This window comes from Roseburia sp. AM23-20, from assembly GCF_003470905.1.
GTDB classification, from domain to species: domain Bacteria; phylum Bacillota; class Clostridia; order Lachnospirales; family Lachnospiraceae; genus Roseburia; species Roseburia rectibacter.
This window is the reverse complement of the sequence record NZ_QRHS01000013.1, coordinates 57,672-109,539: the sequence shown is the minus strand read 5'-3', so window position 1 is coordinate 109,539 and position 51,868 is coordinate 57,672. Positions and strand designations below refer to the sequence as shown.

Sequence of the window (51,868 nt, the reverse complement as noted above, 5' to 3'; positions counted from 1 at the left end):
TGAAACGGTTTGTCAGACCATAAAATTAATTAAATATCAATGATACAGTATACTAGTCTCTCACAAATCTGATTTTCATATTTAGGAATACAGCTATAACGAATCTGTTTCCGAAAAGTCCTTTCAACATCTTCTATATTATTGGCACCATCAATGACACAAATATGGCTAAGAATACACTTTAGAGTATTTTCATCCATTTTTAAAAACGCTTCGTAATATTTTTTATGTTCTTTATTTTCTGATTTAAGACAAATATTTCTTAACTTCTCATATGCACCTTCCACATTGCGCTTTTGATCTTTTTTTAAATAAGAAGCCGCCGAATTTTCTGGTGCAATTGCAGTTGTAACGATAAGAAATTCTGTTTCATCTATAATATCTGGCGATTCAGATACTACATCCATCCAAACCTTTAGTGTTCTCCATAAATCTGTACTTCCATCTGTCAGATTTCCCTGCCTCTGCACATGATGCTTTAATTGAATAAGTTGCTTTGGCAAGCCATCTTTACTAAAAGCAACATCATCAAATTTTTCAATACTTATTTGAAAATCAGAATTATCGTTATCTAGCAATAGAGCTAAAGCGTATCGTACCTGATACAAATATCCTATCATCTGTTCGGATGCTTGGTGATTAATCATTTTTTCACTCTCCTCTCTGATTTTCTTAAATTGTAGTATATTGTTGATAATATTGTACCACATACATTATAGTTTTTGCTATTTTTCTCAAACATTTTGCCAATATATTGTTACTAAAGGCAGTAAGGCAGTCGTAGTGACTGCCTTACTATATCTATTTATATCACTGCCTCCTTCTTCTTATCTGCAGCCAGATGCTCTCTGTCAGTGTCCATCTTAGACACTGCATTTTTCTTTTCTGAAAGTCTCTCTTTAAGTGAAGGACGTTCTTTCTTCTCATCACGCTTTTCCTCTTTCTGTTTTGCACGTTCCCCAGCACGGTCACTGCGGAACAGCTCATGCTCTTTTGCATCATATTCATACACATGATCCGAAAGACGTTCCTGTGGTGCTACCTGTGTCTGGTTCACTTCCTGCACCATCTGTTCAAGGTCTCTTAGCTCCATTCCGGCATCTTTCGGGATAATCAGCGTTTCATGCACAGATGAAGGCAGTACATAGAAGTCTCCAACCTTGTCTGCAATTTCCTGTCTGGTATCATCATTTAATATAGCGGCAGCTCCATTTACCTTCGTGTCATTTGTCAGTACAAACATCGTGTCAGGAACATCCGGTATCATCTGGGATGCCATTTCTCTTGCCTCTGATATATCCTTATCATTATCCCTTGCAATGTCCCCAGCCATCATTTCTATAATGGTCTCGCTCATTCCCTTGAAGCTGTATGGCTGCAAAACATCCATGTTCAAAAGAGCCTGTTTGTGCAAATCCCCAAGAGTAATCCCATACCTGTCCATCAGATTATCTGTAATCGTTATGGTTGCAGTACCTTCCACCTTTTTGTTCATTAAAATCTGATACACAACCGCCAGATCTTCCACCTTGGTGTATGATTTGTCCTCAAGAAACTGCCTGTTGGCTTCCTCATTGATGAGCTTGCACACAATCTTGTCTTTGACATTGTCAAAATCAGTCACTGCGGATACATCCATATCATGGTCAATATAATGTGCCTGATATGTGGCTGCAATCTGCCCAAGCACATCATCCATCTCAGCTCCATCTTGTATCTGTTCAAAATACGAATTCAAATATACGGTTGGAGAAATATTGCTTTCTTCCGTCCGAATTGTCAGACCGTCCAAAACACAGTCATTATTCTTTACTACCTGATGAACAGAAACCGTTGCATCTGCAAATTTCTCCGGTAAAAAATCCTGTATCTGCTCTTTTACCTGTTCTACAAAATCCTTATATTCCATTACTTTCTCTCTCCCTTCCCGGTATTCTTCTGTGATTTGTCTGCCAACTTCGATACTTTCATCCCATACAACTGATAACGCTTCATCATGCTCTGCTTGTTTGTTTCCGCAATTTCCTTTTCTAACTGTTTCATTCCTGGTTTCCTCCTTACTCTGCATGTGTTCCAAAAGAAAAAGATGTATTATCCTGTTTCTTTGTACTGAATTTTGCTTTTACATCTGCTACCTTATTTTCTAAAGCACCAAACACAGCCTCTACCTGCTCCGCTGTATATTCATAAGCTGACTTATTGGCAAGGAGTTCCAACCTTCCAATCGCATCAATCGCTTTGTTCATGCGGTATTCTCCAAGGCGAATAAACTTCTCCGCTTTGGTTTCATTATTCTTTGCCGCAGGCTCCTCATCCTGTGTTCCGGCTCCGTTTACAGTTACATTTTCTTCATTCATGTTCGTATCCTCCATTTTCAAAAAACGCAAAAAGGCGTATGAAACGGTTACATCTCATACGCCTTTACGCTGTTACAATTATTTTGTTTTTACATCGCCGTGTAATTATTTAGCTGGTTATCAACATCCCTGCCCGCATACATAACACGGATGACTGTCACAATTCCTGTATCTTTATTCGGAATATAAAATACCAGATAATTGTCAACAGGCATTACCCTTAGCCCTCTGCTGTTCCACGGTTCTTTTTCATAAGGTCTGAATTTCTCTGGAAATTCCTCAAGCCCTATGATGTGTTCTTCTAACCTTTCGAGCTGCCCTGCCGCATTATCTGGTGAAAGCAATTCAAAAGCAATATATTCATATATTCCCCTTAAATCGGCATCAGCTTGATCGGTGGTAATTACCTCATAAATCATATACCGTAATCTTTGCGAATATCAGCAAATACCTGCCTTGCAGATTTTGTTCTGCCTGCAACCATATCCGCATATCCTTTCTCCAGTTCCGCATTCAATTCTGCTTCGGTCAGTTCTGCCACATTAGCAGGTTTTGCCGTAGGTATTTTCACTTCAAAAGGAAGTCCCCTGTTTAGAATAATCTGTTTATAGAACATATTGATAGCATTGGATGCCGGAATACCAAGTGCTGACAAGATACTTTCTGCCTGCTCTTTCACATCTGGCTCTATTCTTGCGTACAAATTAGCTGATTTTGTTGCCATAGTGTAACACTCCTTTCAAAAATCTTAGTGTCTCCTTTTCTAGCTATATTATACCAATCCGTGCGCACAATAGCAATACGTTTTTATTTCTTCTTTGCAAACTCCAGCTTGACCTTATACTGTGATCCTTTGATTTCCTTGCCATCTTTGGTATAGGAATAATCCTCAATTCCTTCCGGAATTAGGTAGGCATCGTAAGTGCCTTTCTTTCCCTTTAAACCTTTGACGAAAGTCTTTTTCCCTTCCAGCATACTCTTAATCTGCGTATCGGAAAGTACAGTCCCCATAGCCCTGCCAACATTCATACCACACTTATTTTTGCAGTAAGCTCCATATTTTCCCTTTACCACATCACCGCCACATTTCGGGCATTTTCCAAGGGCTTCCTGTGCGCTCTGATTTCCTCCAAACATGGATTTCTGCTCGTCACTAATGCTGTGATAGGTCTGCACAAGGTTCTTTACCATATCCGCAATTCCATCCATAAACTCCTGCATAGAATACTCGCCCTTTGCAACAAGGGTAAGGGTATTTTCCCAGTCAGCGGTAAGTTTCGGGGACTTTACCACATCGGGAAGCACCGTAATCAGCTTCATTCCGTCCTCTGTAGGGAGCATCTGCTTTTTCTCACGCTTCACAAAACCGTCCTTGACCAGCTTCTCGATAATGTCTGCTCTGGTGGCAGGTGTGCCAAGTCCTTTACGCTCCACATCATCTCCCATATCCTCACTTCCGGCTCGCTCCATTGCTGACAAAAGGGAATCTTCCGTAAAGTGCTTCGGCGGTGTGGTATAATGCTCGCTAATCTTCGTCTGTACCCCGTCAAAGGTCTTCCCCTTTGAAAGCTCCGGCAGTTTCTTATCCTCCTGCTCTTTATCTTCCGTTGTCTTAAAAGAACGCTTAAAAGCATCTTCAAAATATTTCCACCCGTTTTTTAGGACCGACTTGCCTGAAGTGGCAAAAGTGTAACCACCGCAGGAAAGCTCTGCCTTTACCGTTTCATAAAGTGTTATCCAGCACCCTTGGTGCTCCAAATCATTCTTATATCAGTCAAATTAAATGAAAGTACTGACTCAGATATTCTGATGTTTTTTACAGCAGAGTGTTTGAACCGGTACCTTCTTGTGTTATCATATCAAAGTTACAAGAATAGCAGGTATCTCCCCGACCAAAGTTTGACACCTGCTATCATAACAATCCGATGCACCACTACATCCTTAAACAGGGAGATGCTGCACCAACGCTATGATAACAATTACAGTACCTTTTGACAATCCGTTAAATCAAAAAACTTACGAAAATCTTATCAACACCTTACAGTTCCATCAGTTACAGTGTACCTGTGGCCATTCAGGATGCTTAACCATTCATGGCTACTATCCCCGTTCCCTCAAGAAAGATGATTCTGAAATCACTTTATCTATCTACAGGGTTAAATGCTCTCACTGTGGTAAAACCCATGCTCTGCTTCCTTCCCAGATTGTGCCTTATTCCCAGGTATCCTTACAGGAGCAGGCTGCTATCATATCTGCTTATGAGGATTCCGGAGATTTTAAACAGATCATGGACAGAACTCCTTCTATTGATGAAAATCTTATTGCCTCCATCACCAAACGCTATATAATGCACTGGATGCAGAAGATCCGTTCCTTTCGGGTTGATTTATCCTTCCCATCCCGTCTTGTAAAGCTGTGTTTTTCACTTTTTATGAACCAGTTCATGCAGATAAGACAGACCCCAAATATCTTATTTCTTACACCCACATAGCCTTACAGGAAACCTCTCCCGATCCCTTCTATACTTAAGAAAAAATGAAAGAGAGGACTTCAAATGAAACAGGAATTAGCACAGGATATCGCTTTGATGCGGTATTCCATGATCTCACCACTGATTGTTGGTCTCCCGGATGAGTACAGATCCAAGGAGGCTTACTTTCGTGCGGCCTCTGCACGTGGTGCACTCCATCCAAACGGATCCTTCATCCATCCGGCACCGACATCCATCAAACGCTGGTACCAGCACTATCAGAAGAATGGTTTTGACGCCCTGCTCCCTTCCAGCCGCAGCGACGAGGGAACTTCCAGAAAGATCGACCCTGACCTTGAGGAACAGATCCGATATCTGAAAACAACCTATCCCCGTATGTCTGCAGCTGCTATCTTCCGTCAGTTGTGCACAAATGGATCCACGAGCCGTAATGAACTGTCAGAATCCACCGTAAACCGTTTCTTAAACAACCTTGCTTTAAAAGAAAAGACGACAAACAATCAGGATATGCGTCGTTATGAACGTGCCCATGTCAATGAGGTATGGTGCGGTGACAGCAGTGTTGGCCCTTACCTGAAAACAGAAGACGGCAAAAAGCATAAGGTATATGTGATCGCCCTCATTGATGACGCCAGCCGCTACATTGTTGGCGTTGATGTCTTTTTCAATGATAACTTCGTCAATCTCATGTCTGTCATGAAATCAGCAGTTGCAAAGTTTGGTGTTCCAAAGTTATTCAACTTCCAGACAGACAGTATGCCATATAAATAAAAATCATTGATTTTAAGGCATTTTCAGGAACTATCAACCACTAAAATCTATATGAAAACAGATTAAAAATGCAATAAAAATGCAATCGAAGTACATTCAGATTTTATAAGATAGACCAGCAAACCTCAATATCATCCCAAAATAGACGTTCAACAATGGGCGTCTATTTTTTGTTTCAAAATTAAATGGGGCTGAAAACAGCCCCGATGGGAATTGGAGATTTGACCCTCCCGGATTCTTCATGTCATGCCAGCCGTAATTTTTTCCATTGCCCCTGCACACTTTAGCAAAAATTCCCAGAAATTCCGTCGCCCACCATAATGCTTTTTACAGTTGTTATTATTGTCATAAGCGTACCTCCTGATATTATAAATCTCCACTGAAATCTACTTTTAAGTTGTTGGGAGTACATGACAGAGCTACATGAAAAAACACAAGCTAACAATCCTAACCATGACGATTTAATTTTTAACACCTAGATAATATCACAACCCTGTAATTTCTTCAATAGCCCCAGAAAGGATGTGATACTACGAAGAAATCACCACCGCCGGAGCGTTCCCCTCCGACTTTCAAACCAGAACCCAAAACTAACCATCAAACGCAACATTCAGAAAGGACAGGTACATCTATATGGAATTAAAATTCGTTATCCCCAACATGGAAAAGACATTCGGCAACTTGGAGTTTGCCGGAGAAGACAAAACAGAACAAAGAAGAATCAACGGACGCATGGCGGTACTCTCCCGCAGCTTCAACCTTTATTCAGACGTACAGAGGGCGGATGATATTGTGGTTATCCTCCCTGCCGAAGCCGGAGAGAAGCATTTTGACTTTGAAGAACGTGTGAAGCTCGTCAATCCCCGTATCACCGCAGAGGGCTATAAAATCGGCACAAGGGGCTTCACTAACTACATTTTACACGCTGACGATATGGTAAAAGTGTAAGGAAAAGGAGGACATCAGACTATGAGATTAGCAAACGGAATCGTGATTGACAAGGAAGCAACATTCGGGGCATTGAAATTTTCTGCCCTCCGCCGTGAGGTTCACCTCCAGAATGAAGACGGCTCGGTATCAGAAGAAATCAAGGAGCGTACCTATGACTTAAAATCCAGAGGACAGGGGCGTATGATTCAGGTTTCTATCCCTGCCAGCGTGCCATTAAAGGAGTTCGATTACAACGCAGAGGTGGAAATCATCAATCCTGTGGCAGATACCGTGGCAACGGCTACCTTTCAGGGGGCAGAGGTGGACTGGTACATCAAGGCGGATGATATTGTTCTGAAAAAAGGTGCTGCCATGAATCCGCAGCCGCCAAAGAAAGAACCGCCAGCAGAAAAATAAGTATGGACGCAATTACTGGATATGAAGAATACGAACAGGACTTCCGGCTGGTTTCTCTGCCGGAATACTGCTGGATGGCAGGTCAGCTTCTTATCGAAGCCCTAGAAGATTATCAGCCGCCGGAAAATCTGGCAGTTTATATGCCGGAATGTCTGTGCAGGGAGTCATCCGGCTATACTTTTTTATTTCAAGCCCATATGGAAGACAGCAAGAAAGGATATTCGCTGCTTTATATGGGCTATTTTTAATCACGGAAAGGAGGATTGTTCCCATGAAGCAGCTTTTCCCCCGTGGAAAACGTATCCGTCCCACGGATAAAGACCTTGTGTCCCATACTGCCCTTGCTGCCCTGTTCCCTGTCTTCCTGCTGGTTGTCCTACTGTTTCATATCCGGCAAATAGCCGGAACCAACTGGCAGGAAGTGCCCCTCTCCCAGATAGCACAGGATGTAAATATCCCTTACCTGTTATTCAGCATGGGCATGGCAGGGCTGGTGTGTCTTACAACAGTTCTTCTGTTCTGGCGATACCGCAGGGACGAAGTAAAGCAGCTCATCCACCGCCAAAAGCTGGCAAGGATGGTGTTGGAAAACAAGTGGTATGAATCGGAGCAGAGAACGGAAGACGCTTTTTTCAAGGACTTGTCTTCCAGCCGTTCCAAAGAAACCATCACTTACTTTCCCAAAATCTACTACCGGATGAAACAGGGCTTGCTCCATATCCGTGTAGAAATCACCTTGGGGAAATATCAGGAACAGCTCTTAAACTTGGAGAAAAAACTGGAAAGCGGCTTGTACTGTGAGCTGACGGATAAGGAATTAAAGGATTCCTATGTGGAGTACACCCTGCTCTATGATACCATTGCCAACCGTATCTCCATTGAGGACGTACAGGCAAAGGATGGCAGACTCCGGCTCATGGAAAATGTCTGGTGGGAGTATGACAAGCTCCCCCATATGCTCATTGCCGGAGGAACCGGCGGCGGAAAGACCTACTTCATCCTGACCCTCATTGAAGCCCTGCTCCGCACCAACGCCGTCCTGTTCGTGTTAGACCCCAAAAACGCCGACCTTGCGGACTTACAGGAGGTTATGCCGGATGTGTACTACAAAAAGGAAGATATGCTCGCCTGTATTGACCGTTTCTATGAGGAAATGATGAAACGCAGCGAAGACATGAAGCTCATGGAGAATTACCGGACAGGGGAAAACTACGCTTACTTGGGGCTTCCGGCAAATTTCCTTATCTTTGATGAATATGTGGCATTTATGGAAATGCTCGGCACAAAGGAAAATGCCGCTGTCCTCAACAAGTTAAAACAAATCGTTATGCTTGGGCGGCAGGCTGGTTTCTTCCTGATTCTCGCCTGCCAGCGTCCGGACGCAAAGTATCTGGGGGATGGAATCCGTGACCAGTTCAATTTCCGTGTGGCTCTGGGGCGGATGTCGGAAATGGGCTATGGGATGATGTTCGGGGAAACCACAAAGGACTTCTTCCTAAAGCAGATAAAAGGGCGTGGCTATGTGGATGTGGGAACCAGCGTTATCTCGGAGTTTTACACACCCCTAGTACCCAAAGGACACGATTTCCTCAAAGAAATAAAAAAACTGACAGACAGCAGGCAGGGAGTGCAGGCGGCGTGCGAAGCGAAAGCCGCAGAAACGGACTGACCTGCTGTGGCTGGTGTGCCGCAAGGCACGCTAGCATAAACCCCTCGTATCTAACAGAGGGGTACAAATCGACAGGCAACAACCAAACAACAGGGCAGAATCCCACGGTACACAAGGGATTTTTCCCATATCCGGCGTATGTCAACAAGGCTCCGAAAGTTGACATACGCTTTTTTAGACAGGAGGGATTTTCGCTGAACGAAGAAACATGGGTACGGGACATCAAAGAGAAACGGGAAGTTTACGGTATCTCACAACAGAAACTTGCCTTAGCTGCCGGAATTACCCGTCCGTACCTGAGCGATATTGAAACGGGCAAGGCTCACCCATCCGAAACATTACAGGAAACCATCACGAAAGCTCTGGAACGCTTCAATCCAGACAATCCCCTTGAAATGCTCTTTGACTATGTGCGGATTCGCTTTCCCACTACGGATGTGAAGCATATCGTGGAAGACGTGCTGCGGCTAAAACTGCCTTACTTTATCCATGAAGACTACGGCTTCTACTCTTACACGGAGCATTACTATCTGGGGGATATTTTCGTTCTGGTATCACCGGAACTGGAAAAAGGGGTGCTGTTGGAACTGAAAGGGCGTGGCTGCCGCCAGTTTGAAAGCTATCTGCTGGCACAGGAACGGAGCTGGTATGAATTTTTCATGGACGTTCTCATGGAGGACGGCGTGACGAAGCGGCTTGACCTCGCTATCAATGACAAAACGGGAATCCTGAACATTCCCAATCTGACAGAGAAGTGCCGGAATGAGGAATGTATCTCGGTCTTCCGCAGCTTCAAAAGCTACCGCAGCGGCGAACTGGTACGGCGTGGGGAAAAAGAATGTATGGGGAACACCCTGTATATTGGTTCCCTCCAAAGTGAGGTGTACTTCTGCATTTACGAAAAGGACTATGAGCAGTACAAGAAGCATGATATTCCCATTGCGGACGCAGAGGTAAAGAACCGCTTTGAAATCCGGCTGAAAAATGAGCGTGCCTTTTACGCCATCCGTGACCTGTTAGAACATGACAATCCAGAACGGACAGCCTTTCAAATCATCAACCGCTATGTCCGGTTCGTGGACAGGGACGATACAAAGCCCCGTTCTGACTGGCGTATCAGTGAGGAATGGGCGTGGTTTATCGGGGAACACAGGGGAAGCCTGAAACTGACAACCAAACCGGAACCCTATTCCTTTGAACGCACCCTGCACTGGCTCTCACATCAGGTAGCACCCACCTTAAAGCTGGCTCTCCGTCTGGATAAGATGAACCACACCCAGATTGTCCATGACATCATCACCCATGCAAGGCTGACGGAGAAGCATGAAAAAATCCTGAAGCAGCAAGCCGCCGCTGCAAAGGAGGTGGTGCTTTAACGGCGGCAATCTTGAAACATAAGGAATCTTACAAGAAAGAAAGGAGCTTTTATGAATTTCGGACAGAATCTTTACAACTGGTTTTTATCCAACGCCCAGTCCCTTGTGCTGCTGGCAATCGTGGTGATTGGACTGTACCTTGGATTTAAGAGGGAATTTTCCAAACTTATCGGTTTTCTGGTGGTGTCCCTTGTAGCGGTCGGTCTGGTCTTCAATGCGGACGGTGTAAAGGACATTTTACTGGAACTGTTCAATAAGATTATCGGTGCATAGAAAAAACATATCACACTTCCGTTATGGAGCAAGCTCTGATTGCTTCATAGCGGAAGTCCACTAGGGGCTTGGGGAGCGTAACTCCCCAAAAGAAGCCTGACGGAGAATGGAGGTGACACTGTGGAAGAAATGCGGATTTACATTGCCAACTTAGGAAAATACAATGAGGGCGAACTGGTGGGGGCATGGTTTACGCCGCCTGTGGATTTTGAGGAAGTCAAGGAACGTATCGGCTTGAATGATGAGTATGAGGAATACGCCATCCATGACTATGAGCTGCCCTTTGAGATTGACGAATACACCCCCATTGAGGAAGTCAACCGCCTGTGTGAAATGGTGGAGGACTTACCGGAGTACATTCAGGAGGAACTATCAGAGCTGCAATCCTACTTTGGCAGTATCGAAGAACTCTGTGAGCATGAAGACGATATTATCTGCCATTCCGGCTGTGACGATATGGCGGATGTGGCTCGCTACTATCTGGAAGAAACTGGACAGCTTGGGGAACTTCCGGCACACTTACAAAACTATATCGACTATGCAGCCTATGGGCGTGACATGGAATTGGAGGGAACCTTTGTTGTCACAAACCACGGCGTATATGAAATCTTACGGTAGACCCGTCTGTATCTCTTTCAAGAAATACAGGCGGCTTTTTTATTCAGGGGCGGCTTTTGCTGCCCCATCTTTTAGAAAGGACGGACAACATGAAAAAAATACGAAGCTATACCAGTATCTGGTCGGTGGAAAAGGTACTATATTCCATCAATGATTTTAAGCTGCCATTCCCCATCACGTTCACACAGATGGCGTGGTTCGTGGTATCGGTGTTTGCAGTTATGCTCTTGGGGAACCTCCCTCCCCTTTCGTTCATTGACGGGGCATTTTTGAAATATTTCGGCGTACCCTTTGCCCTCACTTGGTTCATGTGCCAGAAGACCTTTGACGGGAAGAAGCCTTACGGCTTCCTGAAATCCGTACTGGCATATCTGGTACGCCCGAAACTGACCTATGCAGGAAAGCCCGTGAAGCTGGAAAAGGAATCTCCGGCACAGCCCATCACGGCAGTAAGGAGTGATATTTATGGCATATCCGATTAAGTATATCGAAAATAACCTTGTGTTCAACCATGATGGGGAGTGCTTTGCTTACTATGAGCTGCTTCCCTACAACTATTCCTTTTTAAGCCCTGAACAGAAATATCAGGTACACGATTCGTTCCGGCAGCTTATCGCCCAGAACAGGGACGGGAAGATTCACGCCCTGCAAATCAGCACGGAATCCAGCATACGGGCGGCACAGGAACGCTCCAAACAGGAAGTGACAGGCAAGCTAAAGGACGTTGCCTGTGCAAAGATTGACGCACAGACCGAAGCCCTGATTTCCATGATAGGGGAAAATCAGGTGGACTACCGCTTTTTTATCGGCTTCAAGCTGCTTGTCAATGAGCAGGAAGTCACCATGAAGCAGTTTCGCAGGGAAGCAAAGACCGCCGTTTCCGATTTTCTCCATGAAGTCAACCACAAGCTCATGGGGGATTTTGTTTCCATGAGCAATGAGGAAATCTGGCGGTTTCAGAAGATGGAAAAACTGTTGGAAAGTAAAATCTCACGCCGCTTTAAAGTCCGGCGGCTTGATAAGGACGATTTTGGTTATCTGATTGAGCATTTATACGGGCAGACCGGAACCGCCTACGAAGATTATGAGTATTACCTGCCAAAGAAGCGGTTTCAGGAAGAAACGCTGGTGAAATACTATGACCTCATCAAACCCACCCGTTGTCTGATAGAGGAAAACCAGCGGTATCTGAAAATCGAACAGGAAGACGGGACGGTTTATGCCGCCTACTTCACCATCAACAGCATTGTGGGGGAACTGGACTTCCCATCCTCGGAAATCTTTTACTATCAGCAGCAGCAATTCACTTTTCCCATTGATACCTCTATGAATGTGGAGATTGTGACAAACCGGAAAGCCCTCTCCACGGTGCGGAACAAGAAAAAAGAGCTGAAAGATTTGGACAACCACGCATGGCAGAATGACAGTGAAACCAGTACAAACGTGGTGGACGCTTTAGACAGCGTAAATGAGCTGGAATCCACCTTAGACCAGAGCAAGGAATCCATGTATAAGCTGTCCTATGTGGTGCGTGTGACGGCTCCCGACTTGGAAGAACTGAAACGCCGCTGCAATGAGGTAAAAGATTTTTATGACGATTTGAACGTGAAGCTGGTTCGCCCCTTTGGGGATATGCTGGGGCTGCATGGGGAATTTCTCCCTGCCAGCAAACGGTATCTGAACGATTACATCCAGTATGTCACCAGCGACTTCCTTGCTGGTCTTGGCTTCGGGGCAACCCAGATGTTAGGGGAACCGGAGGGTATTTATATCGGGTACAGCCTTGATACGGGAAGAAACGTGTACTTAAAGCCTGCCCTTGCCAGTCAAGGGGTAAAAGGCTCTGTCACCAACGCCCTTGCTGCCGCTTTTGTCGGCTCCCTCGGCGGTGGAAAATCATTCAGTAACAACATGATTGTCTACTACTGTGTATTATTTGGGGCACAGGCACTCATTGTTGACCCGAAAGCAGAACGGGGACGCTGGAAAGAAACCCTGCCGGAAATCGCCCATGAAATCAATATCGTAAACCTGACCTCAGAGGAACAGAACAGGGGCTTACTCGACCCGTATGTGATTATGGAGAACCCAAAGGATTCCGAATCACTGGCAATCGACATCCTGACCTTTTTAACGGGCATTTCCAGCCGTGACGGGGAAAAGTTCCCTGTTCTTCGGAAAGCCATCCGTGCGGTGACAAACAGTGAGGAACGGGGGCTTTTCAAGGTGATTGAAGAACTACGGGCGGAGGGAACCACCATCAGCACCAGCATAGCAGACCATATTGAATCCTTTACGGACTATGACTTTGCACACCTGCTCTTTTCGGATGGGGATGTCACACAGTCCATCAGCCTTGAAAAGCAGCTCAATATCATTCAGGTGGCGGATTTGGTGCTGCCGGATAAGGAAACCTCGTTTGAAGAATACACCACAATGGAACTGCTTTCCGTGGCAATGCTCATTGTAATCAGCACCTTTGCCCTCGACTTCATCCATACCGACCGCAGTGTGTTTAAGATTGTGGATTTGGATGAAGCATGGAGCTTCTTACAGGTGGCACAGGGCAAGACCCTCTCTATGAAGCTGGTTCGTGCCGGACGTGCCATGAACGCAGGCGTTTACTTTGTCACCCAGAACACGGACGATTTACTGGATGAAAAGCTGAAAAACAATCTGGGCTTAAAGTTTGCGTTCCGTTCCACGGACATCAACGAAATCAAGAAGACCCTCGCCTTTTTCGGTGTGGATTCCGAAGATGAAAACAACCAGAAGCGGCTCCGTGACTTGGAAAACGGGCAGTGCCTTATCAGTGATTTGTACGGGCGTGTGGGAGTGATACAGTTCCATCCTATCTTTGAAGACCTGTTCCATGCCTTTGATACCAGACCGCCCGTAAGAAAAGAGGTGGAATGATGGTGATACATAGAACTTCCAACGGGCAGCAACTCCCTGTTCCCTATTCAGAAAAAAAGGGCTTGTCTTGGAAAATAGCAGGAAAAGTGATTGGCAGGGTGCTTCTGGCACTCCTGCTCATCCTCCTGCTGCTGGCAGTCTTCGGCACAGCCGCCCACGCTGCCGGACTGGTGGATGATACGGTGGACGCTGCCAACGAATACAGCAAATATCCTCTGGACAACTACCAGCTTGATTTTTATGTGGACAGCGGATGGGACTGGCTCCCGTGGAACTGGCTGGACGGTATCGGAAAACAGGTGATGTACGGGCTGTATGCCATCACAAATTTTATCTGGACAATCAGCCTGTACCTTTCCAACGCCACGGGGTATCTGATTCAGGAAGCCTACTCGCTGGACTTCATTTCCTCTACGGCGGATTCCATTGGGGAAAATATGCAGACCCTTGCAGGCGTTACCACAGGCGGCTTGTCCTCGGAGGGATTTTATGTCGGGTTCCTGCTGATTCTCATTCTGGTAGTGGGGATTTACGTTGCCTACACAGGGCTTATCAAACGGGAAACCACAAAAGCCATCCATGCCGTTGTGAATTTCGTGGTGGTGTTCGTGCTGTCCGCTTCCTTTATCGCCTATGCCCCTGATTATATCGGGAAAATCAATGAATTTTCCGCAGACATCAGCAATGCCAGCCTGACCCTTGGCACAAAGATTGTGCTGCCGAACTCGGAAAGTCAAGGAAAAGACAGCGTGTATTTGATACGGGACAGCCTGTTTTCCATTCAGGTCAAGCAGCCGTGGCTCCTGCTGCAATACGGCAACTCGGATGTGGAAAGCCTTGGGACTGACCGTGTGGAACGCCTGCTCTCAACCAGTCCAGACGAAAACAACGGGCAGGACAGGGAAGAAATCGTAGTGGAGGAAATCGAAGACAGGGAAAATACGAACCTTACCATCACAAAGACCATCAACCGCTTGGGAACCGTCTTCTTCCTGTTCATGTTCAATATCGGTATCTCCGTTTTTGTATTCCTGCTCACGGGGATAATGATTTTTTCACAGGTGCTTTTTATCATCTATGCCATGTTCCTGCCTGTGAGCTTCCTCCTTAGCATGGTTCCCTCTTTTGAGGGGATGTCAAAACGTGCCATTACGAAACTGTTCAATACCATCCTTACCAGAGCCGGAATCACCCTGATTATCACGGTAGCGTTCAGTATTTCCACCATGCTCTACAACCTGTCTGGGGAATATCCGTTCTTTCTGACGGCGTTCTTGCAGATAGTGACCTTTGCCGGAATTTATTTCAAGCTGGGGGATTTGATGGGGATGTTCTCCTTGCAGAGCGGCGATTCCCAAAGCATGGGAAGCCGTATCATGCGAAGACCCCGTATGCTCATGCACGCCCATATGCACCGTTTACAGCATAAGTTAGGACGTTCTGTGGCGGCTCTTGGGGCTGGTACGGCTGCCTACCATGCAGGAAAACAGGCTGGCTCAGACCAGAGAACTGCTTCCAGCTCCGGTTCTTCCAAACGGACACAGGCAGACCACAGCAGACCAGACGGGCAGGCAGCACCGGAAAAGGAATCCGCATGGAAACGGGCTGGCTCTGCGGTAGGTGCGGTGGCAGATACCAAAGATAAGATAAGCGATACTGCTGGACAGCTTCGGGAGCAGGCAAAGGATTTGCCCGTCAATGCAAAGTACGCCCTTTACCACGGGAAAACACAGGTATCAGAGGGAGTACGGGATTTTACTTCCAGCGTGACCCAGACCCGAACTGCCAGAGCCGAACAGCGAAACGCACAGGCAGAAAGCCGCAGACAGACCATTGCAGAACGCAGGGCGGAACTGGAACAGGCAAAACAACAGCAAAAGACAGCTTCCGAAGTACTCAAAGGAGCGGCTCCTGTCCATGAACGCCCTGTTACTGCAAAGCAGCCGGAAGATTTCCAAAACCATGCAGATACCATTCATGCAGGAAAACCAGCCATGCAGCCTGCTTCCCCATCCATCAGGGAACGGGGACAGGTTCCTTATGGGGGAACTGTGGCAGAACGGGCTTCGGTTCCGGTGGTAAAAGCGGCTTCCATCCACCATGAACAAACACCGCCTGTAAGGACAGAACGCCAGATAGTCCCTCCGGCTTCCCCAGACAAACCAGAGGAAAGACAAAAGACAACTACTACACCTGCTGCTCCCCGTCCGGCAAGACCTGTCCATAACGATACGGCTCCTGTGATACCGGAAAGAAAACGGGCTGCCCCTGCGGTAAAAGAATCGAACTTTACCATCCGGCGTACCACCGCCAGAAAGGAGTGGACAAAAACGGAAAAAGCAGCTGCCAAACAGAAGAAAGGGGAGAAGCCATGAAGTTAAGACACCTTTTCTTTGCCTGTTCCGGCGTGTTCGTGATGATGTTCTCCCTGCTCCTTTTGGTGGTGATTGTCTTCTCGGATGAGGAAGACGGCGGAAGCGGCGGAAACCTTATCTATGGGGGTGTGAGCGTATCACAGGAAGTCCTCGCCCATAAGCCTATGCTGGAAAAGTATGCAAAGGAATATGGCATAGAGGAATACTTAAATGTACTGCTCGCCATCATTCAGGTGGAATCCGGCGGCACGCTGGAAGACGTTATGCAGTCCTCGGAATCTCTGGGGCTTCCCCCGAACTCCCTGAGTACAGAGGAATCCATTAAACAAGGCTGCAAGTATTTCTCGGAACTGCTCGCAGCGGCAGAAACAAAGGGCTGTGACTTAAACAGCGTGATTCAATCCTATAATTACGGCGGCGGTTTCCTAGACTATGTGGCAGGACACGGAAAAAAATACACCTTTGAACTGGCAGAGAGCTTCGCAAGGGACAAATCCGGCGGAAAGAAAGTCACCTACACCAACCCTGTTGCGGTAGAGAAAAACGGGGGCTGGCGATATTCCTATGGAAATATGTTCTATGTCCTCTTGGTATCGCAATACCTGACCGTGGCACAGTTTAATGATGAAACGGTACAGGCTATCATGGACGAAGCCTTAAAGTATGAGGGCTGGACGTATGTGTACGGGGGCGATTCCCCCTCCACTTCCTTTGACTGTTCGGGACTGGTGCAGTGGTGTTATGGAAAGGCAGGAATCGCCCTGCCACGGACAGCTCAGGAACAGTACAATGTAACGCAGCACATCCCCCTGTCCGAAGCAAAAGCAGGGGATTTGGTCTTTTTCCACTCCACCTACAACGCCGGAACCTACATCACCCATGTGGGGCTGTATGTGGGAAATAACCGGATGTACCATGCCGGAAATCCCATTGGCTACGCAGACCTGACAGGCTCCTACTGGCAACAGCACCTTGCCGGAGCCGGACGAATCAAACAATAAGAAAGGATGAACCGATATGATTCAGATTAGAAAAGAGGATAACCAGAAAAAGCAGAAAGAAAAGAAACTGAAAGTTTACAAAGTCAATACCCACAAAAAAACCGTAATTGCCCTGTGGGTGCTGCTGGCAGTGAGCTTCCTGTTTGCCGTCTATAAGAATTTCACGGCGATAGACATTCATACTGTCCATGAAACCAAAGTAATTGAGGAAACCATCCTCGACACCCACAAGATAGAAAACTTTGTGGAGAATTTCGCAGAAGTCTACTATTCATGGGAACAGTCCGCCGCTTCCATTGATAACCGGACAAACGCTTTAAAAGGGTATCTTACCGGAGAACTGCAAGCCCTGAATGTAGATACTGTCCGAAAGGACATCCCCGTATCGTCTGCCCTGACCGATTTTCAGATATGGGAAATCACAGAAGAAAAGGAACAGCATTATGAAGTGACTTATACGGTGGAACAGCGTATTACAGAGGGGGAATCCGGTAAAACCGTCCGTTCCGCCTATCAGGTGACGGTCTATGTGGACGGCTCTGGAAACCTGACGATTATCCAGAATCCTACCATCACCAGCGTTCCCGTAAAATCCGGCTATACGCCAAAAACGGTACAAAGTGACGGTACGGTGGATTCCATCACCACAGAAGAAATCAACGAATTTCTCACCACCTTTTTCAAGCTGTACCCTACGGCAACCGCAAAGGAGCTGACCTATTATGTGAATGAGGGCGTGCTGAAACCTGTGGGGAAAGAATATATCTTCTCGGAACTGGTGAATCCGGTCTACAACCGAAACGGAAATCAGGTGACGGCTTCCCTTGCGGTGAAATATCTGGATAACCAGACCATGACAACACAGGTATCGCAGTTTGACCTTGTGCTGGAAAAGAACGGGGAAAACTGGAAGATTGTGAAATAGAGCTATATAAATACAGAAGACACATTGTATTTCTTGAAAGATTACAATGTGTCTTCTCATTAAAATTCTGTTCTGGACATTCACCTGTCCTCTGTTTCGACTTTGGCTATCTCTTTTGCTGTGGCGGTGACTACCCGTATTCCTTTCTCGCTCATACTATCAAGCAATGTATCAAGTTGTCTGCGTTGTGTATCTTTTTCCGCTGATTTATCTGGGAAAAAGAATTGGTCTACGGATATATCATAACGTGTTACAAGCTCATAAAAGATTTGCAAACTCGGCTGTTGCCCTTTATTTTCAATGTTAGCAAGATAACGTGGTGAGATATACATTTCATCACTTACTTTCTTGCGGCTCTCTTTTCGTTCGGTTCTCGCTGCTTTGATAGCTTGTCCGAAAGCCTTAAAGTCATATTTAGCTGTTGGTCTTTTTGCCATATTTATTCACCCATATACATTCTACTGTTCCTCTTTCATACTGAATACGTCTACACAGTTCCTATTTATAGCCATAATAATTCATAGACTTGCACTTGCTATTATTCGTATGTCCGACTATAATTATACTGATATGATTTGTAGAAAGGACTTGGGTGTTATGGAATATATGTCTTGCCACGAAGCAGCGAAGAAATGGGGGATTTCTGAACGACGTGTACAGATTCTTTGTAAGGAAGATAGAATACCGAGAGTTTCAAAAATCGGTTATATGTGGTTGATACCAAAGGATGCAGAAAAACCTGTTGACGCAAGGAGAAAGGAGTTTAAGCATGAGTAACTTATTACTTTTAGAAGATGATATTAGCTTAATAGACGGGTTGTATTACTCTCTAAAGAAAAATGGTTTCTACGTTGATATTGCCCGTACTGTTGAAGAAGCAGAAAAGCAATTAGCGCAAATCGAAAAATACGATTTGCTTATTCTTGATGTGACACTGCCGGACGGAACAGGCTTTGAGGTTTGCAAAAATGTGCGGAAACATAACAAACAAATACCGATTATCTTTTTGACTGCTTCTGATGAAGAAGTCAATATTATTCGTGGCTTGGATTGTGGCGGGGACGATTATGTTACAAAGCCCTTTAAGTTGGGGGAACTATGTTCCCGTATTCGTGCCTTGTTACGACGTGCAGGAGTAACACCTCAGGACAAGGCAAGTGTATTGAAATGTGGGGACATTTCGATTGACTTTTTAAGTTGCCGCGTAATTTTGAACAATAAAATACTAGAACTGACAAACGCAGAATACCGTCTGCTTTGTCTGTTAGTACGAAATGCAAATCGCATTGTTTCTAGAGATATTATTCTAAATGATTTATGGGACGGTACAGGAAATTTTGTTGACGATAACACCTTATCGGTTTATATCCGGCGGCTTCGCGAAAAAGTGGAAACTGACGCTTCCCACCCGCAGCGCTTAATAACCATTCGCGGCTTTGGTTATCAGTGGAAAGAGGTGTAAGTATGAATATTTTTCGTGACAAGCAAATAAAACACTTTTCTCTTTTTATTGCTATATACAGTATTTTACTTGTGGGAGTTTCTACATGGTTTTCTATAAATCAATTAAATACAGCAAAGTCTATGTATCTGGAACATGATAGAGCTATTGTATCTGCCTTGTTGGAACAGGCGGTTTCAAAAGAAGTAATTGCCAATGCTATTTCTTCCACAGATATAAGTACCGCGGGAATGGAATTTTTAGATAATCTGGGAATTACCACAAATACGTTTGGTAGCTTGTTGCCACATTTTTCCCAGTTTCAATATCACTTTTTGCGTATAGCATTAGGAGGGGGAATTTGTCTAGTGATAATTCTTGTCATTGGGGTTATTTCTTTCCTACAAATTAGAAATAATCTATATCGACAGTCTGGAAAAATTATAGATAACTATATTAACAATGACTATTCTTGTCATTTACCGCAAGACAGTGAGGGGGAACTTTTTCGTTTATTTGCTTCTGTTGAACAGCTTGCAACTATGCTTAAAGCCAAAAGTGAAACAGAACATAAAACAAAAGAATTTTTGAAAAGCACAATTTCAGATATTTCACATCAACTGAAAACTCCATTAGCAGCTTTGATGATGTATCAAGAAATTATAGAAGCGGAACCAGATAATATTGAAACAGTAAAAAAATTTTCGCAAAAAACCGGAACCGCCTTAAAACGAATAGAACAGCTTATTTTGTCTATGCTTAAAATCGCACGTTTAGATACTGGAAATATTCTTTTTGACAAGCGTACCTGTCTTATACAGGAATTAGTTAAAAACGCTATCAGTGAACTTACAATAAGAGCTGCACAAGAAAAAAAACAGATTATTGTAAATGGAACATCTAATCAAGTTATTATGTGTGATATGGATTGGACAAGTGAAGCGATTGGGAACCTTGTAAAGAACGCGTTAGACCATACAGAAATAGGTGGAATAATAAAGATTACTTGGGAAAGTACACCAACTATGATACGAATTTTAGTTTCTGATAATGGAAGTGGAATTGCCCCGGAAGATATACACCATATTTTCAAACGCTTTTATCGCAGTAAATATTCCCTCAACACTCCGGGAATTGGGTTAGGACTTCCTCTTGCAAAATCTATTATAGAGGGACAAGAGGGGCTTATTTCTGTTCAAAGTGTTTTACATGAAGGTACTACTTTTTCAGTTTCTTTCCTTACGAAATCGTAAGGTGAAATTCACCGGATTGTAAGCTGCTCCTGTTATCCTTTAAGAAAGGAGGTCTATGATTTATGGAAATTTTAAAAGTTGAAAAATTATGTAAAACTTACGGGAAAGGCGAAGCAAAAGTAAATGCTTTAAAAAATGTGTCTTTCTCTCTTGAAAAAGGGGAATTTGCCGCAGTTGTAGGTGAATCTGGTTCTGGAAAAAGTACTTTGCTTAACTGCATCGGTGCTTTAGATATGCCGACTTCAGGCTCTATTTTTATTGACGGGCAAAATCTGTTTTCTATGAAAGAAGAAAAACGGACAATTTACAGACGACGCAACATAGGATTTATTTTTCAGTCATTCCAACTTGTGTCTGAGCTGAATGTAGAACAAAATATTATTTTCCCTCTACTGTTAGATTATCAAAAGCCAGACCCTAAAAAAGTAAACGAAATCCTCGATTTACTTGGATTGGCAGAACGCCGCTATCATTTACCTAGCCAGTTATCCGGAGGACAGCAACAACGAGTAGCGATTGGGAGAGCTTTGATAACACAGCCAAAACTAATTTTAGCTGACGAACCAACGGGAAACCTCGACAGTAAAAATAGTCAAGACGTTATTGATATGCTTATCAGTGCGTCAAGACATTTTAAACAAACAATTTTGATGATAACGCACAATAATAATTTAACATCTTCGGTTGACAGGGTGTTTCGTGTGAGCGACGGTATTCTTACAGACTTAGGAGGGACAGCAAATGAAGCATTATCTTAAACTTGTCCCTATATTGACCAAAATCCACCGCAAGCAAAGTAGAATGACCCGTATTTGTATTACTCTTGCGGTTATTTTGGTTGCTGTCATGTTTGGTCTTGCCGATATGTATTTACAGGGTGTTACGCAACACGAAATAGAGAAAAGCGGAAACTGGCATTATGCGTTTCATACTATTGATTCGCAGACAGCTTCCTTTATTTCAGCTCGTCCAGAGGTAAAAATTTCCGGGTGGCATAATACAGTTTCTTCTGAAGCAGGATATTCTATTAAAGAACAGCCTATTACTATCAGCGCACAAGATAAAAGGGTTTTTGAAGATATATTTCTGAACGGGATTGCAGAGGGAGAATATCCAGACGCACCAAACGAGATTGCAATATCTTCTTCACTTAAAGATACTGCTTCTGTTTTGTTGAATGATACAGTTGAATTGTATAATCCGAACGGAAGTGTGGCAGATTATCAGATAGTTGGCTTTTTAGATGATACAAAAACTTCACGCTTGATTGCTGAGAATTTGCCGATTGTAGTAATGACACCAGAGGGTTTAGGAACGCTGGCTGTTTCTAGCGCTAATGAAAGTTATGTTGCCCAGTTTTCACATTTATGCAATATACCGGACGCAATCAATGATATAAAAGCAGCCAATCATCTGACTGATGAACAGATAACCGGAAATACTCCTCTTTTGAGCATACAAGGGCAAATAGAGGGGAAAACAGGTGTAAACCAGATTTATCAAGTAGCCTTTATTCTTTCACTTATTGTCATGCTGACTTGCATTTTGATGATTTCAAGCAGTCTAAACAGCAATGTCGCAGAGAGAACAGAATTTTTTGGTATGCTCCGGTGTCTGGGGGCAACCAAAAGACAAATAATGCGATTTGTACGCTTAGAGGGGCTGTATTGGTGTAAAACGGCTATTCCCATTGGAATTATATTCTCCATTGTGATTGTCTGGATTTTGTCTGCCGCCATGCGGGTAATAAGTCCAGAATGGTTTTCTTCAATGCCGATTTGGGGTATTAGTTGGATAAGTATAGTCGCAAGTATTTTGTTAGGATTGCTGACCGTTTTACTGGCTGCCTGTTCTCCGGCAAAAAGAGCCGCAAAAGTTTCTCCGCTTACCGCTGTATCAGGGAATGCTGGACAAATAGCTACGTTTCACAAAGCAGCTAACACAAAGACATTTAAAATTGAAACCGCATTGGGTATTCATCACGCAAAAGCAAAGAAAAGAAATTACATTTTAATGACAGGGGCATTTGCTATCTGTATTACATTGTTTCTCACGTTCAGTACACTTGTTGATTTTATGCAAAATGCTTTTGTGCCCCCGGTTTATACGCCGGAATTATCCATAGCAAGTGAAACTAATACTTGTTCGATTGAGAGCGAAATGTTAGCACAGATTAAGAAAAATAATGATGTCAAGCGGGCATACGGACGTATGTTTGCTTATGATGTTCCATCAGAAAATAATGGAAAAAGCTACAATGCAAATCTTATTTCCTATGAGGAAAATCAATTTCAATGGGCGGCGGATTCTTTGGTAGCAGGTTCCATAGAAACAGTTATGCAGCAAGAAAATCAAGTGCTATTCGTACAGACGGGAAATGTTAATGTACAAGTTGGCGACAAGATAACTTTATCTATCAATAATACGAAAAAAACTGTTACGGTTGCAGGAATTTTGTCTGATAGCCCCTTAGCCCGTGTAAAGGGTACGGAAACCTTTTTCTGTTCGGAAGCAACCTTTAGCGCACTGACCGGAGAAACTGGCTATACTATTATCGACATTCAATTTGAGAACAACGCTTCCAGTGAAGATGTAAACGCAATTAAAAACATATTTACTAATGGTGGCGTAATATTTTCAGACAGCCTTTCTCAAGTGCAGCAGCAAAGAAATCTGTATTATACTTTTGCAGTTCTTGTTTACGGCTTCCTATCTATTATCGTTGCTATTACCATTTTCCATATTATGAATACAATCAATCTGGGAGTTGCCGCAAAAATGAAAGAATACGGAAGTATGCGAGCGATTGGAATGAGCAATCGCCAACTTATAAAAATGATAATCGCAGAAGCAGGAACCTACGCAATAAGCGGAGTGATTTGGGGTTGTATCATTGGACTTCCTATGCACTGGGTTATCTATGTAAGTCTTATAACAAATATTTGGGGAACAGCATGGAGTGTTCCGTTTATTCCCCTTATACTCATAATCGCTATTGTACTGTTGACTTCTCTTTTGGCAGTTAAAGGACCTGCAAAACGGTTACAGCGAATGTCTATCGTCGAAAATATTAGTGCACAATAATCTTTTGAGAGGGGGAATTTCAAAAGTGCCCCCTCTTTTTCTATCTTACAAATCCGTAAGCTAAAATTCATCTTAAAGTAAGTTGATATTGATAAAATAAATCAAAACATAATATTTGTTTGTTATCTGCCGGACGACGGCAAAAGAAAAAAAAGCCGTCGTAACGCAGACAGATTTTCACGTGCTTTTGAAGCGGTGGCTTTGATTTTTAGAGCCGCCGCTTCTTTTTGTCTATTACTGAACCAACAATGACGCAGAATATAAATAGCGGCATTTAGGAGGATTGCCGCTATGGGGATTTCTTTGCTGCTATATAACGTACATAGGCTACATTCATTAAAAAAAGTATAGCTCCTCCACTGTGGAAGTCCAACTTTGAATATGAACTGACAAGTCATATTTATTCTACTGTTATTTCTCATGCACTCATTTTTATTTTAAAATGGGTGTATTTTTTTATTCAAAAATGCAACTGTGCCCCCTGTCCTGTCGGGACTAAGAGCGAAAAGGGGGAAAGAAGCAGAAATTCCTATCAACTCGCTCCCTTTCAAGGCTGGAAAGGGGGTGAGCAATAATGAAGCCATCTGAATTTCAGACAACCATAGAGAACCAGTTTGATTATATCTGTAAAGTCGCTATGGAGGATGAACGCAAAGACTATCTCAAAGCGTTGTCCAGACAGTGTAAACGGGAAACCCTGTTCTGTGATATGGACGATTACACCGTCAATCTGTTTTCTTCCGAAGACACCTATCCATCCCACTTCCATACTTTTGAAATGGATGGATTTACTGTCCGCATTGAAAACAGCCTGTTAGCCGAAGCATTAGAAAGTCTGGACGGAAAGAAACGTGACGTTATCCTGCGATATTATTTTCTTGGATTTGACGATACGGAAATCTCAAAAATTCTGGAAGTCAACCGTTCTACCATCCAGAGAAGAAGACACGCCGGACTGGAATTTATCAAAAAATTTATGGAGGACGAAGCATGACAGCAAAGCACCCTATGATTCCGTTTCCTGTGATTGTAAGAGCTACGGACGGCGATATTGAAGCAGTCAACCAGATTGTACGCCATTACAGCGGTTTTATTGCCAGCCGTTCCATGCGTCCCATGAAAGACGAATATGGAAATACCCACATGGTTGTAGATGAAACCCTACGCCGCCGGATGGAAACACGTCTGATTGCAAAGATTTTATCTTTTGAAATCAGGGAACCAAACTAGAAATAACGCTCGCCTGTGGAAGCGTGGACAAACCCATGCTTCCCAGACAGAGCTTGCCAGTCTATTAAAGTGCATTATCACCAGTGCATTTTAACAGGCTGATAAAGCCGGATTGTTCCTTGAAAAAGAAAGCGTCTAATCAACGCAGCATAAAGCAGCCGAATACGTTTCGATAGAAAGAGAGCCGTTGGGCTGGCACGCCGTAACCCACCAAAGGAGGGATGATACCGGATAGCGATTCCTGCCAGCGTTCCATAAGTAGCTTACCGCAGAGCTGCCGCCATGACCTTTCTATTGTGATAATGATACTTCCGTACAGCCTTAGTCCGTGTGATGATGTAGCACCGCTGGCAAAGGGTACGGCTGGATGAGAACCATGCAGGGGTGAGATTCCCATGAGCTTTAGCGAAAGCTGTTCGGCTTGCTTAGATACCATTTTGAATTAGAATTTTTCATTCAAAATCAAATAACTATTTGCAGGAAATACAATCTTAATATTACTTTTGCCACAAAATCTGATATAATATAGACAGATATTGAGGGTTCCATATCTGGTCTATGGAAAGGAGGAACATGATTACAGTAACAAAAAAAGACTTAATAGAACTGGGTTATGGAACTTCATTCGCAGCAGACATCATAAGAGAAGCAAAAAAACTTATGATTTCAAAAGGGCATACCTACTATCAGTCACGCAAACTGGACAGGGTTCCCAGAGAAGCTGTGGAAGAATTGCTAGGGATTACTTTTACTGATAAATCGAACTGATTGTACTTCTTGCACATTTATGTAAGGAGTGAAATCATGGCAAAAGACCCTATTAAGAAAGCAGAAAACGGAACTTATTATTTTAGAGCAAACTTAGGTTTTCATCCGATTACCGGAAAACAGATTCAGAAATACAAAAGTGGATTCAAGACAAAAAAAGAAGCCAGAGAAGCATATTCAAAACTTATGCTGACATCCACAGAGGAATTAACAGAAAAGAAACAGCAGCTATCTTTTCAACAGTTTATTGAGGAAACTTATCTTCCTTGGTATAAAACACAAGTAAAGGAAAGCACCTATCTGAACCGCCGTTCTACCATTCAGAAGCATTTTTCATACTTTTACAAAATGACGGTGGATGAGATAGAACCCATTAACGTCCAGAACTGGCAGCTTGAACTCGCAAAAGAATTTAGTCCAAACTATATCCGTATTGTACAGGGTATGCTCTCTATTGCCTTTGACAGAGCAGTTGTTCTCGGTCTTGCAAAGAAAAATCCATCACGAATGATAGGAAACATCAAGAGCAAGAAAACAAAAGTGGATTTCTGGACACTGGATGAATTTCAAAAGGTAATTTCCCTGCTCTACAAGGGAGATTATTACGAACATTACCTTTTCATTTCATACTGGCTCCTGTTTATGACCGGAATGAGAATCGGAGAAGCCGCAGCCCTGCAATGGTCGGACATCAACTTTGAAACCGGACTTTTAAGTATAACAAAAACGCTGTACTATAAAACAATGGACGAATACAAATTTGTGGAGCCAAAGACACAAGCTAGTATTCGCACTATCTATATTGACACAGATACCATCAAAGAATTGAAAGCATGGCAGGAAGTACAGCAAAAGGTTTTAAAGGGCTGCGACCTTGTACTAAGCTACAATGGGATTCCCACCAGTAAGCACACCCTCCCACGGGCATTAGAAAAACTTGCTGGATTGGCAGGCGTACACCGTATCAAGATTCATGCACTCAGACATTCCCATGCTTCCCTGCTCATCAGTATGGGTGAAAATCCTTTATTGATTAAAGAACGTCTGGGGCATGAAAAGATACAGACTACGTTAGGAACCTATGGACATTTATATCCCAACACCAACGTGGAAGTTGCCAAAAAATTAACTGGTGTTCTCACTTATACTCCGGCAACAACCAGTGTTGCCGATTACACCAGCAATCAGCATACAGCAATCTATCACAGAGCCATTGAATAAAAAAATGCAATCAAAATGCAATTCTAAAAGGAAAGAGCCTCAAAACCCTTGAAAATAAAGGCTTTGAAGCTCTGCTCCAACTATTCAAACTCGATAATGGCAGTTCCTATAAGAATAAACAGATGGATCTGCTTGCCGCGCGTATCGGGTCTACAGTTCATTATGACCAGCCGTATACGCCAACCCAGAAGGCCAAGGTGGAGCGTTGGTTCCGTACCATGAAAGACCAGTGGATGGCAGGCCTTGATATGAGAGATTTTCACACTCTTGACAAGCTTCGTGGCAGTCTTTATACCTATGTCTCCCAGTATAACCAGAGGATTCACTCTTCCCTAAATGGAAGAAGTCCACAAGAGCGCTACTTTAGCGAGCCGGACTGTTTCCTACGCTTACCAGAAGATAAGATTGACCAGTTATTCCTACTGGAGTTAGAGCGTCGTGTTTCCATTGACTGTGTAGTTACGATTGACCACATCGAGTATGAGGTGGATTACCGTTTTGCAAAACAGAGGATCAAACTCCGTTATTCTCCTGATATGGAATCTATCTATGTCGTTGAAGCAGATGGTACGCTTACCCCGATCCGCCTTTTAAACAAGGTTGAAAACGCGGATATCAAACGTGAAAAACCACGTCTTTATGGAGGTGACGACTAATGGATTATACGATCCGCTATGGTTTGGAATTCAATCCTTTCCTAAAGAATTCCAAAGAAATCTTTGTATCAACAGACGAATCCAAAGTAGTTTTATTCCGGCTGGACTATCTTGCAAAAACAAAGGGCTTTGGACTGCTTACCGGCAGCCCCGGCCGCGGAAAAACAACCGCAATCAGGAAATGGGTACAAACCTTAAATAACTCACAATACAAAGTAGTCTATACCTGTTTTTCCACTTTTAGTCCCAATGATTTTTATCGGAATCTTGCCACGGAACTTGGTGCACAGGCCCACTACCGAAAACCAGATAACTTCCGGGTAATTCAGGAAGAGCTCACAAGGCTCTCTGTTGAGAAAAGGAAAACTCCAGTAATCATCATTGATGAAGCGAACTATATCAGTTCTGCCATTCTGAATGATTTTAAGCTGTTGTTTAACTTTGAGATGGATTCCAGGGATCGTGCTGTTGTTCTCCTGTCAGGACTTCCATCACTTAACGCCACACTTCGCCTGAGTGTGCATGAGCCATTCCGTCAGAGGATCATCATGAATTATGAACTTCCTGCATTTACAAAAGAAGAAGGCAGATCTTATGTCCTCGATAAGCTTCAAAGAGCAGGTGCAACCAGGGCAATCTTTGAAGACGCAGCACTTGAAGCCATCTTAAATGCATCTGATGGAACACCTCGTATCATCAACAATCTATGCAATAGTTGTCTTCTGATTGGAGACTCTAGAAAAAGTGACATGATTACTGCAGAGATCGTCATGCAGGCAATCAATAATAATGAGATTTAGCAGTAAAAGCAGGGCAGCCTGCTTTTATTGTATTTTCCCTGATCTCTTAATCTGCATCATTTTTTATGTCGATCAGATAACTTGCAGATGTTGGTGCAGACAATCTGCGGATGCATAACAAATAAGATCTAAATCAGATGCATCTAATCTGCATGGAGCTGGTGCATCTAATTTGACGGACAACATCTGTCCTCTCTCTTTTAATTTTTATGAAAGCATTTCAATCAGTTCACCATATCCCGTTTGTTTTGTGTTATAATGTTTTATGTGATTTTGTTTCCCTCGTTTTTTCCCTTATCAGGGTTCATAATGCCCTATGGGAAGATATAACACAAGGGAAACGATAAGGGAAAGCTCACCTGTGACAAACTTAGTGTTTTCAAGGGTTAGCGGAGATTTTAATAATAAAATATAACAGCTAATGTTTCCCTTAAAAAGTATCAAATCACAATCGGAATTTGTGGAGGTTCGGTACATGAAAACATATCAAGTAAGTCTGAATGGTAAGCATTATAGTATGTTGGAAAAGATGCTATGTTCAGATAGGGCTGGGCAGTTGGCAAAGAACCAACACATAAACGGATATGAACTGTTTTCTGATATGCTGCATGATATATGTTCGCCTGTAACAGATGGATGGAGTGCATTTGAAATAATATTGGAAGAGTCTGTCGAAGAATTAGATTTATTAAGATTGATGACAAAAGCAGTCTATCCAGAAAACGAAGATTATTTTGTAGGACAAATAGGGCAACATTTTCAATGTGAAAAAGACTTTGAGTTTCAAATTTATTTGAAATTTTGAACTTCCAGTTTATTAGAGGGCGAACAAAACGAAAAATCGGAAGTTTATGGAGGAATAAAAATGGATTGTTTAAGATGTAAAGAGGAAATGATTAAAGCAAAATTAAAAGGAGATGCAGTAGGTACGGTTGTTTATTTAACTAATAAGAAAAACGGTATCTTTGAGAATGAAAAGAATAGTACTGTTTCATGTTATGTATGTCCAAAATGTGGATATGTTGAATTGAATGCAGATAATGCGAAAAATTTGATTTGATAATTTTCACTTGAAACTTTCAGTAATACTGAGAAAATTAAAGAAAGTACAAAGCTCGCGAAGCTTCAAGTTTGTCTGACTCATAAATAATTTAATAACAGGATTACAAGCACTTTAGCCAATAACAGGTTAGAGTGCTTTTTTCATGCCATAAAAGGAGGTGTTTGAAGCATAACTCATCTCTTCATGATTATTTGCTCCTTTCCTTAGTCCTAAAATATACACTTTTTGAAACTACTAAAAAGGGACTGATAAACAGTCCCGAAATGTATGGACATCCCTTTACGGAACGTCTCAGTATTTATGTATGCTTTTTGGGCACCTCCTCCTTAAAAAGAGGTATAAAAAAGAAGGTGTATTTCAACCTTCTATTCATCGAAATATTTTATTTTGAATTAAGATACTTCTCATACTGATTCTTAACCATATTAGGAAACATAGTAAATGAATCTCCTGTACTAATCATCATAGCATCATAATCCCCAGTTTCCTTATTAGTTATTTCAACCATTCGGTAATGATGTTCTTCATTGTTAACCATCGTAATTTTTGAACTTCCACTGTCATCCTTTGCCCTATAAAAATATTCCTGTCCATTTAATTCAAATTGACCATCATAATCCTGCATTATCAATTTCTCCTTTGCATTAATTTTTAATTCTGTATGATATGCTATAAAACCCCATCAGACAGATTTCTCTATCCAATGGGGCTTCTATGTCATATCGTCTGATTCAACATTATTATATTATTCTCTTACATCAAACTCTACATCGTTTGGCGTAAAATTGGCGTATTTTTGTAATTTTACAAATTTCCGCCAATAAGGTACATCTCGTTTTTAGTACAGCTTTGCACCTGCCGGAATGTGGTCATCAACCATCAGAAGATGAAGCTTTTCTTCGCCTTCTTCTTCATGAATAGCACTGAGGAGCATACCGCAAGAGTCAATGCCCATCATAGCTCTCGGTGGAAGATTTGTGATAGCAATAAGAGTCTTTCCAACCAGTTCTTCCGGCTCATAGTAAGCATGAATACCGCTTAAAATGGTTCTGTCTGTGCCTGTTCCGTCATCAAGAGTAAACTGTAACAGTTTCTTTGACTTCGGTACTGCAGCACACTCTTTAACCTTTACTGCACGGAAATCTGACTTGCTGAATGTATCAAAATCAACAAATTCCTCAAATAAAGGCTCTACCTTTACCTTAGAAAAATCAATCTTTTCAGACTCAGTTTTTACATTTTTTTCAGGTGCTTCAGAAGCTGTATTATTTACATCATTTTTCTTATTTACACCATCTAAAGACTTCATTGTCGGGAAGAGTAATACGTCACGGATTGCTGCGCTGTCTGTAAGCAGCATCACAAGACGGTCGATTCCGTATCCGATACCACCTGTCGGAGGCATACCGATCTCTAACGCGTTTAAGAAATCCTCGTCTGTGTGCTCTGCCTCATCATCACCGGCTGCTGCATTTGCATCCTGTGCTGCGAAACGTTCACGCTGGTCAACCGGATCATTTAACTCAGAGTATGCGTTACACATTTCCCATGTATTGATGAAAAGTTCGAAACGTTCTACCTTGGTAGGATCGCTTGGTTTCTTCTTGGTAAGCGGAGAAATCTCGATTGGGTGATCCATGATAAATGTCGGCTGGATCAGCTCTTTCTCGCAGAACTCCTCGAAGAAAAGGTTGATGATATCACCCTTCTTATGACGCTCCTCATATGCAATATGATGCTCATCTGCAAGTTTTTTCGCTGCAGCATCATCTTCTACAGTATCGAAATCAATTCCGGTATATTTCTTAATCGCATCGTTCATGGTCATGCGTGTAAATGGCTTGCCAAGATCGATCTCGATACCATTGTAACTGATCTTAGTGCTTCCGCAGACTTTTTCTGCAAGATAACGGAACATGGACTCTGTCAGTTCCATCATGCCCTCATAATCTGTGTATGCCTGATACAACTCCATCAGTGTAAACTCCGGATTGTGACGGGTATCAACACCCTCATTACGGAATACACGGCCGATCTCGTATACACGTTCAAGTCCTCCGACGATCAGTCTCTTTAAATATAATTCCAGAGAGATACGCAGTTTTACATCTTCATTTAATGCATTGTAATGTGTCTCAAACGGTCTTGCTGCTGCTCCACCTGCATTCGATACAAGCATCGGAGTCTCTACTTCCATAAAATCACGGTCTGCTAAGAAGTTACGGATCTCTTTTAAGATCTTGGAACGTTTGATAAATACTTCCTTGCTCTCCTGGTTCATGATCAGATCGATATATCTCTGACGATAACGCATATCTGTATCTGTCAGTCCATGGAACTTCTCCGGAAGGATCTGTAATGACTTAGACAGCAGCGTCATCTCCTCAGCATGGATAGAAATCTCACCTGTTTTGGTACGGAAAGCATATCCCTTTACGCCCCAGATATCGCCGATATCAGATTTCTTGAAATCTTTGTAGATTTCCTCTCCGATATTGTCTCTTGCAACATATACCTGAATACGTCCCTTTAAGTCCTGAATATTGCAGAATGATGCTTTTCCCATCACACGTTTAAACATCATACGGCCGGCGATCGATACCGGTTTGCCTTCCATTGTCTCAAAATTGTCGATGATATCGGTTGAGTGATTTGTCACATCATATTTTGTGATGACAAACGGATCTTTTCCGTTCTCCTGCAGTTCATGCAGCTTGTCATAACGTACCTGAAGCAGCTGGTTTAAATCCTGCTGGTTATTGTTCTGCTCTGCCATGTTTATCCTCCACTTGTTTTATTCCCCGGACAGTCTTTCTGCCCGACTATCATATCTCTTAGTTTGCTCTGTGAATTGAAAGCACTTTGTATGAAAACTCTCCTGCCGGTGTCTCAACAGTAACGGTATCACCTACCTGTTTGCCAAGCAGTGCCTTACCAACCGGTGATTCGTTGGAAATCTTGCCTTTTAAGCTGTTAGCCTCGGTAGAACCAACAATCTTATACTCTAATTCCTCATCAAATTCGCAGTCAAGGATCTTTACGCTGCATCCGATGCTTACTTTATCAAGATCAGCCTCTTCCTCGACAACTACTTCTGCATTCTTTAAGATTTTCTCAAGTTCTTCAATACGTGCTTCGATGTCTCTCTGCTCGTCCTTTGCAGCGTCGTACTCAGCGTTCTCAGATAAGTCTCCCTGCTCTCTTGCCTCTTTGATCTTCTGTGAAACTTCTTTTCTTCTTACAACCTTTAAGTTCTCTAATTCGTCTTCCAGTTTCTTGAGTCCCTCGTAAGTCAGAATGTTTTTCTTGTCCATTGCATTTACCCTTCTTTATAATAATTATTGTTCGGTTCATGTATACGGCGGCACAAAGCCTTGCGCCAGACGCTATGAACGATAAAAAGCCTTCTCAAATCTGTCCTGCCACGGCGCCCCCGTTTTCTTTTTTGGTCTCTTAACAATCACAGTATTATAACCGATAGGCACTTCTATGTCAAGATTTTCGGCTGTTCGCCAGGCTTTTTTATGGATGGGAATATAATGTTTTCCCACCACGATCTGTTTTTCATAAAAGGCGCCGTTCCATTCAAAATCAAACAGGAAAATACTGCTGTTTTTTTCCTTATTCTTTGCTAATCCAAGACGCTTTTTCGATACGATAAGTGAAACCAGTCCGGTCTTCTCATACATTGTCTCTGCAAACTCATGAAAATATGCAGGCCGGTCTGTATAAATTGTAAGCGCATTAAGCTCATCCCCGATCTGCTCCAGCACATCGAGCGTCCCTGCCGGCTCAAACATCCCTGCTCCATCCGGTTCCTCATCGATCACCTCGACAATCGCGCACTCCGGCTTCACACTTTTTGCCGCAAGAATGCCTTCGTACACTGGTTTAAAATCATATAAAAATTCATTGGAAAAGTACATCGCGCTTCTCCGTCATATTCCTTTTTCCATCTTTATGACAGCATTTTCTGATTCAGTACTTTTTCCGGAATTTTACTTATGTCTTTTTTGTTTCCTTCATTTTAACTTTACCGGATTGAATTTTTCTGCCAGTCGCTAAGTCACGAATCGCCTTTTGGCACTCGGATCATGCCATAAAACCGCAGACCTCCTGAAACAATGCCTCAAGCTGCTCATATGTCTCCACCTCGTTGATCCTGCCCCGCAGCTTAGAAGAGTTACGGTAGCCGGCTGTATACCAGGCGGCATGTTTCCTGATCTCACGGATACCAGTATATTCGCCTTTAAATTCAAGCTGCATACGGGCATGCCGAAGGAGCATCTGTGTCACTTCCTCAAAAGTCGGTTTCGGGAGTTCTTCCCCCGTCTTAAAATAATGAAGGATCTGTGCAAAGATCCACGGATTGCCCTCGGCGCCGCGTGCGATCATAAAGCCGTCGCAGCCGGTCTGTTTCTGCATCGCGATCACATCTTTTGCTGTTAAGATATCACCGTTTCCGATGACCGGTATCGAGACCGCTTCTTTTACCTGTCTTATGATATCCCAGTCGGCTTTTCCGGAGTAAAACTGCGATCTCGTCCTGCCATGGACCGCCACTGCCGCTGCACCGGATTCCTGTGCAATGTGTGCCATCTCAACCGCATTGACATGCTCCTCATCAAAACCTTTCCTGATTTTCACTGTAACCGGTTTTTTGATTGCCCGCGCTGTCTTTTCAATGATCTCTCCGGCAAGTTTTGGATTTTTCATCAGTGCAGAACCATCACCGTTGTTGACTACTTTCGGCACCGGGCAGCCCATGTTGATATCTAAAATATCAAACGGTCTGTCCTCGATTTGTTTCGCGATCTCACTCATGATATCCGGATCAGAACCAAACAGCTGAAGCGACACCGGATTTTCCCGCTTATCGATCGTTAACAGATCTTCGGTATTTCTGTTTTTATAGAGGATAGCTTTTGCACTCACCATCTCCATGCAAAGCAGCCCTGCTCCCTGTTCCTTGCAAAGCAAACGAAATGGCAGGTCTGTCACGCCTGCCATCGGTGCTAGTATCAGGTTATTTTCTAACGTTACATTTCCAATCTTAAGTCGTCTGATCTCTCCCATACCACCATTTTCCTAAATAATTTACTCTCTCATATCCAATTCAGGTATCCTGAATCTCCCGATCAAATATCTCTTATTTCCTGATCTTACCGGATTTACGATTCTGTTTCTTATAAATAAGGTTCATTCCTTTTAAAGTCAGGTTCGGATCGTATACATCGATCACATCTGTCTCATTTGCAATGATACGTCCAAGACCGCCGGTTGCGACCACCTTGACCTCTCCCATGTCAGCCTCTCTGATCATATTTTTTACAATATATTCTGTCTGTCCGATCTGTCCATATACCAGTCCTGCCTGCATACTTGAGATCGTTTCTTTTGCAAGAATGCTCTCCGGTTTGCGGATCTCGATCTCCGGCAGTTTTGCCGCATCTTCCCACAACGCTTTTGCAGAAATGCGGATTCCCGGTGCAGTTACCCCGGAAACAAATGCTCCGTTTTTATCGACCAGATCATAAGTAGTGGCAGTGCCAAAATCAAGTACCAGTACCGGTCCGCCATACAGCTCATATGCTGCTGCCGCATCCACGATACGGTCTGCACCGATCTGCCGCGGGTTCTCGGTTACCACGCGGATTCCTGTTTTGGTACCCGGCTCCACAATGATCGGATTGATACCAAAATATTTGATGATCGCACCCTCTAAGGAATGCATAACATTTGGAACAACAGAAGCTATGATTGCATCCTCGATGTCATCATGTCTGATCTTATTCTGCTCTAACAGATTTGACAAAAGCATTCCATACTCGTCCGATGTACGCGGCATCTTCGTCGTGATACGAAAACTTGCCATTACCTCATCCCCACGGAATACACCCACTGTGATATTTGTATTTCCTACGTCAATCGTGATTACCATCGTATTTTCCTACCTTTTTCTTTACATTTCTGATTCGTCCATGCCAATATATAGCACTTTATAATACATTTCCAAAGCACGAAGCAGTTCTTCTTTTGTACGCTGCAGTTCACGTATCTTTAACCCACAGCCGATCTCATCATATAAAAGATCATTCTCATCACTGGAAGTACGAAACTCCAGATTGCCCTCCTCATCAAAGACTACCTGAAAAATACCACCAATATCTTCCGTAAAAAGAACACACATGATCTTTAATTCATCTTTGATCGAATCCGGAAGTCCCTTGAAATCCTGATTCAGATAAAATTTTTTATTGTAAGCGCTCGCTCCGCAGAGCACCACTTCTTCTCTCTCAGACATATCCGTATACTCCTCTCACGGAAACTTCGCCGGAGGATACCAGTTTTCTGCCTTCCCAAGTATCCACGATCAGTTCGCCATGCGGCGTGATTCCCATTGCTTTCGCCTCATAAGGCTCTTTTGGATCTAACACCCTGACCTGTTTTTGCATATTGATCAGGTGCGCATTGTATTCTTTTACCAGGCCGCTTAAATCTTCCGTCTCTAAGAATATCTCATAATATCGTTCGAACTGCTCTAATACTGCCTCGATCAGTTCTGCGCGGTTCACACGTAAACCGGTCTCCATCAGGATCGAGGTTGCTATCTGTTCAATCTCTTTTGGAAATGATTGATTCCGGACATTGATACCGATTCCAATGACAACATGATTGATGTAATCTAACTGTGCACTCATCTCCGTTAAGATTCCGCAGACTTTTCTGCCGTTCATCACAATGTCATTCGGCCACTTAATACCTGCGTCTACGCCTGTTTTCTCCGATATCGCTTTCGATACCGCAAGTGCTGCGATCAGTGTCAGCATGGAAGCACGGTCAGGGGCAAAATCCGGTTTGAGCACCAGCGTCATAAATATTCCGACTCCTGCCGGAGATTCAAATCCTCTTCCACGGCGGCCGCGTCCGGCTTCCTGCTTCTCCGCAACGACCAGTGTACCGGTCGGATGACCTTCCTCTGCAAGCTGTTTTGCTTTTGTATTGGTAGAATCTATCGTATCAAAATAAAAGATCTCACGTCCTGCCCATTTTGTTTTCCGGATGCTTTCCAATTCTGCCTTATTCAGACAATCCGGTGTCGACACGATCTTGTATCCTTTATTCTGCACCGCCTCGATCACATATCCCGCTTCTTTTAACTGTTTTACCGCTTTCCAGATTGCAGTGCGCGATACGCCGAAACGCTCACACAGTTCCTGTCCGGAAATATAATCATCAGCTTCCTTTAATGCCGCTAGTAGCTGCGTCCTCATCTAGTGTCCTCCATTTTTGTCTGATACACTTATTTTTCACACTGTTCTCCACCAAGTGTTGCAAACATGACTGCTTTGATCGTATGCATACGGTTTTCTGCCTCATCAAATACGACAGACTGTTTACTCTCAAATACTTCATCCGTTACTTCTAATTCACTGTAACCAAACTTCTCATAAACTTCTTTGCCGATCTTGGTCTTTAAGTCATGGAATGCAGGCAGACAGTGCATGAAAATGGCATCCGGTTTTGCATTTGCCATAGCTTTCGCATTTACCTGATATGGCATCAGATCATGAAGACGTTCCTCCCAGATCTCATCCGGTTCACCCATGGATACCCATACATCCGTATAAATAACATCTGCGTCTTTTGTGCCCTCTTTGACATCCTCTGTCAGTGTAATGGTTGCTCCTGTCTCTTTTGCAACACCTTCACAGTACTCTACCAGTTTTGCATCCGGGAAATACTTTTTGCTTGTGCATGCAACAAAATCCATACCAAGTTTTGCACAGGTCACCATCAGGGAATTACCCATATTATAGCGGGCATCACCCATGTAAACCAGTCTCACACCTTTTAATCTGCCAAGATGCTCACGGATCGTCAGCATATCGGCAAGCATCTGAGTCGGATGAAATTCATTGGTCAGACCATTCCATACCGGCACACCGGCATATTCTGCGAGCTCTTCCACAATATCCTGTCCATATCCACGATATTCAATACCATCAAACATACGTCCCAACACACGAGCGGTATCCGGAATGCTCTCTTTTTTGCCGATCTGGGAACCCGAAGGATCTAAGTAAGTTACATGCATGCCAAGATCATGGGCTGCCACCTCAAAAGAACAACGTGTCCTGGTGCTTGTCTTTTCAAAAATAAGTGCGATATTTTTTCCTGTCAGACAATCATGCGCAATACCCTGTTTTTTCTTTGCTTTCAGATCCGCTGCAAGGTCGATCATATATGTAATCTCTTCTGGTGTAAAATCCATTAATTTTAAAAAATTACGTCCTTTTAAATTCATGTCTTTCTATCTCCTTTACATGGCTGTGTATATTATCTTTTTATGCCACAACGGATGGTACAACATGCGCACCATCCGTTCTGATAAACTTTTTTGATTTTATTTATGATCTGCTGCAATTTCCGTAACAGATTTTGCAAGACCGGCGATTCCCTGAATCTCAGATGGAATGATGATCTTGGTTGCTTTTCCGTCTGCTGCTTTTGCAAACGCCTCTAAGCTCTTTAACTGGATCACGTTCTGATCCGGTGCTGCTTCTTTGATCATACGAAGTCCATCTGCGTTTGCCTGCTGGATCTTAAGAATAGCTTCTGCCTGACCTTCTGCCTCGCGGATCGTTGCCTCTTTCTTTGCCTCTGCACGTAAAATTGCTGCCTGTTTCTCTGCCTCTGCGTCAAGAATTGCAGATTCTTTCTTACCTTCTGCAACGAGGACTGTTGATTTCTTTTCACCCTCTGCACGCAGGATCGCTTCACGTCGCTCACGCTCTGCCTTCATCTGTTTCTCCATCGCATCCTGGATCGCTGCAGGCGGGATGATATTCTTTAACTCAACACGGTTGACTTTGATTCCCCATGGATCAGTCGCAACATCTAAAGAAGATCTCATCTTCGTATTGATCGTCTCTCTGGATGTCAGTGTCTCATCAAGTTCAAGATCACCGATGATGTTACGCAGTGTGGTTGCTGTCAGGTTCTCAATCGCCATGATTGGATTTTCGACTCCATATGCATAAAGCTTCGGGTCTGTGATCTGGAAATATACAACAGTATCGATCTGCATCGTTACATTATCTTTTGTGATAACCGGCTGCGGCGGGAAATCTACCACCTGCTCTTTTAACACAACTCTCTTTGCCACACGGTCGATAAACGGTGCTTTGAAATGAATACCTACAGACCATGTTGCAAGATAACCTCCCAGACGTTCTACCACGCATGCAGTTGCCTGCGGAACGATCTTAACACAGGATACTGCGATCAGCAGTGCTACGATAATTAAAATAATAAGTGCTACAATTACTCCTGGCATACGAAACTCCTCCCTAAATTCAATTTTAAATACAGTATACTATCTGTTTTGTGCCTTTATTCATATTACTATATTTACTTTGAGATTACAACTAATCTTTTCAGATGAGATCTTCAGAAGCTCTCTTCCTGCGGATATGCCTTACAATCACAACAACTGTACCCACTAAAAATGGAAATACAAATGTGCCAAAACGGTACAGAAGTGACGCTGATCCCGCCATACCTGTCCCGACGATCCCTGCAAACAGGCTGGTAAAAACAAATTCTGTCGATCCGATTCCTGCCGGTGATGGAATCACTGCCGCAAGCATGACAGACAGTGACGTGATCGCAAGCACCTGCGCCAGAGTCAGTGCAGGATTTTCCTGAAACCGGACACCTTTAAAAAGAAGATACGGTATTCCGTACCAGAAACAGCATTTCAACAGGCAAAGAAAGATCACCTCTGTGGTAACTTTTTTGTTTTTCATCAGATGGTTCGAAGCATCCTCAAGCATCATGCACTGCCTTTTGATCTCTTCTGCCATTATTTCAAATTTTCCATGAAATTTCTGATTTGCGAAGTCAAGCAGCCGGCAGATCAGATGATGAAACCGGTTCGAACAGCAGAATAAAAACAACCCAAGTGTGATCACCAGTGTAAGCACATATCCGGCAGCTAAAAGTCCCGCATAATCACCAAACCAGTTTCTCATAAATTCCCAGTTCATCACAAAAAAGATTGCAGAAAACAATGCAATGCTTATTTTGTGGAGCGCATACTGTATCATATACAGTCCAAATCCCCCGCCATATTCAATTCCATGCTCACCCAGATAAATGATCGCTGCAACTCCGGAACCGCTTCCTAACGTTGCCACCCGGTAAAAAGAACAAAGGAACGCATTCGTAATACCATTTTTATATGCAAAAGACGACCGATACTGCTTTGCGAGCACGGTCGTGATAATGCCTTCTATGATCTGATATACCGCTGCCATCAGACAAATGCCAATGACAACGGCTGGTGATGTTTTCGTAAGCTGTTCTAAAATCGGTCCTGCCGAATCACGGAAAGTATACACGATAATACCAATGACTGCCAGAACCAGTCCCCATTTTAAAAGCTGCTTTTGTATTTTATTGATAACAATCGCCCCTTATTATTGCTGCTCACACTGCAACTGTGAACAAAACTTATTTCTTTTTGAAATTGGTGTAGCCTTTTTGTTTGTATGGATGCTCCTTCCAGAGTCTGTCTGCAGTCTCTTTCCATTCACATGCATATGCCTCACATTTTCCACATAAATGTTCTACCGGCTCTGCCTCCTCAACATCTGTGGAGTGTGCACCTGTTTCATGTACCATACGCTGTAAGATCTCAGGATTCTCAAGCATCGGGCATGGACGAAGCATATTCTCATTGAACGGCTGGTTATCTCTGTATGCCATGAATAACGGCTGTTTTAAGCACTCTAACAGTGATTTCTCACGGATATTTGCACCGGAGTAATGAATAAATACACAAGGCTCCACGTCACCCTTCGGGTTGATGTGGCAGTAGTTTCTTCCTCCTGCGATACATCCGCCTACGAACTCTCCATCATTCTGAAAGTCCATAACAAAGATCTCTTTACCACCTTCCATCGCACGAACCTCACGGATTCTGTGATAGATGTATTCACGCTGTTCTTTGGTCGGCATCAGATCCGGAGCTGCCTTCATACCTACCGGCATCAGATGGAAATACCATGCGAAACGGCTTCCATGCTCGATCAAAAGATCAAAGAACTCGTCAGATGTAACAGCATCCATGTTTTTGCTAGTATAGCATACACTGTTTCCGAAAATCAATCCGTTCTCATGTAAAAGATCCATTGCATGAAGAACTTTATCATATACACCCTCTCCACGGCGGAAATCGTTCGCATCCTCAAATCCCTCAAGGCTGATGGATAAGGAAAGGTTGCCGACACGTTTCATATCATCGCAGAGTTTCTGATCTACGAGCGTACCGTTTGTATAGCAGTGGAATGCACAATCATTGTGTTTCTCACAAAGTTTGATGATATCGGCTTTACGAACCAGCGGCTCTCCACCGGTCATCATGTAAAAATAAATACCAAGTTCTTTTCCCTGTGTTACGATGCTGTCAAGTTCATCAAAGGAAAGATTTAATTTATTACCGTACTCAGCTGCCCAGCATCCGGTACAGTGAAGGTTACATGCACTTGTCGGATCCATTAAGATCAGCCATGGAATATTGCAGCCATGAACCTCTCTCATTTTACGGATAGTCTTTGTTCCATAAAATGCAGCCTGAAATCCAAGGTTTAATGCCGTCATCTTCGCAACATGCGGATCTGTCTCATCTAACAGACGGTTTACATAACGCATCCATTTGTGATCCGGATTCTGGATCATTTTTCTTACACCATCATAAGCCTCTTTACGAAAGTTATCTCCCATAAATTTCTCTGTAAGATCTACGATCTGTAATAATCCTTTCTCACGATCCTTGTTCAAACTTTTCAGTGCAGCATCGATTGCGACGCTGAATGCTTTTCTCTCTACTGTCAGTGCTAAATTTGCCATAACTCCGACCTCCGTTATTTTTTTCACATTCTTTTACTAGAAGCAAGTATAAAAAAAATACACTCTTTTTTAAATATGCAATGACTTTTCAATGTAGCCATCTAATATACAAATTTGCAATTTTGTCTATTTTCCGACTACATCAGACAATATTTGCATAGCATTGATACTACATTACATAGTATTAATAACTACGTAACATTATATTATTTTAAATGAATTTGTCAATCAACGATTATTACTTTTTTCTTAAATCTTTCCGGCTATGCTTAACAGTTCTTTCCAAACTGGTTATAATAACGGTGGTTTATTTCATGGAAAGGAGATTTTTGATCATGCCTGGATATGTTACCCATTATATATTCGGAAGAGAGGTTTATCATAACCTGAAAAATAATTCTTTAAAAAAGAATCTTTATTATAATCGTGCTGCTTATGGTCTTGGACTTCAGGGACCTGATATTTTCTTTTATTACCTTCCTTCTTATGTACTGGAAGGTCATAATATTGGTGCACTTGCCCATGTCCGCGAAACCGGTGCTTTTTTCCAGGGTCTGATTGAAAGTCGCAGCCGGTTTTCGTCCTGCACAGATCTTAATATCGCAGAAGCCTACCTGATGGGTTTTCTCGGACACTATACCTTAGATACGATATGTCATCCATATATTTATGCTATGACGCATTTTAAAGATAAAAAGGAAAAAGCATATTTTTCAAGGCATGCCTATCTGGAAACGGATATTGATACTGCACTGCTCGACATGAAACTGCACCGTCAGCCATGTAATTTCCATCCGGAGGACACGATCCGGCTGACACACCGCCAGAAGTATGTTATTGCAAGTATGCTCTATTACGCTTACCGTTATGCTTTCCCGGATGTCAAATTCCGCAAATACACCATGTATCTTGCCATTTTTTCCATGCAGTTTGGTCTGTGGCTCATGCACGACGACTCCGGTAAGAAAAAAGCCATTGTCCGGCTGACCGAACGGATCTGTCTCGGATATCCTTTATTTTCACCGCTGATTCCAAGTGACACTTTATTTTTCCGCACAGATCCATTCAATCTGAGACATGCGAAATGGACAAACCCATGGGATTCTTCCCTTATTTCCCATGAGAGCTTCTTTGATTTATATAACCGATCCAAAAAACTGTATCTGTCCCGCATCCTCTCACTGCACACTGCACTTCATGCCGGTGCCGATTCAGCAAAGCAGGATGCCGTCATACAGAAATTCTTAGAAGAATATGGAAATCTTTCTTTCCACAGCGGATTAAGTTCAACGATTCCAAGCTGAATGCCAGAAGTAGTGACCGTGCAATTTTCCAGTTCAATTTTTAAAAGTCTTTCGGAGCTGACAAAATCTTTGAATAAAAATACCGCGCAGATCTGCGCGGTATTTTTATTCATGACAACTGATGGTTCACAAATCGTACCTTTTCTTTTATTTATTATCTTCACCGAAGAAATCACGGATCTGACCTTCAATGATCTTCATCAGTCTGGTACGTGCCTCAAGGCTTGCCCATGCAATATGAGGTGTGATAATCAGGCGGTTACTGTCTTTGATCCGTTTTAATGGATTTTCTGCACTCATCGGCTCTACGGTAAGCACGTCAAGTCCTGCTCCTGCGATCGTTTTATTTTCCAGTGCATCTGCAAGATCTTTCTCAACCACGATCGGTCCCCTTCCAAGATTTAAGAAGATAGCAGATGGTTTCATTTTTGAAAATGCCGCTGCATTCATTAATCCCTCTGTCTGTTCCGTCAGCGGTGCATGTACCGATATAATATCTGATTTTGCAAGCAGTTCCTCAAACTCTACACGCTCATACCCCGGCTGGTTATTCTTTCCGGTCGTGGAATAATAGATCACATGACAGCCAAACATTTTTGCAATATCCGCAACTCTGCGTCCGATCGCGCCAAGTCCGATGATTCCCCATGTCTTGCCATTCAAGTCATGGAATACGTTGTCAAAATGAGTAAATGTGATATCTCCGACATATTTTTCTGATTTGACATAATCATCATAGTATCTTAATTTTTCCCAGAGATAAAATAACAGGGCAAATGTGTGCTGCGCTACAGTTTCCGTGGAATATCCGGCAACATTTCTCCATGCAATGCCATGTTCATCCAGATATGTCTTATCCAGATTGTTTGTTCCGGTTGCGGTGACACAGACCAGTTTTAAATGTTCTGCCTCACCGATCGACGCCTCATTGATCTGCACTTTATTCACAATTACCACATCCGCATCTTTTGTGCGCTCTCTTGCCTCCTCGGCTGTGGAAAATCCATATTTTACAACAGTTCCAAGTCTGTCATATCCGGAGAGATCAATGTCTTCCCCGATCGTCTTTGCGTCCAGAAATACAATGTTCATCTTTTTTCTCCTTTGCATTATTTATTCAGATAGGCGCAAAGGGCGTCTGTCTGTTCCGTAGCAATACGGTATCCTTCATCATAAAGTCTGCGTAACTTTACGGTATCTGTCTCCGTCCTGCCGACTCCATAAGTCGATTCCGGAGCGATCACAAATACTTTTCCCTCTTTTTCCAGCTGCATCAGTTTCTCCATGGAGGCGTTATAACGCTCCGCACGCAGTTTCATATCTTCCACAATTTTCGGATAACGCTGATACAGACGGTTCATGACTCCCGCAGCTTTTTCTTTTTTCTTTACATATCCGCGTTCTCTCGTAAGAACCACAACGATTTTCTCACATCCTTTTTCTAAGGCATGCTCATACGGAATGGAATCTGCAAGTCCACCGTCTAAATAATAATGTCTGCCGAGTTTTACCGGCTGGAACAGGATCGGCAGTGAGCAGGTCGCAACCAGAAGATCTCTCATATCTTTTCCACGCGGCACTTCCATATATTCTGCTTTGCCTGTATGAATATTTGTGACTGCTGCCTCAATCTCTCCCGGAAAACGTGCCAGCGCATCATAATCAAAAGGAAGCAGTTCATTTGGTACTTCCTCAAATACAAATTTTGTATTGTAATACGCATGTTCCTTGCGGTTTAACAGATGGCGCATTCCCATATAGCGCTTATCTGCCATATATTTTTCCATCAGTTCAAGATTGCGCCCTTTCTGCCCTGAAAGATATGACAATCCATACGCCATTCCTGCGGAAACACCGATATAATAATCCGGCATAATATCTTCTTCTAAAAATTTATCCATTACTCCGCAGGAAAAAACGGTGCGGTTTGCACCACCTTCAAATACCATTCCAAGTTTCATTTCTGTCTCCATTCTATGTCCCAGGCAACAGGTCTTTATCATCCTGTCCATTTTCTATTTCTATGTTTATAATTCCTCTTTTTTTTCACTTTTCTGCATTTTAGGCATCTCATTACTCTCCGTCACATAGAGAGTGACACCTTTGATTTCTTTTACCGTAACGATCTCTCCCGGTTCAAAGATTTTGTCATCATCCACCGAACGGGCAGTCCATTCCAGTCCATTCATAACAGCCGTTCCGGTTCCTTTTACATTATTGATCTGTTCCGTAACACAGACATTTTTCCCGACTGCCTCCTCATAATTTGTCCTGACCAGATGCGGTTTCAAATATTTCAGTGCCCATGGTCTTGTAAAATAAAGCAGTACAAATGATACCACTGCAAATACGATGATCTGTCCCACAATCCCCATTCCAAATGCTGCACAGATTAATCCTGCAAGGCTTCCTCCTGCCAGCCAGATTGAAGTCAGTCCAACGGTAGCGATCTCTAATACCACAAAAAATACGATCAATGCCAGCCAAACCATTATCTCCATAATTTTCTTCCTCCTGTCATAAAATTTCTGCTGTTTCTATAGTAGTATATCGCAAATAATTTTTCAATGCCACGGTTAATTATCTACGCTTTTCGACCGAAACATATATCAGATGATTTTTAAGGAGGGCTGTCCTATGTCCAATACCGCTTATGTCGGAGCCGGAACAACACTTGGTACGTCTTATTATATGCGCCGTTTTTATGCTTCAAATGCTGATGCACGTACCACTACTTCACGCAGCAACCTGTCCAACTCCACACTAACAGGTGCCGATGCACATGCACTGCGCCGTGCAGTACGTTCCCTTGGCTCATTTACATATGATGACGATAACGCTGCAAATATAAGAAACAATGTTTCCGCATTTATCAGCACTTATAATAATATGCTTAATTCTTCCGGTAATTCAGACGACCGTACCATCAAAAACACACAGAAAAGTCTGAAAAATATTACCGCTGAATACGCTGACCAGCTCGATAAGATCGGTATTACCGTAAAAGATAACGGAACACTTGAATCCCGCAGCTCCCTTTTTGGCTCTGCCGATATTTCAAAGTTTGAATCTCTGTTTTCCTCAGATTCCGAATATATGCAGCGTGTTAATTCCTATGCCAGACGCCTTGAAAACAGAAGCAATATCCTGACACAGATCGAATACAATGATGCACTTGCAAAGCGCAATGCCAGAAATCAGGCATCATCTTCTGTTTCCACAGATAACACCAGCTCCGCAGATACCGATACGACTGCCACAAATGCTCTGAATATTGCATCTGTCACATCGGTAACTGCTGATCTGAATACATTACTGAACACAGGCATAGGCAAAAATGTAAATGTCATATTATAACGATTCTTTTTATTTCCACGTCATATTTACATTTAACTGATTTCCAATGATGCTGACATCTGCATAACTGCCGCAGACAAGCGGCATCATTGGTGGAATATGTCCGATATCTGCATCCATAATGACCGGTACCTGATATTCCGCAAGCAGATCTGTAACTGCATGATACTGGTCTAATCCCATCATTTCCTGTCCAAATACCGCCGGTCTTCCGATCAGAAATCCCTTTACATGCGAAAACCATCCGGCATGTTTCATCTGCCAGACCGCTCTGCGGATAGACATCACGTTCAGATCACAAGATTCCAAAAACCAGATGATCCCATCATCCTGATATTTCTCTGTAAATTCCTTTACCTTATCAAATTCTGTTCCGAGCAGATTGACCAGACAGTCCATACAGCCACCAAGCAGTCTTCCCTGCATGTTTATCTTCTTCTGCAGATTTTCTGCAGGATGCACCTCGATTTTTGATTTGCCGCCCGTCTGTGCAGCATTATGTTCCAAATTCTGTTCCTGTGGCAGATATACCATAAGTCTCTTCTCTTCTGTCACATTATACGCTTCAAGCGGATGCTCCTCGTCTTTTTTGCTGTCTTTTTCCCACAATGCGTAACCATGTACACTGTTTTGCTGTCCGCGCAAAAGATGATAAGCATCCCACAGATTTTCATGCCATGGCTCCATGCCAAAAGCTGCCGCACACGGTCCGTACACCGATGCAGTATCACACAATGTCGTAAGCAGGAATGTCATATTGGTATTGTCTGAAAATCCCATATACCACTTTGGTTTTGCCTTCCTGATCTTGTCAAAATCAACCTTATCTAAAATCTCACACATCAGCTCTCCACCGCCGCAGGAGATTAAAATATCATTTTTATCACTGCAGTAATATTCGGTCAGCTCCGCCCCGCATGCCTCCGGTGTATTGCTGATACCGATTCCATCTGATGCATAACAGTTTGGTCCAAGATCTGATTTATGCCCCATTTCGGCAAATTTTTTCTGCGCATTCAAAAATGCTGTATAATACGGCTCTATGCTGCATCCAAAAGACGGTGCCACAAAGCCGATCGTTCCGTTTTCCGGTAAAAATTCTGGATATTTCATATTGTTATCGTATCCTCCAATTTCTTTTTTCTCAGTTTACACCGCCGAAAAAACGGTTGCAATCTTTTTTCGTTTTGCTATAATAATTAGTAGTTATTTCATTATGGGCAGACATAGTACATCGGTAGTATATCAGCTTCCCAAGCTGAGGAGGCGGGTTCGATTCCCGTTGTCTGCTTAATAAAAGCTGTGAAGTGCTTATTTCATGCATTTCACAGCTTTTTTGATACTAAAAGATCTCACATCCCTGTACTATTTTTTCCAGATCCTCCACAAGTCCCTCTTTTGACAACACCTGCTTTGCCTGCATGCCGTAGTTTACTGCTGCCTGCACATTTTCCAGACGGTCATCAAAAAACAGACATTCTGATGGTTCTAATCTGTATTTTTCACAGAGTGCCTCATAAATTGCACGGTCCGGTTTTGCCTTGTGAATCATATAGGAAACGATCAGTCCATCAATATCATTCATGAAATCTGCATATTCTGTGTGCTTTTTAAATAATTCCTCTGAATAATTCGATAACAGATACACTTTATATCCCTGTTCTTTAAGTTTGTGCACAAGTGCCCAGACTTTCGGCCTTGCCACAGGCATATACTCTCCATGTCCGATAAACCAGCGGATCACTTTTTCATCCTTTGGATATTTTTTACAATAACGTTCAATGATCTCCTGCTGTGAAACTGTCCCAAGATCAAGCAGTCCCCACAATCCTTCCGGATCATCAAACATTTCCGTTCCAATACGCACTGCCTCTTCCTCTGTGAATCCGTAATCCATCAGCATATATTTCCACCGGTAAGAAAGCAGGACATCTCCCACATCAAATATGATATTTTTTACCTGTTTCATGATCATCCTCATTTTCTGTAATTTTCTCTTACTTATAAGTTATACCTGATTTCCCACAATTTTGTAATAACTTTTTGATGTAATTATAAAAACTGCCAGATAGATCAGACCAAATACCAGCACCGTACCGGCTAAGCACCATGCAAATAAAGTTCCATTATACAATGACACCAGAGCAAGCAGTTTTTTCAGCATCGGATATGCGGCTGCAAGATGGCATGCCGCCGTAGCAAGTGGCAGGAAAAATACCATACGCACCTGGGAACGGATCGTCGCTTTTACCTCTTCGTTGCTCATTCCGACTTTTTCCATAATGGCAAACCGTTCTTTATCCTCATAGCCCTCTGATATCTGTTTATAGTAAATAATAAGTACTGTGATCATTAAAAACATGCTTCCTAAAAACAGCCCCAGGAAAAGTAATCCGCCATTGCTCGTCTCATAATCAATATGTCCCTCTGCTCTCGATATTACATTGCAGTCCAATCGCATGGTCTTAGGATTCGTCTCATCATTCTGCCATTCACTGACACGCTCCCGCACAGCATTGGCGCAGGCGATTTTTTCTTCTCCTGTTCCGCTCATGTCAAAGTTCATCACATAAGTAAGATCCACAGTCCGCTCTTCCCCATATGCTTCTGTCTCCATAGCCGCAAGCTGCTTTCGCATATTCTCCAACGCGTTTTCGTCTTTTACGATAAGGATAACCGAACCACCCACAAATTCTGACACTGCATCTCTTATTGGAAATTTCATGGACTGTTCCACAGGATACTCTGTATTTCCCATTACGATCGTATCCTGCTCATATACAGAATCCATCATCACTGCCACACTTCCATCCGGTATATCCGGGATCGTTTCCTGCATATATTCCTCAAAGCCGTCTTTTGTCATAATCTCCAGTACATACATATTAGAAAAATCCATAGCAGATCGATCCAGTGCCGTAATTTTATTTCCGGTCATCGCCACCGCAGTTCCTACATAGCTTCCTTTCTGTTTTCCTGTGATAACTCTTCCATTCTCTTTTATCACACGCTCAATTTCATCTGCCATCCGGTTAAATGTCTGTGCATCCTGCTGTCCATCCGGATCATAAAATATCAGTTCAAGCTCTGCCGGATACTGTGTTTTCAACTCATCTTCGATTCCTGCATACATACACACTGTCATCGAGATCACAACAAGTACCATTGTAGATAAAATACAGATATTGGCAAGTCCCACTGCATTCTGCTTCATCCGGTAGATCATGCCGGAAACCGTTGTAAAATGTCTGGTCTGATAATAATAACGTTTATTTTTCCGCAGCAATTTTAAAAATGCAATACTGCCGGCATTAAAAAGGAAATAGGTTCCGACAATAACTAACATAACCGCCACAAAAAAAAGACTGACCGCTTTTACCGGATTATCCGTTGTAATCGCGATATAATAACCGGTTACAATACATAAAATTCCAAGAACCGCCTGAATGATTTTTGTTTTTGGTTCACGTTCTCCGGTGTTTCCGCTGTGAAGCAGTTCTACCGGATTCGAAAGCCGGATCTGCATCAGGTTATAAAGAAGGATACACACATAAATAGCACCAAACATCTCAGCGGTATGAAGGCATCCCCATCCTGAAATATAAAATGGAATCGCCGCCTCAAGACCGGTCAGCCGGTATAAAAACATGGTAAGTAATTTTTGAAATACGATTCCAGTTATCAGACCTCCGCCAACTGCGATCAAAAAGGAAAATACTGTTTCCCACGCCATAATTTTGGCAACGTGGATTTTTTCCATACCAAGAATATTATAAACTCCAAGTTCTTTTTTTCTGCGTTTCATAATGAAACTGTTCGTATAAAATAAAAAGATGCTGACAAACACACCGACAACGACCACACCAAAATATAGAACTATCTGGACACTGCTGCCCCCGCGCATTTTCGAAAGTCCATCATTTCCCTGGATCGCACACATCGTATAGAACATCATGGCTGACAGCATCCCAGCGATCACATACGGCAGATAAAACTGTCTGCTGTTTTTCAGATTGCTCCATGCAAGCCTCAGATAAAGTCTATTCATGACACTCACCACCTGTCGTTAAAATTGTGAGTGTATCAGATATTTTCGCATAAAGTTCTTCGATACTCATATCTCCCCTGTACAACTGATGAAATACTTCCCCATCTTTAATAAACAGCACACGTTTCGCATGACTTGCCGCTTTGATGCTGTGTGTCACCATAAGGATCGTTTGTCCGTCCTCATTGATCTGATTAAACAATGACAGAATACTGTCTGTCGCTTTTGAATCAAGTGCCCCGGTCGGTTCATCCGCTAAGATCAGCTGCGGATCTGTGATAAGTGCACGTGCAACTGCCACGCGCTGTTTTTGCCCGCCGGAAATCTCATATGGATATTTTTCCAAAAGTTCTTCAATCCCAAGTTTTTTTGCAAGAGGGTATGCTTTCGGCTCCATCTGCTCCGGTTTTACTCCTGCAAGTACCAGTGGAAGCAGAATGTTATCTTTCAGGCAGAATTGATCTAATAAATTAAAATCCTGAAATACAAATCCAAGATGATCCCTTCTGAATGCAGAGATTTCTTTTTCGCGAAGCGTTACGATATTTTTTCCATTCAAAAGGACCTCTCCTGCAGTCGGTTTATCCAGTGCGGCAAGAATGTTAAGAAGTGTTGTTTTCCCTGATCCGGACTCTCCCATGATCGCCACATACTCTCCTTCTTCCACAGAAAAATTCATGGATTTCAATGCCTCTACCTGGTTTCCTCCAAACCGCGTAGTATATATTTTCTTTAAATTGTTTACCTCTAAAAGTGCCATTTCAGACTCCTCCCTGTCTTTTCTATGCTCAGATTGTTCCTGCAGTCATCATTATTTTTATCACAGCAGTCTTGCTTCATTTCCTTAAGGACTGTATCAAGTATAACAAAAGAGGGAAATGCAAGCTATCGAATCAGCTTACATTTCCCTGCTGTATCTTACATTATCGTAAGATTGCATTTTCTGTTATATGATACTGCTTTATTTTTTGAAATAATAGTTTTAACCGATTTTTACGACTGTCCCAACACCCTCTTTTGATGTGATCGCAAATGTATGTCCCAGTTTTTTCAAAATACGGCTGCACAGATACAGACCGATTCCGCTCGAATGCTGCCCTTCATGTCCATTACATCCGGTATATCCCATCTCACAGATACGGGGCAGATCTTCTGCACGGATTCCGATTCCGGTATCTTCGATGACAAGGCAAACCGAACTTGTACTGCCGTTTCCCATTTCTGTCTTTTTTGCATGGGAGATTTCAGGCAAAGTCACCGACATGGTTCCATCTCCATCTTCCAGATAAATCTTAATGCTTCCTGTCTTTGTGTATTTAACTGCATTTGATATTACCTGTTCTATAACAAATGAAAGCCATTTTTTATCCGTAACTACGCTTGTTTCAACCGGTTCATAACATAGACTGATTTTTTTTGCAATAAACTGTCTTGCATATTTTTTTACAGCCCCCCGTATGATCTCATCCAGATCGGTCTCTTCAAATACGAAATCCGTTGTTTCTGAATCGAGACGCTGATACTGCAATGCCATTTCCACATACTGTTCAACATCAAACAGTTCGGAAAGTTCCTCTGTCATCTTTCCATCTTCATTTTTATTCTGAA

The 51,868-nt window shown here is 42.9% G+C and carries 54 protein-coding genes, 1 tRNA gene and 2 pseudogenes (1 of these 57 running past the window's edge); 29 read left to right on the top strand and 28 right to left on the bottom strand.

Going from position 1 to position 51,868, the window contains the following annotated elements:
• Positions 1–29 precede the first annotated feature (29 nt).
• The 7 genes from DW650_RS11450 to DW650_RS11425 all read right to left on the bottom strand — a co-directional run bounded on the left by DW650_RS11450 (position 30) and on the right by DW650_RS11425 (position 4,115).
• Entirely contained in the window at positions 30–647 is a 618-nt protein-coding gene (locus DW650_RS11450) for a hypothetical protein (RefSeq protein WP_118209974.1), read from the bottom strand.
• A gap of 158 nt (positions 648–805) precedes the next feature.
• Complete coding sequence (locus DW650_RS11445; RefSeq protein ID WP_118209973.1) at positions 806–1,909, bottom strand: DUF5688 family protein; 1,104 nt, start codon at positions 1,907–1,909, stop codon at positions 806–808.
• Positions 1,909–2,043, bottom strand: coding sequence for a hypothetical protein (locus DW650_RS20320; protein ID WP_279216714.1), 135 nt, complete (start codon positions 2,041–2,043; stop codon positions 1,909–1,911). The genes DW650_RS11445 and DW650_RS20320 overlap by 1 nt, the downstream gene beginning before the upstream one ends.
• A gap of 14 nt (positions 2,044–2,057) precedes the next feature.
• On the bottom strand, positions 2,058–2,357 hold the full coding sequence (locus tag DW650_RS11440; protein WP_118209972.1) for a hypothetical protein: 300 nt from the start codon (positions 2,355–2,357) through the stop codon (positions 2,058–2,060).
• Between the two features lie 89 nt (positions 2,358–2,446).
• The gene (locus tag DW650_RS11435; RefSeq protein ID WP_118209971.1) at positions 2,447–2,776 is read right to left on the bottom strand and encodes a type II toxin-antitoxin system RelE/ParE family toxin; all 330 of its coding nucleotides are present in this window, start codon (positions 2,774–2,776) and stop codon (positions 2,447–2,449) included.
• A complete protein-coding gene (locus DW650_RS11430; RefSeq protein WP_118209970.1) occupies positions 2,773–3,081 on the bottom strand; it encodes a type II toxin-antitoxin system RelB/DinJ family antitoxin in 309 nt (102 codons plus the stop codon). The genes DW650_RS11435 and DW650_RS11430 overlap by 4 nt, the downstream gene beginning before the upstream one ends.
• Before the next feature lie 83 nt (positions 3,082–3,164).
• Positions 3,165–4,115: a DNA topoisomerase gene (locus DW650_RS11425; RefSeq protein ID WP_243091727.1), complete on the bottom strand. Its 951-nt coding sequence runs from the start codon at positions 4,113–4,115 to the stop codon at positions 3,165–3,167.
• Positions 4,116–4,326: 211 nt separating this feature from the next.
• Here DW650_RS11425 and DW650_RS11420 point away from each other — a divergent pair, with 211 nt between their 5' ends.
• From DW650_RS11420 to DW650_RS11355, 14 genes and pseudogenes are all read left to right on the top strand, one after another.
• On the top strand, positions 4,327–4,848 hold the full coding sequence (locus tag DW650_RS11420; RefSeq protein ID WP_118209969.1) for a DUF6431 domain-containing protein: 522 nt from the start codon (positions 4,327–4,329) through the stop codon (positions 4,846–4,848).
• A 63-nt stretch (positions 4,849–4,911) separates the two neighbouring features.
• Positions 4,912–5,604, top strand: a pseudogene (locus DW650_RS11415) (helix-turn-helix domain-containing protein); the annotation flags it as partial.
• A 648-nt stretch (positions 5,605–6,252) separates the two neighbouring features.
• Positions 6,253–6,567, top strand: coding sequence for a YdcP family protein (locus DW650_RS11410; RefSeq protein ID WP_118209968.1), 315 nt, complete (start codon positions 6,253–6,255; stop codon positions 6,565–6,567).
• A gap of 21 nt (positions 6,568–6,588) precedes the next feature.
• Positions 6,589–6,966: a YdcP family protein gene (locus tag DW650_RS11405; RefSeq protein WP_118209967.1), complete on the top strand. Its 378-nt coding sequence runs from the start codon at positions 6,589–6,591 to the stop codon at positions 6,964–6,966.
• Between the two features lie 2 nt (positions 6,967–6,968).
• Complete coding sequence (locus DW650_RS11400) at positions 6,969–7,214, top strand: hypothetical protein (RefSeq protein WP_032547033.1); 246 nt, start codon at positions 6,969–6,971, stop codon at positions 7,212–7,214.
• 23 nt (positions 7,215–7,237) lie between these two features.
• Positions 7,238–8,635 carry an FtsK/SpoIIIE domain-containing protein gene (locus tag DW650_RS11395; RefSeq protein WP_118209966.1) on the top strand — a complete coding sequence of 466 codons (1,398 nt, stop codon included), beginning with the start codon at positions 7,238–7,240 and terminating at the stop codon, positions 8,633–8,635.
• 164 nt (positions 8,636–8,799) lie between these two features.
• Entirely contained in the window at positions 8,800–10,011 is a 1,212-nt protein-coding gene (gene mobT, locus DW650_RS11390; RefSeq protein WP_118209979.1) for a MobT family relaxase, read from the top strand.
• Positions 10,012–10,062: 51 nt separating this feature from the next.
• Entirely contained in the window at positions 10,063–10,284 is a 222-nt protein-coding gene (locus DW650_RS11385; protein WP_002570387.1) for a hypothetical protein, read from the top strand.
• 129 nt (positions 10,285–10,413) lie between these two features.
• A complete protein-coding gene (locus DW650_RS11380) occupies positions 10,414–10,902 on the top strand; it encodes an antirestriction protein ArdA (RefSeq protein ID WP_173721802.1) in 489 nt (162 codons plus the stop codon).
• An 89-nt stretch (positions 10,903–10,991) separates the two neighbouring features.
• On the top strand, positions 10,992–11,384 hold the full coding sequence (locus DW650_RS11375) for a conjugal transfer protein (protein WP_118209964.1): 393 nt from the start codon (positions 10,992–10,994) through the stop codon (positions 11,382–11,384).
• On the top strand, positions 11,368–13,818 hold the full coding sequence (locus tag DW650_RS11370) for an ATP-binding protein (protein WP_118209963.1): 2,451 nt from the start codon (positions 11,368–11,370) through the stop codon (positions 13,816–13,818). The genes DW650_RS11375 and DW650_RS11370 overlap by 17 nt, the downstream gene beginning before the upstream one ends.
• Entirely contained in the window at positions 13,818–16,193 is a 2,376-nt protein-coding gene (locus tag DW650_RS11365; RefSeq protein WP_118209962.1) for a CD3337/EF1877 family mobilome membrane protein, read from the top strand. The genes DW650_RS11370 and DW650_RS11365 overlap by 1 nt, the downstream gene beginning before the upstream one ends.
• Positions 16,190–17,194 carry a bifunctional lytic transglycosylase/C40 family peptidase gene (locus tag DW650_RS11360; RefSeq protein WP_118209961.1) on the top strand — a complete coding sequence of 335 codons (1,005 nt, stop codon included), beginning with the start codon at positions 16,190–16,192 and terminating at the stop codon, positions 17,192–17,194. Before DW650_RS11365 ends, DW650_RS11360 begins: the two co-directional genes overlap by 4 nt.
• 16 nt (positions 17,195–17,210) lie before the next feature.
• Entirely contained in the window at positions 17,211–18,119 is a 909-nt protein-coding gene (locus DW650_RS11355) for a conjugal transfer protein (protein WP_118209960.1), read from the top strand.
• An 80-nt stretch (positions 18,120–18,199) separates the two neighbouring features.
• Here DW650_RS11355 and DW650_RS11350 read toward each other — a convergent pair whose 3' ends face one another.
• Positions 18,200–18,556, bottom strand: coding sequence for a helix-turn-helix transcriptional regulator (locus DW650_RS11350; protein WP_118209959.1), 357 nt, complete (start codon positions 18,554–18,556; stop codon positions 18,200–18,202).
• 332 nt (positions 18,557–18,888) lie between these two features.
• Between DW650_RS11350 and DW650_RS11340 the strand changes: the two genes are divergently transcribed.
• The 12 genes and pseudogenes from DW650_RS11340 to DW650_RS11280 all read left to right on the top strand — a co-directional run bounded on the left by DW650_RS11340 (position 18,889) and on the right by DW650_RS11280 (position 29,632).
• Complete coding sequence (locus DW650_RS11340; RefSeq protein ID WP_118209958.1) at positions 18,889–19,581, top strand: response regulator transcription factor; 693 nt, start codon at positions 18,889–18,891, stop codon at positions 19,579–19,581.
• Between the two features lie 2 nt (positions 19,582–19,583).
• Positions 19,584–20,813 carry a sensor histidine kinase gene (locus DW650_RS11335; RefSeq protein WP_118209957.1) on the top strand — a complete coding sequence of 410 codons (1,230 nt, stop codon included), beginning with the start codon at positions 19,584–19,586 and terminating at the stop codon, positions 20,811–20,813.
• A 62-nt stretch (positions 20,814–20,875) separates the two neighbouring features.
• On the top strand, positions 20,876–21,571 hold the full coding sequence (locus DW650_RS11330; RefSeq protein ID WP_118209956.1) for an ABC transporter ATP-binding protein: 696 nt from the start codon (positions 20,876–20,878) through the stop codon (positions 21,569–21,571).
• Positions 21,555–23,897, top strand: a complete 2,343-nt coding sequence (locus DW650_RS11325; RefSeq protein WP_118209955.1) for an ABC transporter permease — start codon at positions 21,555–21,557, stop codon at positions 23,895–23,897. The genes DW650_RS11330 and DW650_RS11325 overlap by 17 nt, the downstream gene beginning before the upstream one ends.
• 571 nt (positions 23,898–24,468) lie before the next feature.
• Positions 24,469–24,891 (top strand): RNA polymerase sigma factor, encoded by a 423-nt coding sequence (locus DW650_RS11320; RefSeq protein WP_009009557.1) that lies wholly within the window; start codon positions 24,469–24,471, stop codon positions 24,889–24,891.
• Positions 24,888–25,127 carry a helix-turn-helix domain-containing protein gene (locus DW650_RS11315; protein ID WP_009009556.1) on the top strand — a complete coding sequence of 80 codons (240 nt, stop codon included), beginning with the start codon at positions 24,888–24,890 and terminating at the stop codon, positions 25,125–25,127. The genes DW650_RS11320 and DW650_RS11315 overlap by 4 nt, the downstream gene beginning before the upstream one ends.
• A gap of 573 nt (positions 25,128–25,700) precedes the next feature.
• Positions 25,701–25,895, top strand: a complete 195-nt coding sequence (locus tag DW650_RS11305; protein ID WP_011861908.1) for a DUF3173 domain-containing protein — start codon at positions 25,701–25,703, stop codon at positions 25,893–25,895.
• 36 nt (positions 25,896–25,931) lie between these two features.
• Positions 25,932–27,116, top strand: coding sequence for a site-specific integrase (locus tag DW650_RS11300; protein ID WP_118024894.1), 1,185 nt, complete (start codon positions 25,932–25,934; stop codon positions 27,114–27,116).
• Positions 27,117–27,193: 77 nt separating this feature from the next.
• A pseudogene (locus DW650_RS11295) lies at positions 27,194–27,772 on the top strand (integrase core domain-containing protein); the annotation flags it as partial.
• The gene (locus tag DW650_RS11290) at positions 27,772–28,572 is read left to right on the top strand and encodes an ExeA family protein (RefSeq protein ID WP_158576225.1); all 801 of its coding nucleotides are present in this window, start codon (positions 27,772–27,774) and stop codon (positions 28,570–28,572) included. The pseudogene DW650_RS11295 and the gene DW650_RS11290, both read left to right, overlap by 1 nt.
• A gap of 475 nt (positions 28,573–29,047) precedes the next feature.
• On the top strand, positions 29,048–29,377 hold the full coding sequence (locus tag DW650_RS11285) for a hypothetical protein (protein ID WP_118209954.1): 330 nt from the start codon (positions 29,048–29,050) through the stop codon (positions 29,375–29,377).
• 60 nt (positions 29,378–29,437) lie between these two features.
• Complete coding sequence (locus DW650_RS11280; protein WP_109258654.1) at positions 29,438–29,632, top strand: hypothetical protein; 195 nt, start codon at positions 29,438–29,440, stop codon at positions 29,630–29,632.
• 385 nt (positions 29,633–30,017) lie between these two features.
• Here the strand turns inward: DW650_RS11280 and DW650_RS11275 are convergent, their stop codons facing one another.
• The 12 genes from DW650_RS11275 to DW650_RS11220 form a co-directional block, all read right to left on the bottom strand.
• Positions 30,018–30,260, bottom strand: a complete 243-nt coding sequence (locus DW650_RS11275; RefSeq protein WP_118209953.1) for a hypothetical protein — start codon at positions 30,258–30,260, stop codon at positions 30,018–30,020.
• Positions 30,261–30,473: 213 nt separating this feature from the next.
• On the bottom strand, positions 30,474–32,411 hold the full coding sequence (gene lysS, locus DW650_RS11270; protein ID WP_118209952.1) for a lysine--tRNA ligase: 1,938 nt from the start codon (positions 32,409–32,411) through the stop codon (positions 30,474–30,476).
• A gap of 58 nt (positions 32,412–32,469) precedes the next feature.
• Positions 32,470–32,949: a transcription elongation factor GreA gene (gene greA / locus DW650_RS11265; protein ID WP_015521908.1), complete on the bottom strand. Its 480-nt coding sequence runs from the start codon at positions 32,947–32,949 to the stop codon at positions 32,470–32,472.
• 72 nt (positions 32,950–33,021) lie between these two features.
• Positions 33,022–33,561: a hypothetical protein gene (locus tag DW650_RS11260; protein WP_118209951.1), complete on the bottom strand. Its 540-nt coding sequence runs from the start codon at positions 33,559–33,561 to the stop codon at positions 33,022–33,024.
• A 166-nt stretch (positions 33,562–33,727) separates the two neighbouring features.
• A complete protein-coding gene (gene dusB, locus DW650_RS11255) occupies positions 33,728–34,711 on the bottom strand; it encodes a tRNA dihydrouridine synthase DusB (RefSeq protein ID WP_118209950.1) in 984 nt (327 codons plus the stop codon).
• A gap of 73 nt (positions 34,712–34,784) precedes the next feature.
• The gene (locus DW650_RS11250) at positions 34,785–35,576 is read right to left on the bottom strand and encodes a type III pantothenate kinase (RefSeq protein ID WP_118209949.1); all 792 of its coding nucleotides are present in this window, start codon (positions 35,574–35,576) and stop codon (positions 34,785–34,787) included.
• Between the two features lie 21 nt (positions 35,577–35,597).
• Positions 35,598–35,939 (bottom strand): DUF6145 family protein, encoded by a 342-nt coding sequence (locus DW650_RS11245; RefSeq protein ID WP_118209948.1) that lies wholly within the window; start codon positions 35,937–35,939, stop codon positions 35,598–35,600.
• A complete protein-coding gene (locus DW650_RS11240; RefSeq protein WP_118209947.1) occupies positions 35,932–36,909 on the bottom strand; it encodes a biotin--[acetyl-CoA-carboxylase] ligase in 978 nt (325 codons plus the stop codon). The genes DW650_RS11245 and DW650_RS11240 overlap by 8 nt, the downstream gene beginning before the upstream one ends.
• Before the next feature lie 29 nt (positions 36,910–36,938).
• The gene (gene argF, locus DW650_RS11235; protein ID WP_118209946.1) at positions 36,939–37,943 is read right to left on the bottom strand and encodes an ornithine carbamoyltransferase; all 1,005 of its coding nucleotides are present in this window, start codon (positions 37,941–37,943) and stop codon (positions 36,939–36,941) included.
• A gap of 99 nt (positions 37,944–38,042) precedes the next feature.
• The gene (locus tag DW650_RS11230; RefSeq protein ID WP_006855342.1) at positions 38,043–38,975 is read right to left on the bottom strand and encodes an SPFH domain-containing protein; all 933 of its coding nucleotides are present in this window, start codon (positions 38,973–38,975) and stop codon (positions 38,043–38,045) included.
• A 100-nt stretch (positions 38,976–39,075) separates the two neighbouring features.
• Positions 39,076–40,062: a lysylphosphatidylglycerol synthase transmembrane domain-containing protein gene (locus tag DW650_RS11225; RefSeq protein ID WP_279216715.1), complete on the bottom strand. Its 987-nt coding sequence runs from the start codon at positions 40,060–40,062 to the stop codon at positions 39,076–39,078.
• A 91-nt stretch (positions 40,063–40,153) separates the two neighbouring features.
• Positions 40,154–41,551, bottom strand: a complete 1,398-nt coding sequence (locus DW650_RS11220) for a radical SAM protein (protein ID WP_117920285.1) — start codon at positions 41,549–41,551, stop codon at positions 40,154–40,156.
• A 335-nt stretch (positions 41,552–41,886) separates the two neighbouring features.
• On the opposite strand from DW650_RS11220, the gene DW650_RS11215 reads away from it, so the two are divergent.
• Entirely contained in the window at positions 41,887–42,855 is a 969-nt protein-coding gene (locus DW650_RS11215; RefSeq protein ID WP_199654263.1) for a zinc dependent phospholipase C family protein, read from the top strand.
• 147 nt (positions 42,856–43,002) lie between these two features.
• Here DW650_RS11215 and DW650_RS11210 read toward each other — a convergent pair whose 3' ends face one another.
• The 3 genes from DW650_RS11210 to DW650_RS11200 form a co-directional block, all read right to left on the bottom strand.
• A complete protein-coding gene (locus DW650_RS11210) occupies positions 43,003–43,947 on the bottom strand; it encodes a D-2-hydroxyacid dehydrogenase (protein ID WP_199654261.1) in 945 nt (314 codons plus the stop codon).
• A 17-nt stretch (positions 43,948–43,964) separates the two neighbouring features.
• Positions 43,965–44,816, bottom strand: coding sequence for a patatin-like phospholipase family protein (locus DW650_RS11205; RefSeq protein ID WP_118209943.1), 852 nt, complete (start codon positions 44,814–44,816; stop codon positions 43,965–43,967).
• A gap of 66 nt (positions 44,817–44,882) precedes the next feature.
• Positions 44,883–45,356, bottom strand: coding sequence for an NfeD family protein (locus DW650_RS11200; RefSeq protein WP_117920293.1), 474 nt, complete (start codon positions 45,354–45,356; stop codon positions 44,883–44,885).
• 136 nt (positions 45,357–45,492) lie between these two features.
• Between DW650_RS11200 and DW650_RS11195 the strand changes: the two genes are divergently transcribed.
• Complete coding sequence (locus tag DW650_RS11195; RefSeq protein WP_243102939.1) at positions 45,493–46,212, top strand: hypothetical protein; 720 nt, start codon at positions 45,493–45,495, stop codon at positions 46,210–46,212.
• Between the two features lie 9 nt (positions 46,213–46,221).
• On the opposite strand, the gene DW650_RS11190 is transcribed toward DW650_RS11195, so the two are convergent.
• Positions 46,222–47,325: a S66 family peptidase gene (locus DW650_RS11190; RefSeq protein ID WP_117920297.1), complete on the bottom strand. Its 1,104-nt coding sequence runs from the start codon at positions 47,323–47,325 to the stop codon at positions 46,222–46,224.
• Positions 47,326–47,432: 107 nt separating this feature from the next.
• Between DW650_RS11190 and DW650_RS11185 the strand changes: the two genes are divergently transcribed.
• Positions 47,433–47,503, top strand: a tRNA-Gly gene (locus DW650_RS11185).
• Between the two features lie 51 nt (positions 47,504–47,554).
• On the opposite strand, the gene DW650_RS11180 is transcribed toward DW650_RS11185, so the two are convergent.
• The 4 genes from DW650_RS11180 to DW650_RS11165 form a co-directional block, all read right to left on the bottom strand.
• Entirely contained in the window at positions 47,555–48,181 is a 627-nt protein-coding gene (locus DW650_RS11180; RefSeq protein WP_118209941.1) for an HAD family hydrolase, read from the bottom strand.
• A gap of 39 nt (positions 48,182–48,220) precedes the next feature.
• Positions 48,221–50,260 carry an ABC transporter permease gene (locus tag DW650_RS11175; protein ID WP_118209940.1) on the bottom strand — a complete coding sequence of 680 codons (2,040 nt, stop codon included), beginning with the start codon at positions 50,258–50,260 and terminating at the stop codon, positions 48,221–48,223.
• On the bottom strand, positions 50,253–51,020 hold the full coding sequence (locus DW650_RS11170; RefSeq protein ID WP_118209939.1) for an ABC transporter ATP-binding protein: 768 nt from the start codon (positions 51,018–51,020) through the stop codon (positions 50,253–50,255). The genes DW650_RS11175 and DW650_RS11170 overlap by 8 nt, the downstream gene beginning before the upstream one ends.
• 222 nt (positions 51,021–51,242) lie before the next feature.
• Positions 51,243–51,868, bottom strand: the 3' portion of a protein-coding gene (locus DW650_RS11165; protein ID WP_118209938.1) for a sensor histidine kinase. The gene runs 418 nt beyond the window's last position; the window shows 626 of its 1,044 coding nt (coding positions 419–1,044); the start codon falls outside the window, past its right edge — the gene reads right to left on this strand; its stop codon occupies positions 51,243–51,245.

Excerpts from the sequence above, each read along its gene's own strand:
- DW650_RS11405 (WP_118209967.1), top strand. The coding sequence starts at position 6,589 with ATGAGATTAGCAAACGGAATCGTGATTGACAAGGAAGCAACATTCGGG.
- DW650_RS11210 (WP_199654261.1), bottom strand. The coding sequence starts at position 43,947 with ATGAACATTGTATTTCTGGACGCAAAGACGATCGGGGAAGACATTGAT.
- DW650_RS11435 (WP_118209971.1), bottom strand. The coding sequence starts at position 2,776 with ATGATTTATGAGGTAATTACCACCGATCAAGCTGATGCCGATTTAAGG.
- DW650_RS11380 (WP_173721802.1), top strand. The coding sequence starts at position 10,414 with ATGCGGATTTACATTGCCAACTTAGGAAAATACAATGAGGGCGAACTG.
- DW650_RS11220 (WP_117920285.1), bottom strand. The coding sequence starts at position 41,551 with ATGGCAAATTTAGCACTGACAGTAGAGAGAAAAGCATTCAGCGTCGCA.
- DW650_RS11365 (WP_118209962.1), top strand. The coding sequence starts at position 13,818 with ATGGTGATACATAGAACTTCCAACGGGCAGCAACTCCCTGTTCCCTAT.
- DW650_RS11275 (WP_118209953.1), bottom strand. The coding sequence starts at position 30,260 with ATGCAGGATTATGATGGTCAATTTGAATTAAATGGACAGGAATATTTT.
- DW650_RS11450 (WP_118209974.1), bottom strand. The coding sequence starts at position 647 with ATGATTAATCACCAAGCATCCGAACAGATGATAGGATATTTGTATCAG.
- DW650_RS11410 (WP_118209968.1), top strand. The coding sequence starts at position 6,253 with ATGGAATTAAAATTCGTTATCCCCAACATGGAAAAGACATTCGGCAAC.
- DW650_RS11395 (WP_118209966.1), top strand. The coding sequence starts at position 7,238 with ATGAAGCAGCTTTTCCCCCGTGGAAAACGTATCCGTCCCACGGATAAA.
- DW650_RS11400 (WP_032547033.1), top strand. The coding sequence starts at position 6,969 with ATGGACGCAATTACTGGATATGAAGAATACGAACAGGACTTCCGGCTG.
- DW650_RS11245 (WP_118209948.1), bottom strand. The coding sequence starts at position 35,939 with ATGTCTGAGAGAGAAGAAGTGGTGCTCTGCGGAGCGAGCGCTTACAAT.
- lysS (WP_118209952.1), bottom strand. The coding sequence starts at position 32,411 with ATGGCAGAGCAGAACAATAACCAGCAGGATTTAAACCAGCTGCTTCAG.
- DW650_RS11355 (WP_118209960.1), top strand. The coding sequence starts at position 17,211 with ATGATTCAGATTAGAAAAGAGGATAACCAGAAAAAGCAGAAAGAAAAG.
- DW650_RS11230 (WP_006855342.1), bottom strand. The coding sequence starts at position 38,975 with ATGCCAGGAGTAATTGTAGCACTTATTATTTTAATTATCGTAGCACTG.
- DW650_RS11445 (WP_118209973.1), bottom strand. The coding sequence starts at position 1,909 with ATGGAATATAAGGATTTTGTAGAACAGGTAAAAGAGCAGATACAGGAT.
- dusB (WP_118209950.1), bottom strand. The coding sequence starts at position 34,711 with ATGGGAGAGATCAGACGACTTAAGATTGGAAATGTAACGTTAGAAAAT.
- DW650_RS11260 (WP_118209951.1), bottom strand. The coding sequence starts at position 33,561 with ATGTACTTTTCCAATGAATTTTTATATGATTTTAAACCAGTGTACGAA.
- DW650_RS11240 (WP_118209947.1), bottom strand. The coding sequence starts at position 36,909 with ATGAGGACGCAGCTACTAGCGGCATTAAAGGAAGCTGATGATTATATT.
- DW650_RS20320 (WP_279216714.1), bottom strand. The coding sequence starts at position 2,043 with ATGAAACAGTTAGAAAAGGAAATTGCGGAAACAAACAAGCAGAGCATG.
- DW650_RS11215 (WP_199654263.1), top strand. The coding sequence starts at position 41,887 with ATGCCTGGATATGTTACCCATTATATATTCGGAAGAGAGGTTTATCAT.
- DW650_RS11440 (WP_118209972.1), bottom strand. The coding sequence starts at position 2,357 with ATGAATGAAGAAAATGTAACTGTAAACGGAGCCGGAACACAGGATGAG.
- DW650_RS11180 (WP_118209941.1), bottom strand. The coding sequence starts at position 48,181 with ATGAAACAGGTAAAAAATATCATATTTGATGTGGGAGATGTCCTGCTT.
- DW650_RS11370 (WP_118209963.1), top strand. The coding sequence starts at position 11,368 with ATGGCATATCCGATTAAGTATATCGAAAATAACCTTGTGTTCAACCAT.
- argF (WP_118209946.1), bottom strand. The coding sequence starts at position 37,943 with ATGAATTTAAAAGGACGTAATTTTTTAAAATTAATGGATTTTACACCA.
- DW650_RS11360 (WP_118209961.1), top strand. The coding sequence starts at position 16,190 with ATGAAGTTAAGACACCTTTTCTTTGCCTGTTCCGGCGTGTTCGTGATG.
- DW650_RS11305 (WP_011861908.1), top strand. The coding sequence starts at position 25,701 with ATGATTACAGTAACAAAAAAAGACTTAATAGAACTGGGTTATGGAACT.
- DW650_RS11290 (WP_158576225.1), top strand. The coding sequence starts at position 27,772 with ATGGATTATACGATCCGCTATGGTTTGGAATTCAATCCTTTCCTAAAG.
- DW650_RS11420 (WP_118209969.1), top strand. The coding sequence starts at position 4,327 with ATGATAACAATTACAGTACCTTTTGACAATCCGTTAAATCAAAAAACT.
- DW650_RS11195 (WP_243102939.1), top strand. The coding sequence starts at position 45,493 with ATGTCCAATACCGCTTATGTCGGAGCCGGAACAACACTTGGTACGTCT.
- DW650_RS11375 (WP_118209964.1), top strand. The coding sequence starts at position 10,992 with ATGAAAAAAATACGAAGCTATACCAGTATCTGGTCGGTGGAAAAGGTA.
- DW650_RS11285 (WP_118209954.1), top strand. The coding sequence starts at position 29,048 with ATGAAAACATATCAAGTAAGTCTGAATGGTAAGCATTATAGTATGTTG.
- DW650_RS11430 (WP_118209970.1), bottom strand. The coding sequence starts at position 3,081 with ATGGCAACAAAATCAGCTAATTTGTACGCAAGAATAGAGCCAGATGTG.
- DW650_RS11170 (WP_118209939.1), bottom strand. The coding sequence starts at position 51,020 with ATGGCACTTTTAGAGGTAAACAATTTAAAGAAAATATATACTACGCGG.
- DW650_RS11315 (WP_009009556.1), top strand. The coding sequence starts at position 24,888 with ATGACAGCAAAGCACCCTATGATTCCGTTTCCTGTGATTGTAAGAGCT.
- DW650_RS11330 (WP_118209956.1), top strand. The coding sequence starts at position 20,876 with ATGGAAATTTTAAAAGTTGAAAAATTATGTAAAACTTACGGGAAAGGC.
- DW650_RS11335 (WP_118209957.1), top strand. The coding sequence starts at position 19,584 with ATGAATATTTTTCGTGACAAGCAAATAAAACACTTTTCTCTTTTTATT.
- DW650_RS11205 (WP_118209943.1), bottom strand. The coding sequence starts at position 44,816 with ATGAAACTTGGAATGGTATTTGAAGGTGGTGCAAACCGCACCGTTTTT.
- DW650_RS11200 (WP_117920293.1), bottom strand. The coding sequence starts at position 45,356 with ATGGAGATAATGGTTTGGCTGGCATTGATCGTATTTTTTGTGGTATTA.
- DW650_RS11385 (WP_002570387.1), top strand. The coding sequence starts at position 10,063 with ATGAATTTCGGACAGAATCTTTACAACTGGTTTTTATCCAACGCCCAG.
- DW650_RS11350 (WP_118209959.1), bottom strand. The coding sequence starts at position 18,556 with ATGGCAAAAAGACCAACAGCTAAATATGACTTTAAGGCTTTCGGACAA.
- DW650_RS11280 (WP_109258654.1), top strand. The coding sequence starts at position 29,438 with ATGGATTGTTTAAGATGTAAAGAGGAAATGATTAAAGCAAAATTAAAA.
- DW650_RS11250 (WP_118209949.1), bottom strand. The coding sequence starts at position 35,576 with ATGGTAATCACGATTGACGTAGGAAATACAAATATCACAGTGGGTGTA.
- DW650_RS11340 (WP_118209958.1), top strand. The coding sequence starts at position 18,889 with ATGAGTAACTTATTACTTTTAGAAGATGATATTAGCTTAATAGACGGG.
- greA (WP_015521908.1), bottom strand. The coding sequence starts at position 32,949 with ATGGACAAGAAAAACATTCTGACTTACGAGGGACTCAAGAAACTGGAA.
- DW650_RS11190 (WP_117920297.1), bottom strand. The coding sequence starts at position 47,325 with ATGAAATATCCAGAATTTTTACCGGAAAACGGAACGATCGGCTTTGTG.
- DW650_RS11175 (WP_118209940.1), bottom strand. The coding sequence starts at position 50,260 with ATGAATAGACTTTATCTGAGGCTTGCATGGAGCAATCTGAAAAACAGC.
- DW650_RS11300 (WP_118024894.1), top strand. The coding sequence starts at position 25,932 with ATGGCAAAAGACCCTATTAAGAAAGCAGAAAACGGAACTTATTATTTT.
- DW650_RS11325 (WP_118209955.1), top strand. The coding sequence starts at position 21,555 with ATGAAGCATTATCTTAAACTTGTCCCTATATTGACCAAAATCCACCGC.